Source organism: Streptomyces sp. NPDC002144 (assembly GCF_053593695.1).
The window spans coordinates 1-53,296 of the sequence record NZ_JBSFDB010000052.1; the positions used below are offsets into that span (position 1 = coordinate 1).

Sequence of the window (53,296 nt, forward strand, 5' to 3'; positions counted from 1 at the left end):
GCCGACATCTTCATCACCACCACCGGCAACAAGGACATCATCATGGCCGGTGACATGGCCAGGATGAAGCACCAGGCCATCGTGGGGAACATCGGCCACTTCGACAACGAGATCGACATGGCCGGCCTGGCGAAGGTGCCCGGCATCGTCAAGGACGAGGTCAAGCCGCAGGTGCACACCTGGACCTTCCCCGACGGCAAGGTCATCATCGTGCTGTCCGAGGGCCGTCTGCTGAACCTGGGCAACGCCACCGGCCATCCCTCGTTCGTGATGTCCAACTCCTTCGCGGACCAGACCCTGGCCCAGATCGAGCTGTTCACCAAGCCGGACGAGTACCCGACCGGCGTGTACACGCTGCCCAAGCACCTCGACGAGAAGGTGGCCCGCCTCCACCTTGACGCCCTCGGCGTCAAGCTCACCACGCTGCGCCCCGAGCAGGCCGCCTACATCGGCGTCGACGTCGAAGGCCCCTACAAGCCCGACCACTACCGCTACTGACCGGCCCGTACCGGGTCCAGCCTTCCTCCATCGTGCCCCGACCCGGGGCGCCCACCCTGAGCCGCAGGTCCGTTCGGAGGAGGAAGCACGTGTCCGACAAGCAGCAGCACGTTCCGGTGCTGGTGGCTGGCGCGGGACTGGCCGGCCTGTGCACCGCCCTGTTCCTGTCCTGGCACCAGGTGCCCTGTCTGGTGGTGGAGCGTCACCGGGGCATCTCGCCGCACCCGCGTGCGCGGGGCATCAACCCGCGCGCGATGGAGCTGATGCGCTCGGTCGGGCTGGAGGAGGAGGTGCGGGCCACCGAGTCGGCCCGTGCCCTCGCCCGCAACACCGGGGTGCTGGCGGCCCAGTCGCTGGCCGGGCACCAGCTGGGTGCCCTGCACGAGCAGTACTTCATGGACGTACGCACCGATCTGAGCGCCCTGTCGCCGAGCGGCTGGTGCCTGTGCCACCAGGACGAGTTCGAACCGGTGGTCCGGCGGCGCGCGGAGGAACTCGGCGCCCGGTTCTCGTACTTCACCGAGCTGGAGTCCTTCGAGCAGGGCGCGGACGGTGTCACGGCCCGGCTGCGGGACCGGGAGAGCGGTGAGGTGCGCACGGTGACCGCCGACTATCTGGTCGGCGCGGACGGGCCGGCGAGTCCGGTGCGGGAGGCGCTCGGCATCGGGGTGGAGGGGCCGGGCACCACCGGGCACTTCCTCAACATCCACTTCGAGGCGGACCTCGCCGAGGAGCTGGGCGAGCGCCGGTTCATCATGTGCTACACGTTCAACGACGTGGTGCGCGGTGCGCTGATGCCGCTGGACAACGCGCGGCGCTGGCTGCTGCACGCGGTGTTCGACCCGGCCACGGAGGACGTCGCCTCCTTCACGGACGAGCGGTGCCGGGAGCTGGTGCGGGCCGCGGCCGGGGTGCCGGAGCTGGAGGTGAAGGTCCTCGGCGCGATCCCCTGGGAGGCCGCCGGGCGGACCGCGACCTCCTTCGGCGCGGGCCGGGTGTTCCTGGTGGGTGACGCCGCCCATGTGATGCCGCCCAGCGGGGCGTTCGGCTCCAACACCGGGGTGCAGGACGCGCACAACCTGGCGTGGAAGCTGGCGGCGGTGCTGCGCGGCGAGGCCGGCGCCGGGTTGCTGGACAGCTATGACGCCGAGCGGCGGCCGGTGTGCGCGGCCACCGTCGAGCAGGCGGTGCTGCGGTCCCAGGACCGTCCGCGGCTCGCGGCGAAGGAGCCCGCGCCCGCGAACCCTGCGATCCACGCCGACACCGAGATCTGGTTCGGCTGGCAGTACCGCTCCGGCGCGGTCCTGCCGACGCCCGGCGACCGCGCCCCGGACGGTGTGTGGAACGGCGACCCGCGCGGGCTGCCCGGCACCCGTGCCCCGCACCTCGTGCTGCTCCGGGACGGTCAAGAGGTCTCCGCACTGGACCTGTTCGGCCGGGCGCCAGTGCTGCTAACCGGGCCGGAGGCCGGGTCCTGGGCGGACGCCGCCCGGACCGCGGCGGACCGTGCGGGCGTCACGCTCGACGTCCTGCGGATCGGTGACGAACTGCGCGACCCGTCGGGCGGCTGGGCCGAGGCGTACGGCGTGGGCGCGGACGGCGCGGTGCTGGTGCGCCCCGACGGGGTGGTGGCCTGGCGCTCCCCCGCCGCGCGGGACGAGCCCGGGGCCGTACTCGACGACGTACTCAAGGCGCTGCTGGCGCGGTGACCGGCCCCGCCGCACTCCGCGACACGACGAGGGAGAGAGCATGTCTGGAATCACCGGCTGGGTGGACTGGTCCCGGGATCTGACCCGGGAACGCGGCACCGTCCTGGCCATGGCGGCGACGATGGCCCTGCGCGGCCCCGACGGCGAAGGCGTGTGGACCAGTCCGCACGCCGCCCTGGGCCACCGGCATCTCGCGGTGTTCGACCTGGCGGGCGGCGGGCGGCAGCCCGTCGCCCTGGAGCACGACGGACGGGTCGTGGCGGTGGCCGCGCACAGCGGCTCGATCCTCAACCACGAGGAACTGCGCGGCACATTGTCGCGGCGCGGCCACCGCTTCCGGTACGGCGGCGACACCGAGACGCTGCTGCACGCCTATCTGGAGTGGGGGGCCGGGGCCGCGCAGCGGCTGGAGGGCACCTTCGCCGGTGTGGTGTGGGACGCGCGCCGCGAGGAGCTGTTCCTGGTGCGCGACCGGCTCGGTGTGGAGCCGCTGCTGTACTACCCGACCGCGACCGGGCTGGTGTTCGGCTCGGAGGCGAAGGCGATCCTGGCGCATCCGCAGGTGCAGCCGGAGGTGGACGCGGAGGGGCTGCAGGAGATCTTCACCTACTCCGGTACGCCGCACGTGGCGCCGTTCCGCGGGATGCACCGGCTGCGCGCCGGGCACCACCTGGTGGTGAGCGCGGGCGGCACTCGGCGCACGCGGTACTGGGGGGTGGACGCGGCCGAGCACACCGACGACCTCGACACCACCGTCGACACCATTCGCGGGCTGCTGGAGGAGAGCATCGAGCGCAATCTGCGCACCGAGGCGCCGGTGGGTTCGCTGCTGTCGGGCGGTCTGGACTCCAGCGGCGTGGTGGGGCTCGCCGGCCAGGAGCTGGCGCGGACCGGGCGGCGGATCCGTACGTTCACCGTGGACTTCGCCCGGCACTCGGAGAACTTCCAGGCCACCGACACCCGGCAGTCCCCGGACGCCCCGTACGCGGCCGACGTGGTGCGGCACCTGGACACCGACCACACCGGGGTGGTCCTGGACCCGGCGGAGCTCAGCGACGAGGTGGCGCGCTGGCAGGTGCTGCGCGCCAAGGACTACCCGACGCCGCTGGGAGACATGAACACCTCGCTGTATCTGCTGGCCCGCGCGGTGGGCGAGCACGACACGAAGGTGGTGCTCACCGGTGAGGCCGCCGACTCGCTGTTCCACGGGGTGGCCTGGAACCGGGACCCGGTCGAGTCGCGGATGGACACCTTCCCGTGGGTGGCGCGCGGGGTGGTGCGCGACGACGCCAAGGGCCTGGGCTGCGGTCTGTTCGACGAGTCGCTGCTGAAGGACCTGGCCCCGCTGGACTACGCGGCCCAGCGCTACCGCGAGTCGGTCGCCGAGGCCCCGCATCTGCCGGGCATGTCGGAGCAGGAGCGGCACATGCGGGAGCTGTGCTGGGTGCATCTGACCAACTTCATGGAGAACCAGAACGGGCACACCGAGCGGCTGTTCAAGGCGGTGGGCCTGGAGGTGCGGATGCCGTACTGCGACCACCGGCTGGTGCAGTACGCCTACAACCTGCCCTGGGAGCTGCAGAACTTCGACGGCCGGGAGAAGAGCCTGCTGCGCGCGGCCGTACGGCATGTGCTGCCGCAGAGTGTGATCGAGCGGCGCAAGACGCCGTACCCCGTCACCCTCGATCCGGGCTACGAGCAGGCGCTGCGCGCGGAGATGCAGGCGCTGCTGGACGATCCGCAGGCTCCGGTGCTGCCGTTGCTGGACGTGGCCGCGGTGCGGGCGACGCTGAAGGACCCGGAGGGGCTCAACCGCTGGGCCCGGCGGGCCAATGTGGAGCTGCCGCTGCAGCTGAACACGTGGCTGCGCCGGTACGGGATCCGGCTGGTGCTGTGAGCGGCGGGTGACGGACGAGGGCTCCGGGACGGTGTCGTCCCGGAGCCCTCGTCCTTTCCCGCACCCCGCTCCCTCCGGGTCCCTCAACCCGACGGGGCTCAGCGGTGGTCAGTGGTGGTGCGTGGCGTCCCCGTTCCCCCCGGCCCCGCCCCCGTTGCCGTACAGGGTGCGCGGCGCGCTCGCCTCGGTGCCGGGCCGTACGACGGTGAACTGGCCCATCATTCCCTGGTCCTCGTGGCGCAGGACGTGGCAGTGGTACATGTACGGCGTCATCGGGTCGGTGAGGGTGTCGAACCGCACGGCGAGCCGGTGGGTGCCGAACTCGTGCAGGTAGACGGTGTCCTTGGGGCCGCGGGTGTAGGCCGGCGGCTGTTTGCCGTTGATGTCGAGGAGGTGGAAGACGGCGCCGTGGACGTGGAAGACGTGCACCCACTCGTCGCCGCGTTCGATCTCCCAGATCTCGGTGGCGCCGGCGGGCACGACCTCGTCGACGCGGGTCATCTCCATCGTCTGGTGGTTGATCTGCAGGCCGGTGAACTCGAAGTGCCTGCGCCGGGCACCGGCCGGTGCCTCGATCGGAGCTGCGGCGCCGTCGAGGCGGGTGGGCAGCGGGGGTGAGGGGCGCAGTCGGCGGGCGGCGCGCAGGGCGATGATGTCGAAGGTGTCGTCGCCGCCCATGAAGCGTTCGGTGGGGAAGCCGAGGTCGAGCGCGGGCTCGAAGCTGCGCAGCACGGTCTCCTCGCCGGGCTCGAACTCCACGACGATCTCGGCGCGTTCGCCGGGTGCGAGCAGCAGCCGGTCCAGGGCGCGGGGCCGGGTGAGGAGTCCGGCGTCGGTGGCGACCTGGTGGAAGGTGCGACCGTCGGTGAGGCCGAGCCAGTACACGCGGGCGTTGGAGCCGTTGAGCAGCCGCAGCCGCACTCGCCGGGTGGTGACGGTGAAGTACGGGTCGTAGGTGCCGTTGACGAGGATGGTGTCGCCGAGGACGCCCAGGTTGTCGACGCCGGCGACGGACTCGGCGAGTTTGGTCTCGGTGAAGTCGAGGGTGCCGTCGCCGTGGAAGTTCTTGTCCTGGATGACCAGGGGGACGTCGTCCACGCCGTACTCGGCGGGCAGTTCGGCGCGCCGGGAGTGCTCGTCGTCGAGGATGATCATTCCGGCGACGCCGCGGTAGACGTGGGTGCCGGTCGAGCCGTGCGGGTGCGGGTGGTACCAGAGGGTGGCGGCGGGCTGGTGGACCGTCCAGGCGGGGTGCCAGTCGGCGCCGGGGTCGATCATCTGGTGCGGGCCGCCGTCCATCGCGGCGGGCAGCAGCATGCCGTGCCAGTGCAGGGTGGTGGCCTCGGGGAGGCGGTTGCGCACGGTGACGGCGACGCGGTCGCCGCGCCGGGCCCGCAGCGTGGGCGCGAGGTAGGGGCCGTTGGCGCCCCAGGTGGGGGTGCGCTTCCCGGGCAGGAGGTGGCTGGTGCCGGCGGCGAGGGTGAGGGTGTAGTGCCGGCTGCCGTCGGCGGAGGGCCTCGGGTCGAGGAGGCCGGGGACGCGGAGGCGGTTGCGGAAGGACAGCTGTCCCACGTTGCTGCGTTTGCGGCTCTGGTACGCGGTCAGGAACGTGGCGCCCCAGCCTGCGCCCGCGGCCACGGCGACGCCTCCCGCGCCGAGGACGAACCGTCGGCGCGGGAGGCGGAGTGCTGGCGTCATGGAGAGGTCCTCGGGTCGGGTCTCGGTGACCCCACCCTCGGTCAGGCCGGCTGAGCGCTGCTCGACGCCGGCTCGAGCCGGTGCACGACCTCGGTGACGGCCATGTCGCCGCTACGCCGGTAGGGCTTGAGCCGCTGCCGGTGCAGGGTGTGGCGGTGGCTGACCTCGAAGGCGCGGAAGGCGGGCTCGTCGGCCCAGTCGGTGATGACGTAGTACACCGCCTCCTCCTCGGTGGACCTGACGAGGGTCTGGCCGCGGTTGGCGGGTTCCTGGGCGATGCTGCGCCCGATGGACAGCCAGGTCCGTTCGAAGTCGGCGGTCATCTCGGGGTGGACCTCCATGCGGAGGATCACCCGCAGCGGCTCGGGGGTGTCGGTCACCGGGTCTCCTTCTCGGCGGGCGGCCCGTCCAACCGGAGCAGCCGCTTGGTCATGGCGCGCAGCACGGTGCGGGTGAAGATCGGCGCCTCGGTGCAGCGCCAGGCGACCACCCCGTCGGGCCGGACCAGGACGGCGCCCTGCGCGGTGACGCCGTACAGCTCGGGCCAGCGGTCGTCGAGGTCCTCCAGGTCGGTGCCGACGCCGTAGACCTGGACGGGGGTGCCCAGTTCGGCGGAGACCGAGCGGGCGGCCTCCTTCCAGGGGCGGTTGTCGGGGCCGGTGAGCAGCACCATGGAGCGGCCGAACAGGTCGTGCACGGAGATCTCGGACCCGCCGTGGCGCAGCCGCAGATGCGGGGCGCGGCTGCCGGGCCGGCCGTCGTTCTCGGCGGCCCAGGGCCCGTAGCCGGGCAGGATGCCCTCGTCCCAGGGCATCACCGCCATCGATCGGTAGCGGGCGGCGAGCCACACCAGCGGGTCCTGGACCAGCTCGGGGTCGGCGGGGTCGGGGTAGGCGGCCAGCAGCCGGGCGCGGTCCTTGGCCCGCAGCACCGCCTGTTCGACGGTGGCCGCGCACACCGGGCGCCGCTCCTCGTCGTAGGAGTCGAGGAGGTCGGGATGGGCCCAGCCGTCCAGCACGGCGACGAGCTTCCAGGCGAGGTTGTGGGCGTCGATGATGCCGGTGCCGGCGTCGAAGCCGCCGCTGGGCGGCATCACATGGGCCGCGTCCCCGACGAGGAACACCTGGCCCTCCCGGAACCGGTCGGCGACCCTCGCCTCCCCGCTCCAGGTGCTGACGCTCTCGATGCGCGGTTCGAGGTCCGCGAGGCCGGTGGCCGCCCGTACCAGATCGGCGCAGCGCTCCTCGGTGAACCGGGCGGCGGGTTCCTGCTCCGGGTCGTGGCGCAGATGCAGCAGCCAGTCGGCGCGGTTGTCCAGCGGCATCAACGAGCCGCGTACGTCGGGGTTGTCGACGTGGGCCATGATGAAGCGGCGGCCCCGCAGCTGGCCGGTGAGGTCGGCGGTGAAGCGGACGGTGACGAAGTGGCCGAGGGTGCGGCCGTCGAAGCCGATGTCCAGCTGCTCGCGCACGGTGCCGCCGGTGCCGCCCGCGTCGACCAGACAGCAGGCCCGGATCCGGTGTTCGTCGCCGGTGTCCCGGTCGCGGACCACCGCCGAGATCCCGTCGTCGCCCCAGCCGTCCCGTTCGAAGGAGACCAGTTCGGCGTCGGGCCGCATCCGTACGCCCAGCCGTTCGGCCCGCTCCCGCAGGGCCTGTTCCAGCTCGCCCTCCTCGCACAGGCACCAGCTGGTGGGCGACAGGCTGCTCAGGTCGGTGTCGACGTCGACGACGTACTTGGCGTCCAGGACGCCCAGTTCGTGTCCGGCCAGCGACTCCACGGCGATGATGCCGGAGTTGTCCTTCAGGGCCCGCGCCGACGGCAGGTCCCGTACCTCCCGCTCCACCCCGAGGGAGCGCAGCAGTTCCATGGCCCGGGGGTGGACGCCGAGGATGCGCGGCGGCCGGAGCCGCTCCCGCCGGCCGCCCAGCAGGTAGCAGTCCACTCCTTGTCGGGCGAGGAACAGAGCCGTCGCCAGCCCGGCCGGCCCCGAGCCGGTCACCAGGACATCCGTGTTCCGGAGCGCGCTCCGGCCTGTACCGCTCACTGCGTCACATCCCTTCGACTGCTGCTACGGCTGCTGCTGCGGCCTGTGCTCCACGAGCACGGAGGCGTCCTTGTCGCCGTCGCCCGCCGCCACCACCGCGGCGAACCGCTCGCGCACCTCGGCCAGCACCGGCATCGCGGTGCCGTGCTGGGTGGCGGCCTCCAGGGCGAGCCGGATGTCCTTCTCCATCAACTGCGAGCGGAAGAAGGCGGGTTCGTAGGCCTGCTTGAGCATCAGGTCAGCGCGAAACCGCATCACCATCGAGCTGAACCCGCTCGCCGAGACCACGCTGATCAGCTGTTCGCGGTCCAGGCCGGCGGCGGTGCCGTAGGCCACGGCCTCGGAGAGGGAGGCGACCTGTGCGCCGAGCAGCAGGTTGAGGATGAGCTTCAGGCTGGCGGCGGTGCCGGGCGCGCCGACGTGCGTGACCTCGCTGCCGATCGCCTCCAGCACGGGCCGGGCCTGGTACAGGTCGGCCGGGTCCCCGGCGACGTACACGCGCAGTTCGCCCTTGCGGGCCTGCAGCGGATTGCCGACGACGCAGGCCTCCACGCGGCGCACACCGGCCGCGGCCAGCCGGTCGGCGGCCTGCCGGGCGTAGCCGGGCGAGACGGTGGAGGTGTCGACGACGACGGCGCCGGGCCTGAGGACCGGCACGACCCGGCCGAACAGCACCTCCTCGACGGCCTTCTCGTCGCTGAGGCTGAGCAGGACCACGTCGTGTCCGGCCGCCGCGCGCTCGGGGGCGTCGGCGAGCCGGGCGCCGGCCTCGACGAGCGGGGCGGCCTTGCTCGCGGTCCGGTTGTAGACGGTGAGCGCGTGCCCGGTGTCCAGCAGCCGCCGGGCCATGCCCCCGCCCATGTTGCCCAGGCCGATGAAGGCCAGCTGGGGTTTGGTGGTCATGGTTGGGTTCTCTTCTCTTCTCGGTGTGGTGCGCGGTGCGGTGCGCGCCGCTGTGCCGTGCGCGGGCGGGCGCTCAGTAGGCGGCGTCGACCTCGTAGACGGCGAACGGGGCGGCGGTGCGGGTGTCGCGGTAGGGCCGCAGCGGTGCGGTGTCCTCGCGGTGCTCGGCGCCCGCCTCCCAGGCGCGGAAGGCGTCCAGCGACTCCCAGCGGCTCATCACGGCCAGCGCGGTGGGGTCCAGCGGGCTGCGCAGCAGTTCGTTGCCGAGCATCCCGGGCACCTTCGCGAGCCGCCTGCTCACCTGGTGGTAGGCAATACGGACCGCGTCCAGCTGGTCGGCGTCGACGGCCGCCTGGTACACCAGCACCCGCACCTCACCGGGCATCGGCGGCCGCCCTGCCCCGGACGGCGTGCTGGACCTCCATGACGTGGAACGAGCCGCCCTTGCGGAACGGGTGCAGGGTGGCGCGGTGTTCGAGGTGGCCGGGGCTGTCCTCGAACTCGCGGAAGCGCGGCTCGTCGACCCAGTCGCTGATGATGACGTACGTGCCGTCCGGCTCGCGGGCCAGCGACTGGCCGAGGTTGGCGGGGTGGCCGGTGACCGCGTCGGTGCCGGCCAGCCACGCCTGCTCGAACTCCGCGTCCTTGCCCGGCTCGATCTCCAGGCGCAGCATCACTCGGAAGGCCATCAGGAGATCCCCCCGTCGACGCCGATGGTGTTGCCGGTGACGTACCGGGACAGGTCGCTGGCCAGCCACAGGACGGCGCCCGCGACCTCGTCGGGCTTGCCGAGCCGGCCGAGGGCGGTCTTGGCGCCGTAGCGCTCGGTCATCAGGTTCTTCTGGTCCTGGGGCATGGCGTGGAAGTTCTCGGTCTCGATGACGCCGAGGGCGACGACGTTGAAGCGGATGCCCTTGCCGCCGAACTCCTTGGCCAGCGAGCGGTTCAGGCCGACGAGGGCGGCCTTGGTCGCGGTGTAGTGCGAGCGCAGCGGTATGCCGGCGTCGACGGCCCGGGAGCCGATGGAGATCACCGAGGAGCCCTCGCCGAGCAGCGGCAGCGCGTACTGGATGACCAGGTGGGCGCCGGTGAGGTTGGTGGCGATGATCCGCTGCCACTCCTCCAGGGACAGGTCGGCGTACGGGATGTGGCTGATCGCGCCCGCGTTGTTGACGAGCAGGTCGAGGCGGTCGCCGTGCAGTTCGCGGACCCGGGTGAGCAGGCCGGCGATCTCCTCGGGCCGCGAGAGGTCGGCGCGCAGCACATGGTGGTTGCCGCCGGTCTCCTTCAGCTCCTCCTCCAGGCTGCTGACGAACTCGCTGGGGTGCTGGTAGCAGGTGATGACGTCGACGCCGGCCCGGGCGAGGGCCAGCACGACGCCCCGGCCGACACCGCGGGTGCCGCCGGTGACCAGGGCCTTCTTGCCTCGCAGTTCGAGGTCCATGGGGTGTTCCCTTTCGGAGCAGAGGTCAGAGCGCGGGTGGTTAGGTTCAGAGCAGGAAGCCGAGCGCCGTGCAGTTGACGGCGAGGGCGGCGATGGTGATCCAGCTGCGCCGGCTGTTCCAGGCGCCCCACTCGGGGCGCGGGTCCCGGAAGTCGGCGGGCAGGTTGTCCGGGTCGAGCGTGCGCATCCAGCGGTTGACCGGCGCGTTCTTGACGATCGCGATGACCGGGGTGGTCGCCGTGAGCAGGGCGGCCACGGCGAACAGCGCCTGCGCGGCCGGGTGGGGCGCACCCGCGGCGAGGACCACGTCGAGGACGACCGTGCCGAGCAGGCAGACGGGCATGGTGGGGTCGTAGCGCTGTCCGAGGAAGGCGTGGGCGTACACGTAGCGGTCGACCGGCAGCGAGGCCATGTAGGGGAAGCCGCCGAGCTGGGTGCCGAGCATCACTCCGGCCGCGAGGCCGTTGAGCAGCAGGAGCAGCGGGGCGAGGACGGTGAGCACGAGAGGCCGCTCCCTCACCGGGCCACGGCGGGCGCCGCGGCTTCGACCTTCTGCTTGATGAGGTCCATCTGAACCTTGGTGTTGCGGTTGAGATGGGCGGTCATCTGCTCGTCGTCCACCGGCGCGGCGGGCTTCATGTGGAAGTCCTGCACCCAGCGCATCCGCACCCCGCCGCCGGGCTCCTCGGTGTACTCCCAAAAGATGGTCATGAACTCGAACGGCCCGGTCTCCACGCGCTCGGCGCGCACGGTGCGGGTCTCGCGGAAGCTGGTGCGCTTCGACACCCAGCTCCAGACCTGGCCGTCCTCGTCGGGGTGCATGGTGAGGCGGAAGACGACCGTGTCGCCGTCGCGCTCCAGGATCTCGGCGGAGGCGTACTCGCTGAACAGATCCGGCCAGTTGGGCACGTCGTTGGTCATCTCCCACACCAGTTCCAGCGGTGCGTCGATGACGATGTGGTTGTCGGTGTGTCCGGCCATGATGCGTACGTTCCTTCCGTGTCGGGCGGCCCAGGACGAGGGCCGGTGTCGGCGGCTCTGGACGAGGGCCGGGGTCAGCGGCCCAGGACGAGGGCCGAGGTGAAGCCGCCGTGGCCGCGGGCCAGCACCAGCGCGTGACGCAGCGGGAGTTCCCGGGGCCGGTCGGTGACCAGGTCGATCTCCAGGCCGGGGGCCGGTTCGCGGACGCCGGCGGTGTGCGGGACGACGCCGTGGCGCAGGCTCAGCAGCGCGGTGGCCACGTCCAGCGGGGCGCCGCCGCCGTAGAGCCGTCCGGTCAGCGTCTTGGGCGCGGTGACCGGGACGGCACGCGGGCCGAAGACGCCGGTGATGGCCTCGGCCTCGTCGCGGTCGTCGGCGGCGAGTCCGGCGGCGTCGGCGAAGACCACGTCGATGTCCGCGGGGGCGAGGCCCGCGTCGCGCAGGGCGGCCTCGGCGGTACGGCGCAGCACGCGCGGCCGTCCCGACTCGGGCGCCGGGTCGAAGCCGGCCGCGTAGCCGAGGATCCGGCCGTAGCCGGTGCCGCGCTCGGCGGCGGCCTCGGCACTCTCCAGGACGAGGATCGCCCCGCCCTCTCCCGGCAGATACCCGGACGCCTCGGCGTCGAAGGGCAGATAGGCGCGCTCCGGGTCGGGGACCCGGGAGAGCTTGCCGGTGGTCAGCTGGGCACTGAGCCCGTAGGGGCACAGTGAGGCGTCGGTGCCGCCGGTGACGACGAACCGGGCGCCCTTGCGGGTGAGCCGGCGCGCCTGTCCGAGGGCGTCCAGGCCGCCGGCCTGCTCGCAGGCGAGCACCCCGCACGGGCCGCGCATCTTGTGCCGGATGGAGAGCTGACCGGTGGTGGCCGCGTAGAACCAGGCGATCGACTGGTAGGCGCCGACCCAGGTGGGGTCGTGCTGGTAGAGCGCGGTCATCTCCTTCTGTCCGAACTCCGTGCCGCCGGAGGACGAGGAGGTGACCACCGCCTTCTCGTACTCGGGGATCGCCTCGATGTCGGCGCCCGAGTCCGCGAGCGCCGCCTCACCGGCGGCGAAGGCGAGGTGGGTCCAGTGGTCGGTCTGGGAGATCAGCCGGCTGGGCACGCCGGCCTCGGTATCGAAACCGGGGACCTGACCGGCGTACCGCACCGGGTAGTTCGTCGGGTCGAAGCGTTCGATGCGGCCGATGCCCGACTTGCCGGCCAGCACCGAGGCCCAGTGCGCCTCGACGCCGATGCCGGTCGGCGCGACGATGCCGAGGCCGGTGATCACCGGGGCCGCGGTGGAGGTGGACGCGGTGGAGGTGGACGCGGTGGAGGTGGACGCGGTCATCGCTCAGTCACTCCTTCCGGCCGCGGCCGCCGCGGTGCCCGGACGGGCCAGCAGCATCGCGGTCTGGAAGCCGCCGAATCCGCTGCCGACGCTGAGCACGACGTCCATGGCGTGCTCGCGGGCGGTGACCGGGACGTAGTCCAGGTCACACAGCGGGTCCTTGGTCTTGAGGTTGGCGGTCGGCGGCACCACCTGGCGGTCCAGGGCGAGCGCGCAGGCGGCGACCTCGATGGAGCCGATGGCGCCCAGCGAGTGGCCGACCATGGACTTGATGGAGCTGACCGGGATGTCGTAGGCGTGGTCGCCGAGCGACCGCTTGAACGCGGCGGTCTCGTGCCGGTCGTTCTGCTTGGTGCCCGAGCCGTGCGCGTTGACGTAGTCGACGGCGGTCGGGTCGAGCCTGGCCTGGTCGAGGGCGACGGTGATCGCCTCGGCCATCTCCCGGCCGTCCGGCTTGAGCCCGGTCATGTGGTACGCGTTGCTGCGCCCGGCGAAGCCGACGATCTCGGCGTAGATCCGGGCGCCCCGGGCGAGGGCGGCCTCGCGCTCCTCGATGACCAGCACCGCGGAGCCCTCGGCGAGCACGAAGCCGTCCCGGTCGCCGTCGAAGGGGCGTGAGGCGTGCTCCGGATCGTCGTTGTTGGGCGTCGTCGCCTTGATGGCGTCGAAGCAGGCGGACGTGATGGGTGAGATGGGGGCGTCGGTGGCACCGGCCACGGCGATGTCGGCGGAGCCCTCCTCGATCAGCTGCACGGCGTGGCCGATGGAGTCCAGGCCCGAGGTGCAGCCGGTGGAGACCAGCGCGACCGGGCCCTCGGCGCCCACCTCCCAGGCGACCTCGGCCGCCAGGGTAGAGGGGATCATGTAGCCGTACAGGTGCGGTACGCCGTACTCGTGGTCGACGAGCCACTTGCGGCCGCTGTCGGAGAGGGTGACGTACTCCTCCTCCAGGCCCATGGTGCAGCCGACGGCGCTGCCGATGGAGACGGCGACGCGTTCGGGGGCCAGGGCGGCGAGTTCGATGCCGCTGTCGGCGACCGCCTCGCGGGCGCTGACCACGGCGAACTGCGCGGCGCGGTCCATCCGGCGGATCTGCCGGGGGGTCAGGCCGGCGGCGGCCGGGTCGAAGTCCACCTCGGCGGCGACCCGCGAACGGAAGGCACCCGCGTCGAAGAGCGAGATCAGCCGGGTGGCGGTACGGCCCTCGGACAGCGTGCGCCAGAACGCCTCCCGGCCCACGCCGCCCGGGGCGACCGCGCCGACCCCGGTGATGACGGCCCGTCGGGTCACGGCGTCCCACCCACGTCCGGGTTGGACTGCTCCGGGCGCTGCGCCTGCTCGGTGTCGACGTGGCCGAGCTCGGGGCGCGGCGCGAGGGGCGACAGGTGGAAGGAGCAACGGGCCGTGATGTCACCGGTGTTGACGAGACGGTGACGGACGCCGATCGGCACGAGCAGCGAGTCGCCGGCGGTGAGGCTCACCTGCTGCCCGTCCAGGCGCATCTCCAGGGTGCCGTCGATGACGTGCAGGAACTCCTCGGAGTACGGGTGGTAGTGCTCGGTGACCCAGTCACCGGGCTCGAGCGTCATGACGCCGCCGAAACCGGAGGTGCAGCCCACGGTCTTGGGGCTGAGGGTGACGCGGAGGTCGCCCCCACGCTTGGTGTTGGCCTCGACCTCGTGCGACGACACCTTCACGGTGCGGCTGATGGCGGTGGTCACTGGATCCGTCCTCCGTCCTTGGTCCAGACGTAGAAGGGCTCGGCCATGGCGTCCTTGGGCTCCTTCCAGTCCGGGTCGTAGGGCTCCACGCACTGCGCGAGCCGGGTGTTGATGTCGTCGTAGAGCGGGTGGCTGCGGGCGCGGTAGAGGTTCGCGCTGATGTCCTCGTCGGCCTCGACCAGGTGGAAGTAGAGACCGTGGAACTTGAACAGGGTGCGGCGGCTGACACCGATCATGTGCGGCAGCTCGGTGCCGTCCGACTCGTCGAAGATCTTCGCGATGTCGTCCGTCTTGTCCGGACGGAGCTTGGCGACGATCAGGGTGCGGTGCACGGAGTACCTCCTGGTCCGGTTGCCCGACCCCCGAGGGGCGGTCGACGGGGAAGGTCCCACCGCGGACTACAGACCCACTCGAATCACCCTGCAGCGCCGGGCTGTTGGGACCCGGCCCCCGTGATCCGGCGGACGGACACAGGACGGGGAACGCGAACGGTCCCACCTGGCCGGCCACCGCAGCGCCCGCGCGGCCACGGCGTCCGTCACACCGCGAGACAGAACGCGCGGTACGGGGGGCGAGGCGCTGGAACGCGCGGTACGGGGGCCGAGGCGCTGGAGCGCGGACGACCACGCGGGGCGGGGGCGCGGCGCGGGGATGCGGACGACCACGCGGGGCGGGGCCGCGGGCAGCCCAAGACGAGGCGGGGACTACGAACGGCCCACGCGACGCAGCACCTTCGCGGCAGGGGTCCCGCCCCCGCCGTGCGACCCGAGGCAGCACGGACCGCCGCACGGTGCGGGCGGCGCTGGAGCGCGGACGACCGCGCGGTGCAGGCGCGCGGCGCGGGAGCACGGGACGACCACGCCGGGCGGGGGCCCGGGCAACGTGGCATGGGCCGCGCGGACAGCCGTACGCGGCGGCGGGCGGCGCGCGTGGTCGCCGCGACCACAGGACACCAGCGCCCTGACCCCGACTTGGCCCGCACACTGTGCGGTGCAGGCGCGCGGCCCGGGAGCACGGACCACTTCGCGGGGCGGGGCCCGGGCAGCCCAAGACGAAGCGGGGACGGACGGCCCACGCAGCGCACGCCTCCGTGGCAGGGCACTCCCGTCCCGCTGTGCGACACGCGAGGTGGGCGAGGCGCGGGAGCGCGGACCGCCGCGCGGTGCAGGGGTCCGGGCAGCGTGCCTTGGGCAGCGCGGACAGCCGTACGGACGGCGGACGGCGCGGGGGGTCGCCGCGCCCGCAGGACACCAGCGCCCCGACCCCGACTCGGTCCCGGACACCGTGCGGTGCAGGCGCGCGGCCCGGGAGCAGGGACCACCCCGCGGTGCAGGCACGCGAGGCAGCACGGACCACCGCGGGGGTGCGGGGGGCCCGGGCGGCGTGGCATGGGCCGCGCGGACAGCCGTACGCGGCGGCGGGCGGCGCGGGTGGTTGCCGCGCCCGCAGATCACCAGCACCCCGCCCCCGACTCTCTGCCGCTCCCCGCGCGGGGCGGGACCGGACGTCCGGTGATCGCCGGCGGGACCGTCGCACCCCGCTCGGTTCGAGTCGTTCTCGTGTGGGGTGGGGTGTCGTGGCGGGGACAACCCCGATCTAGTGAGGGACTGGTATGCCGTTCGCAGCCATCACGTATGACATCAAGCCCGGGTACGAGGCCGAACTCGCCGCGATATTCGGGGACTTCAAGCGGGTGCGGAGCAGTCGGGTAGAGGACGGGCGGGGGGAGGCGGCCGGCACGATCCTGGCCACCGCCGTCTTCCTGCGCGACGACACACTGGTACGGGTCATCGAGTACACCGGCGACCTGGAGGCCGTGGCCCGGCACATGGCGTCACAGCCCGGGGTGCGCGAGGTCGAGGCCAAGTTGAAGCCGTACCTGAGCAAGCCCCGGGACACCGACACGGTGGAGGGCTTCGTCGCCACCTTCAAGCGCAGCCTGCTGAACACGGTCGCGCAGATCTCGGTGCGGGACATACCCAGCGCGGCATGACACGGACATGGTGCGGCGGCCGTACGGGCACACGTACGGCCGCCGCACCATGGGGCGCTGTCAGAGCGCCGTGACCCCCGCCGCCGTGACGGCGAGCGCCACCACCGCCAGGGTCGTCCGCAGCAGGTGCCAGCGGCGCCACAGCGGCCGCGGGTCCTCCCAGTCGGCGGGGATGACGGACGGGTCGTCGATCGCCTTGACCCGCCGGTTGATGGGCACGTTGCACAGGTGCGAGACACCCGAGACGCCCAGCAGCAGCACCGCCGCGACCACGAACAGCGGCCGCGCCGCCCCGCCGGCGACCACCGCCAGCACCGCGTTGACGACGGTGCTGCTCAGCACGATCACCGGCATCGTGGGGTCCCAGTTCCGCCCGAGCAGCTTGTGCGCGTACACATAGGTGCCGGTCTCCATCGCGAACAGCGCCGGCAGCACGCTCAGCGCGACGGCGAACAGCACGCCCGCGGTGACGCCGCCGCCGAGCAGCGCGGCGACCCCGAGAACGCCTTCGAGCCCGGTCATGACGTGCCGGCCCCCGCGGGGTGGCTCTCCACGGTCAGCTGCGCGATGGGCCGCATGGTGGCCTCACGGAAGTGCGCCGCGAACCCCTCGGGCGTCGTGGTGTCCGTCTCGCGCTGAACCGACAGGTACGGCGCGAGCTTGGTCTCCAGGATGTGCACACCCTTCTGCGCGGCCATGTGCCGGCCGATCGCCGCGAAGTCGCCCTCGTAGTGGATGACCCGGACGAGGACGTCGTCCTTGATGAACACGCCGGTGCCGAGCAGCCGTCCGGCGGCGTCGCCGTGGTCGCCGGCGAAGTCGGGGGTGTCCACCCGCTGGAAACCGGCGAAGATCTCGGCGATCTCCTCCTCGTGACCGGGCTTGACCCGGTAGGTGATGGCGGCGTAGGGCATCAGATTCCTCCGTCTACTTCGATGGTGGTGCCGGTGACGTACGCGGCCGAGTCGCCGGCCAGGTAGAGCACCGCCCCGGCGACGTCCTCGGGCCGGCCGAGCCTGCCGAGTGCCGTCAACGCGGTGAGGCGGGCGACGAGCTGGGGCGGCAGTCCGCCGCCGGGCTCGGTCTCGGTGACGCCGGGGGCGACCAGGTTGACCCGGACGCCCCGGCCGCCGAGTTCCTTGGCGAGGGCGCGGGTGAAGCCGACCAGGGCCGCCTTGGACGCGCTGTAGTGCACGCCGAGGGGCCGGCCGCGCAGGGCGACGGACGCGCCGATGGTGACGACGGACGCGCCGTCGCCGAGCAGGTCGAGCACGGACTGGGTGACCAGGTACGCCGAGGTGGTGTTGTGGTCGAGCACCCGGTGCCACTCGTCCTCGGTGAGCTTCTCGAACGGGACGTGCCCGTCGACGCCCAGGTTGTTGACCAGGACGTCCAGGCCACCCAGCCGCTCCCGCACCGCGTCGGCCAGCCGCGCGGCCCCCGCCGCGCCGGTCAGATCGGCCGCGACGAGGGTGAACTCGGCGCCGAGCGCGGTGAGTTCACCGCGCAGCCGGTCGCCCGCCTCGCCGTCCCCGCGGTGGGCGACGACGAGCCGTGCACCGGCCCGGGCGAAGGCGAGCACGGTCGCCCGCCCGATCCCCCGGGTGCCCCCGGTGACCAGCACCCGCCGACCGGGCGGGAGGTGGGGGTGGGCCTCGGTTCCGGTGGTCACCGGATCGCCCCGGCGCGCGGCGCGGCCGCGATCAGCTGGAGCAGCAGGCGCGGGGTCTCGGCCTCGCCGACGGCGTCGTCGTCGAGCACGATGCCGTACTTGCGGTTGATCACGCTGGTGACCTGCAGCAGGGCGAGGGAGTCGTAGCCGAACTCCAGGAAGGGGGTGTCCAGGGCGTCCTCGCCCTCGAACGCCATGCCCTCCTCCGGGGCGCCGACGCATTCGAGCAGCAGCTCGCCGAGTTCGGCCAGGGTGATGTCGCTCACGATGGTTCCTTTCGGTCCTTCGGTCGGGGTGTGCGGACTCGGGATGTGCGGACTCGGGGTTTGCGGACTCGGGGTGTTGGGACGTGGGGTGTTGGGACGTGGGACAGGCAGGCCGGTCATGGACTCGCCAGCAGCGGGACGCCGTTGGCGGACGCGCCCACCGGGTCCAGGTGCGGGGAGGAGTCGAGCACCGCGCGGTGCAGATGCTCGATGCCGGGCGAGGGGTCCAGGCCGAGGCTCTGGTTGAGCGCGGTCCGCAGGTGCCGGTACACCTCCAGCGCGTCACTGCGCCGGCCCGCGCGGTACAGCGCGAGCATCAGCTGCTCGTGCAGACCCTCGTGCAGGGGATGCCGGGCGGCGAGCCCGGACAGCTCGCCGACGAGCTCATGGTGGCGGCCCAGCCTCAGGTCCGCCTCGATTCGGCCGTGAAGAACGCTCATCCGCGACTCGTCGAGCCGGGTGGCCTCCACCTCCAGCAGCGGCCCGCAGTGCACGTCGGCCAGCGCCCGGCCGTGCCACAGGGCCAGTGCCCGGCCGAAGTACGAGGAGGCCTCGGCCCAGTCGCCGCGCTGCAGGGCCCGGTGGCCGACGGAGGACAGGGCGTCGTACTCGCAGGCGTCGATGAGTCCGCCCTGGGTGTCCAGCCGGTATCCGCCGGGTTCGGTGACCAGCACGCTCTTGGCCCCGTGCGGGAGCTCGGCCTCCTCCTCGCCGAGAGCCGCGCCGATGACGTGGCGGATCTGGAGTATGTAGGTCTGCAGGGTGGTCTGCACGCTGCGGGGCGGGCTCTCCCCCCAGACCTCCTCCACCAGGGAGGCGACCGAGACGACCTCGTCCGCCTGGAGGGCGAGCAGCGCGAAGACCTTGCGTGGCTTGACGGCCGTGAGGTGCACCGGCACCCCGGCGAGTGTGGCCCGGAACGGGCCGAGGACGCTGATGTCCATCCGCGAAACTCCTTCGGGAACGATGTGGGTCAGCCGGTCGTCACGGGCGCCGCGGAGTCCAGCGCCTGCCCGACGGCTCGCGGCACCTCGCGTCCGCGGACGAAGAAGTGCGCTCCGGGGACCGTCCGCAGCCGGAAGCCCGCGCTCGTGCAGTGCTCCCAGGCCCGGACCTGAGGGATCGTCACCATGCGGTCGTCCGCGCCGGCGAACGCCTCGACAGGGCACGGCAGTCGGACGATCGGCGCCTCCCGCAGCCCCTGGGCCAGCCGCAGGTCGGCCCGGAGGGTGTCGAGGGTGGTGCGCAGCCGGTCGGGCCGCCGCAGCAGCGCCTCGGGCATGCTCTCCTCGTCCGTCATCGCCGCCATCAGCCGCTCGTCGTCCAGCCCGTCCAGGTCGGCCCGGTCGAGCAGGGCCGACGGCAGCTGGGGGGCGCTGCACGCGCCGACCAGCAGCAGCCGCGGCGGCCGCAGTCCCGCAGCGAGACGGGCCTGGGCGAACCGGTAGGCGACGAGCGCGCCCATGCTGTGCCCATAGAAGGCGTACGGCTCCTCCAGCAGCGGCCCGAGGTCGTGTTGCAGCTCCTCGACCAGTTGCCCGGGGTCGGTGATCCGCGGCTCGCGCACCCGCGTCTCCCGCCCCGGCAGCCGCACCGGAAGCACCGACACCCCGGCGCCGACCCGATTGAGCCAGCCGGCGAAGGACAGGGCGCCCGCGCCGGCGTGATGGAAGCACAGCAGCCGCGTGCCGGTGGCGCCGGCCTTCGGCCGCACCGCGAGATATCGATGCACCAAGACCCCCCTTCGGTCCCGCACCGCTCGGCGGGTGCGGGCTCCGAGGGTCACCGCACCACCTGGAAGGCGGCTCAACGCTCGCTCAACCGGAACGACGGGGATCGGCCAACGCGGGCAGCAGCGGCCGGCCCGGGGCGGCCTCCCGGCGGCCGGAGAACCCGGGGTCGTACACGGCCGCGCTGAGGGTGTAGGTGTCCTCGGCGAGCCAGCTGTGGAAGCTCCACTCCCAGCCGGCGCCGGGGGTGCCGTCGGGGCGCAGCATCTGTACCTGCTGGTCCTCGGGTGTGAATCCGAACTCGGTGAAGCGGAACCTGAGGCCCTGTCCGATGGCCTTGCTGTAGGCCTCCTTGAGCGTCCACAGCCGTACCAGCTCCCGGTTGCGCCGGTCCTCGGGGACGCTCTCCAGGGCTTCGAGTTCGTACGGGGTGCACACCTGCCGTTCGGTGCCCAGGCCCAGCATGCGGCGGTCGGCGTTCTCCATGTCGACGCCGATGCGGCCGTTGCGGGTGAGTCCGACGACGAGGAGTTCCTCGGTGTGGCTGAGGCTGACGTCGAGCTGGTCGACCCCGCGCAGATGGGGCCGTCCGCCGGGCTTGTAGGCCAGCTCCAGTTCGTCGGGCGAGGTGCCGAGCACGGCCGCGGCGGCGGACTTCAGCAGCAGCCGGGAGGTGACGAAGCGGGACCGGTTGGGCACGTGGGTCATCTCCGCGAGCCGCCGGTGGTCGCGGCCGAGGGCGGCGACCAGGTCGGGCCGCGCGAGGTCGTCGGGCAGCCAGTCGGCGACCTTCGCGTACACCACCGCCGTACCGGAGGAGTCGAGTTCGCGGCGGACGGGCAGCCAGGAGTCCGCGGGGCCGCGGTTGCACAGCGGCCGCATCACGCCACCGGCAGTCCGGTCAGGCGCTCCAGCCGGCCGGCCAGGGCGGCGAGGGTCTGCACGCCGAGCAGCATGTCGGGCAGGGCGGCCTCGCGCAGCGGCTCGAAACGCGTCTCGAGGCGGCCCTTGAGCTGCAGCAGCATCACCGAGTCGAAGCCCAGGTCGTGCTGGAGGTGCAGGTCGGGGCCGAGCCGGGCGGGCGGCCGGTCGAGTATCCGGGCCACCTCCTCGACCAGCACGGCCAGTGCCGTACCACCGGCGTCGCCGTCATGACCGACCGGGTTCTCTTGGGTGCCGGCTGTGTGGTTCATGGGGATTCCTCCGTGGATACCCCCGCCTTCAGGCGGGGGAGGAAACGGACTCCTGCGGAGCAGGGCAGGGAAAGCCGATGCGCCGCCAGAGCTGATCGGGTTCACCGCCAACCGCCCTCAGGTCAGTGGTAGTTCGTATGGCGTCCGGTCGGCGATGACCAAGCCGGCCGGGTCTACCGCCGGGCAGCTTCAGCTGGGGAGAAGTCAAGGGATGCCTCTCCTCATCGGCCTATGGGGGTCGCGTACAGGTCGTAGCTGCGGGCGTCGTCGAAGCGGTCGAGGACTTCGGTCAGCAGGTGTTCGGTTCCGGACTCGGGGGTGTGTACGGCGGTGCGGTCCAGCCGGCCGACGATGCGGGCCAGCGCCATGGCGGCCCAGGCCGGTTCGGCGAGCAGTCCGCTGCCGTGCCGCCACACGCCGAGGCAGGCGGCGCCGGCGGCGATCAGGGCGTAGCGGTCGGCGAGCGCGTAGGCGCGGGGGCTGAGTGCGCGGCCGGCCGGGCGGGCGGCGAGGCGGGCGCAGTCCTCGCGCAGCAGCCGCAGTTCGGTGGCGAGGGCGTCGGCGGCCGTGCCCAGCGCCCCGGCGAACTCGCCGCTCGCGGCGCGTGCCAGCCGTACCGTCTCCGGCAGCGAGCCGAGCAGGGGGTCCCCGTCGGCGGCCAGGGTCAGCTGCTCGGGCCGCACGGGCGGCAGGTCGGGATCGTGCGGGTCGAACAGCCGGGCGCCGGGCCTCGCGTCGAGTGATTGCGCGGACTCCCCCAACTCGGGTACACGCAGCAGGTGTTCGACGATGGCCGACCGGCTGGCGGCGGTTCCGGCGCTGCCCAGCCCGATCATCGGCAGGTCCCGGGCGGCCTTCTGGAACAGTCCGTAGCTGCCGGTGGTGGCGTACGCCTCGGAGCCCAGGACGATGGACAGGTCGTAGACCATCTCGGTGAGGATGGTGGGCAGCAGGTACTTCACGACGGCGCTCAGGGTGCGGCTCTCGCGGGGCAGCAGATGCACGGCCCGGGTGGCGACGAGCGCCAGGCAGTCGCACACCAGCAGGTCGGTGAAGGCGTCCACGAGCGCGGAGCGGGTGCGGGCGCTGCTGAGGGAGGCGCGGCTGCGGGAGCGGTGTGCGCGGGCGAAGGCGACGGTGGTGCGCAGCGCGGTGTCGGCGCAGCCCAGCGCCATGGAGGTGCCGGTGGCGCGGGTGATGGGGAAGGCGCGTTCGGCGATGGGGCCGCCGCCGCCCTCGGGGCCGAGCAGCCGGTCCGCGTCCAGGCGGTGCCCGGTGAACTCCAGGCCCTGGACGACACAGCCGCGGATGCCGCTGGTACGGCGGCGGGGCAGCAGCGTGACACCGGGTCCGGCGGCTGCCGGGCCCGGGAGCAGGAACGCCGTCTGGGCGTCCTCGCCGGCCTCGGGTGTGTGTGCGAACACGACGAGGGAGTCGACGCGGACCGCGTTGTTGAGGGCCTCCTTGCGGCCGTCGAGCAGATAGCCGCCGCCGTCGCGGCGCGCGGTGAGCCGGTTGTGCAGGAAGTCGTTGCCGGGAACGGGTTCCGGGTAGGCGCAGGCCATCCGGCCGCCGGACAGCAGCAGTTCGGCGGTCTGCCGCCGCTGCTGTCCGGTGCCGTCCGCCCACACGGTGACCGCCGCCAGGTACGAGGTCATCCCGTAGCCGAGGCCGAGTGCCGCGTCCCGGCGGAAGACCGCCCGCAGCACCCGGGCGAGCACGTCCAGCCGGTCCAGCCGGCCGCCCAGCTCGCCCGGTACGAACTCGGCGTTGAGACCGAACTCGTCGAGGAGCCGCTCGGCGGCCGGCAGCAGCCGCTGCCGGCCGTCGGCGGCGAGGAAGTGGTCCGCGCCCAGCGGGTTGCCAGGGTCGTCGAGATCGCCGAGCTGGTGCTCGAGCCGCGCTATACGTTCCTGCACGGCCCGCTCGGCGGCTTCCGCCCTGTTCACCACCGTGGTCATGGCTGTCTCCGTCCTCGATCGGTTGCCGCTCGGCCCCATCCCTAACCGGCGTGACTCAAGAGGCCCTCAAGTCCTCCCGGGCAGGCTCCGGAGCGTCGTGGACGAGGGCCAGGCGGGGCACGGGTGTGCCGTCCTGGTCGAAGTCCACGCCGCCCAGCCACATGCCGCCGTAGGCGACCAGCGCGTACCAGACCGGTCGGAGCATGCGGTCGACCGCGGTGCGGGCGAGCGCGCGTCCGATGTCGCCGGGGATCCGGTCGACGTCGTCGGTGATGGTCATGGACGTCCTTCCTTCGGTTCGGTTGTCCGGGCTCAGCGATCCGAGCTCGGTTGTCCGGACGAGGACGGTCCCCGCGCGCGCTCGTCGGGTCCTCGAGGAACCCTCGTGCCGGCGGTGCCTGTTCGGCTTTCAAAGGTTGCTTGTTCGCCGTTCAAGGGAAATTCGAGCGATCCGTGGTCGACTGGTGGCGCGTGCCCGCGCGACGCGTGGGCGGACGCGGATGCGGGGAGAGAGGTGGGTCGGGCCGATGCCCCAGGGTCTGGTGAGCCGCCGGGTGAGCGCGGTACAGCGGTTCACCGCGGTCGACCGAGCCGAGGTGGTGGAGGCCGGTCTGCGTGCCCACGCCCGGCACCGCGAGGGGCTGAAGGGCTTCGACACGGGTCTCACGCTGCGGCTGCTGGACCGAGACGGTGACTATGCCCGTCTGGAACGGTGGCAGGACATGGACGCGCTGCTGCGCGCCACCCACGACGAGAGCTACCTGCCGCACCTCGCCTCCTTGACCGCGCTGGCCGACGTCCGGCACGAACTGGCGGTCAGCGTGGGCCAGATGCCCGCCGCGGTGCCGATCGCCGAGGCGGGGCGGCTGGTGCTGGTGGAGGCCGTGGTGGAGAGCGAACCGGCCCGTTTCGAAATGGACTTCGGAGCGCTGGTGGGCTCCTGCGTGACCGCCGAGGGCTACGGCGGCAGCGACCTCCTCCGCTCAGTGGTCGACCCACGCGTCTACACCGGGGTCCTGTGGTGGCGAGACCCGGAGTCCTGCGACCGCGTCCTGACCACACCCGCCTACCTGGACCGCCGCGCGAAATTGACGGTCACGGCCCGAATCACGGAACTGCACGCCGGGCCCCTGTCCGCGGGCTGACGCCGGACATCACCCCGCGCCGGTCTCCCGCCCACTGGACCTACTCGACCACGGCGCGGCTGGCAGCTGCGGGCGCGGCCACGTCGGCTGGTCGGCGGGCTCAGGTGGTGCGGCCGAGTGGGCTGGTTCCGCCACGTCGGCTGGCGCGGCCGACTGGGCTGGCTCACCCTGGTCACCTCGCCCGGCCGGCCCGGCCGGCCCGGCCGGATCGCCAGGCTCGGCCTGGCTCGGGCCTGGCTCGACCTGTTCGGCTGGATGGGCTGGCTCGGCCGACTTGGCTGGCGGCGGCGCCCCGACCGCTCCGCCATCCCCGCCGATCCCGGCGCCCCGCCCCATCAGACCGCCTCATCCGACTCGGCCGACATGCCACCCTCGCCGTCTCAACCGACTCGGCCCACCCCGCCGTCTCAACCAACTCCGCCCTACCCCGCCGCCTCAACCGACTCACCACTTGACCACCCCCGCCACCTCAACCGCCCTCGCCGGCGCACCTGACTCCGCCGCAGCCGCCGACAACAGGCGGGCTTCCCCCGACCCCCTCCTCGCCCGTCCCCCTCCCCACCCGTCGCCAACCCCTCCCCGCCGTTTCCCGAGCAGGTCTCGAGGGCCCGGCGACAAGCTCCGGAGCATGGAAGCTCCCTTCTCTCTCGTCGTCGTGCGTGGACGCCCCACCGCCGAGGAGCTCGCCGCGGTGACTGCCGTGCTGCTTGCCAGACTTCGCGCGGCCGCAGGTCAGGAGGGCGAACCGGACGGCGCGGACGGGGTGTTCGACGAGCCCGCGCGCAAGGCCGGCTGGGGCGGCGGGCGTCCGCGCCGCCGTCCGCCGGTCGGCTGGTCGCGCAGCTGAGCGTGCCCCGCGGACCAGTCCGGGTCGAGCGTCCCTCTATGAGCCGCACATTACGTTCGATTTCAGGATGGGTCCGGGTACCCGAATGACGGGTCGGGTGCCCGGACGGAAGATCTGCCAGGGGGACCCCTATGACCCACCACCGCACCTTCACGGACCTGATACTCGACAGAGCGGCATCGACGCCCGAGCGCGAGGCGCTGCTCCTGCTGCCCGAGAGCGAGGAGCGCGGCCGTCCGGCCCGGGTCTCCTACGGCACCCTGGACGCGGCCGCGCGGGAACTGGCGGGCTGGCTGCAGGCGCGGGGCGCGGCCGGCGAGCGGGTGCTGCTGATGCACACCTCGCGCCGCCAGTTCACCGTGTCGTTCCTGGCCTGTCTGTACGCCGGCGCGATCGCGGTCCCGGCCCCGCCGACCGGCGGCGGCCGCCACCACGCGGACCGGGTGGCGGGCATCGTCAAGGCCGTCGCACCCTGCGCGACCTTCACGGACGCGGCGCTGGCCCCCGACGTCTCCCGGCTGCTGGCCGCCTGCGGATACGGCTCGGTGCCGTGCCTGGCCGCCGACGCGGTACCTGTGCGCGCCTCCTGGCGGATGCCGGAGCTGTCCCCGGACACGGTCGCCTATCTGCAGTTCACCTCCGGCTCCACGGGCGCCCCGCGCGGCGTGGTGGTCACCCACGGCAACCTGCTGGCGAACCTCGAGGCGATCGAGGGGGCCGTGGGCGGCGAGCCCGGCGAGCGGGTCGGGGGCTGGCTGCCGTTCCATCACGACATGGGCCTGGTCGGCCAGTTGCTGTTCCCGCTGTCGCTGGGCGGCACCTCGGTCCTGCTGTCGCCGGCGGCGTTCCTCAAGCGCCCGGCGCGCTGGCTGGAGGCGATCGGCCGATACGGCGTCGCGGTCAGCGGCGCCCCGGACTTCGCCTACGAGCTGTGCACGCGCCGGGTGACCGACGAGCAGCTCGCCGGGCTGGACCTCGCCGGGTGGCGGGCCGCGGTCACGGGCGGAGAGCCGATCTCCGCCGCGACCGGCCGCGCCTTCACCGAGCGCTTCGCCCCGGCCGGGTTCCGTGCCGACGCGCTGCTGCCCTGCTACGGGCTGGCCGAGGCGACCCTGCTGGTCTCCGGCGGGCGCACCGGTGCGGGCCCGGTGACGCGGGCCGTGGACGGCGAGGCGCTGGAGCGGCATGCGCTGCGCGAGCCGCGCGAGGACCGGCCGACGCGGACGCTGGTGGCCTGCGGTCGCCCGCGCGGCGGCGAGGTGCGCATCGTCGACCCGGAGTCGCTGCGGGTGCTGGGGGACGGCGAGATCGGCGAGATCTGGGTCCGGGGCGGCGGGGTGGCGGGGGGCTACTGGCGCGACCGGACCGCGACCGCGGCGGTGTTCGAGGCGGTCACCGCGGACGGTGAGGGCGGCCATCTGCGCACCGGTGACCTGGGCGCGCTCTGCGACGGCCTGCTCCATGTGACGGGCCGGCTCAAGGACATGATCGTGGTGGCCGGCCGCAATCTGTACCCGCAGGACCTGGAGCACGCCGTGCAGCGGATCAGCGCCCTGTTCGGCACCGGCACCGCCTTCTCGGTGCCCGGCGAGCGCGAACGGGTGGTGATGGTGCAGGAGTTGCGCACCCAGCAGCGCTACGACCTCGATCTGGACGGTCTCGTCGGCGACGTGGAGCGGTGCCTGGCCGAGGAGTTCGAGGTCAGCGTGGACGGCGTGCTGCTGGTGCGGCCGGGCACGATCCGCCGTACGACCAGCGGGAAGGTGGAGCGGGCGGCCACCCGGCGGCTGTTCCTCAACGGCGGCATCAAGCCCCTGCATCAGCGGCTGGACGGGGAGTTGCTGCCGGTGGCCCGGCGGCCGCGCGCGGCACGCACGGCACGCAGTCGGTGAACGCATCCGAGAGGAGCAGAAGGTGAGTGGACCGGGGCGGGATCGGCCGGACGAGCAGGGCTATGTCGAGTGGCTCACGGAGCGGATCGGTGAGCGCGTCCGCCGGGAAGTGCGCGAGGACATGCCGCTGATCGAGTGCGGTCTGGACTCCGTGGCGCTGCTGGGCCTGTACGGCGACGCGGAGGACGCGTTCGGGCCGCTGCCGGACCACCCCGTGGAGGTGTGGCCGTACACCACGATCCGCAATCTCGCCCGGCGGCTGGCCGGACGGGACCGCGCGGCCCGTTCCGGGGGCCGCATCCGCACCGCGTTCGTGTTCACCGGGCAGGGCTGCCAGCATCCGGGGATGGCGGCGGGGCTGTACGCGCACTGCACGGCCTACCGCCACCACCTCACCGAGGCCGACGAGGCACTGGAGCCCCATCTCGGGCGCTCGATGGTGGAGTTGGTGCTCGGGCGGGACCCTTTGATCGACCAGACCGCGCTCGCCCAGCCCGCCCTGTTCGCCGTCGGGTACGCGCTGGCGGCGACCCTGCTGGAGGAGGGCGTGCGGCCGGTGGCCGTACTGGGGCACGGGGTCGGGGAGTTCGCGGCGGCCACGGTCAGCGGTGCGCTGCCGCTGGCGACGGCGGCCGAACTGGTCGCCTCCCGGGGCTCGTTCATGCAGCACCTGCCGGCCGGCGGCGGCATGATGGCGACCTGCGCCGACCCGTTCGAGGCGGCGGAGGCGGCCACGCAGGAACCCGGGGTGTCCATCGGCGCCATCAACGCGGCGCGCGCCACGGTGCTTTCGGGCGACATCGCGGGCCTGGAGCGGGCCCGCCGACGCCTCGCGGACATCGGCATCGCCAGCACCTTCCTGAAGGTGACCCACGCCTTCCACTCACCGCTGATGGCCCCGGTGACCCCCCGCCTGGAGGCCCTGGCCCGCCGCATGCCGACGTCGGCGCCCGCGCTGCCGTACTACTCCACGGTCTACGGCCGTGACTACGACGGCCCTCTGGACGCCCCGTACTGGGGCACCCAGATCACCGCCCCGGTCCGCTTCGCCGACGCGGCCCGCGCCCTGCTGACCGAACAACGCCCCACCCACGTGGTGGAGATCGGCCCCAAACCGATCCTCACCCCGTTCCTGCGCCGCATGGGCGGCCCGAACGGCCCCCGCTGTCTGCCCGCGTGCCGGGGGCCGCAGAGCAACGCGGTCGATTTGGCAGGAATCCTGTCGGCGCTGAATGCGGGCCCTTTGGCGGACGACGTAGAAGAAGGTTTCTGATTCAACCGAATTCTACGGACCCCGGCACTCCAGAGAACCCAGCCCTCTACGGAACCCAGCCGGCTTCCTCGGCAATGCGAATCGCGTCCACCCGATTCCGCGCGTGCAATTTGTCCACGATCGCCGTCAGGTAATTCCGCACGGTCCCCGGGGTCAAATACAGCTCCACCGCGATCTCGGCCGCGTCCGCTCCCCGCGCGGCCAGGCGCAGCACCTGCGTCTCCCGGGGCGACAACGGGTTCTCCGGCGCCTCCCACGCACTGAGCGCCAGTTCGGGATCGACGACCCGCCCGCCCTGCGCGACGGTCCGCACCGCCTGCGCCAGACGGTCCGGCGGCGAGTCCTTCAGCAGGAAGCCCGAGACCTGCGCGGCCATCGCCCGCCGCAGGGTCCCCGGCCGCCCCAGGCTCGTGAGGATCAGACTGCGACACTCCGGCAGCTTCGCCCGCAGCTCGGCCGCCGCGGTGAGCCCGTCCGTGCCGGGGAGGTCGATGTCGATGACGGCCACGTCGGGCCGCACCTCCAGCGCCGTCTTGACGATGAGATCGCCCCGGTCGATGGAGGCGACCACCTCCAGGTCCCGCTCCAGTTCCAGCAGCGCCACCAGCGCGCCGCGGATCATATGGACGTCCTCGGCCAGCAGGATTCTCACCGACAGCATTCGTTCTTCCCCCTGTTCCCCCGTGAGCGTGCCCGTGCCGTGCCTGGCCCGCGCCGTGCCCGTGCTCGTACCGCTCGCCGTGCCCTTCTCCCGCGTGTCACGCGACGGACGCGCTCGGCTTCCCGCCGCTGTCGGGGGCGTCGACGGTGACCGGCCGGACGGGCGCCTCGGCGACGAGCCGGAACCGCCCGTCCCGCGTGGTCTCCGCCGTCAGCGTGCCGCCGATCTGGGTGAGCCTGGTGCACAGGTTGCCCAGACCGCTGCCGCTTCCGCCACCCCCGTCCCGGGGCGTCTCCTGCGGCACCACACCGTCGTTGACCAGCGTCAGCCGTACCGTCTCCCCCTCCACGGCAGCCGTGATGGCACATGACTGGACCTTGCTGTGCCTGAGGATATTCGTGACACCCTCCCGAAGGGCAGTGGCCAGCACGGTGTCCACGAGCGGGTGCAGCCGGCCGCAGTCGACGTCGGCCTCGACCCGGACGTCGGCCGCGGCCATCACCTCGGCCACCGAGGCCGCCTCGGCCTCCAGCGACATGTCCCGGTAACCGCTGGCCACCAGCCGTACGTCGGCGAGCGCCTGGCGGGAGACGCCGAGGACGGAGGCCACCTCCTCGCGCGCCCGCTCGGGGTTGACGGGGACGAGGCGGTGGATCAGCTCGCTCTTCAGCGTGATCGTGGAGAGGCTGTAGCCCAGCAGGTCGTGCAGGTCGCGGGCGAACCGCAGCCGCTCCTGCGTCACCGCCATGCGGGCCATCTCCGCGCGGGTGTCGTGGACTTCGCGGACCAGGTCGGTCAGCCGGGTGAGTCCGTAGATGACGAGGCCGGTCAGCGCGGTGGAGATGGCGAAGTAGCCGACTTCCAGGGCGGGGACGTGCGCGGAGAGGGACCAGCCGAGGATGGTGAGGGTGACCGTGCCGTAGAGCGGCCAGGCGAACCGTGCGGGAAGCAGCAGCAGAATCGATCCGCCGAGTGGTCCGGCCATGCTGCCCCAGGCGACCCCGATCCACACCATGGGGACGAAGGTCAGCAGTGCCTGGACGACGAGCGCGGTCCCGCGGCGGCGGGCCGACCACTGGCGGGCGCCGGCCGAGGTCACCATGAACTGCAGGGCGTAGAGGCTCAGTACCAGGCCCAGACAGATGGCCAGCCCCACGTAGTTGGAGACCGCGTCCAGGACGTTCAGCATGGTGATGACGCCGAAGCCCGAGATGACCGTGATGCTGATCCCCTGTGCCAGTCGCGGCGCCGGGACCTCGAACCGGCCCGACTGCCGTCTCGCCCCTGAGACAGGGCTCCGCATCACAAACTCCCCCTATCCGGATCCTCACCGAACGGCATACGGAGGGAAAGCATCCGGTTGCCCGAAAGGGATCCCGGATGCTGCCCGTCCGCACCGAATCCGCGTGTGGGATTCGGGAAGATCTGTGACTGAACTATAGGCCGTAACGGCACGGCAAGAGGGATATGTGATACGTGCAGCTAGTCATACGGGGAGTGGGACGGGGTTCAGTTCCTCGAACAAGACGGGATGTGCCCGGTGGCCGAGACGCACCGGCACTTCATAGAGGCGGCCGGGCCCGAATCTGGCGTAGAACGGGCGTAGTCCGGGCACCACAACCTTCACGACCGGAATCCCCACGTCCGGCCGTGTCTGGTCGAGCACCATCAGATCCAGACCGTGCCGGGAGGCCAGCGCGCAGATCTCCCCCACGTCGTCGAGCAGATCCCCGTGCCGGGGGAAACCCGCCCAGTCACCGGGCCGCCTGCCCGACTGGCCCGGATCCGGATCGAGTTGCGGCTGGGCGAGCAGCGTCCCCCCGGGCATCGGCTGTGGCCACGGCAGGAGTTGGGCCGCCTCGGTCAGGGCCCGGCGCAGCGCGAGCCGTGGATCGAGGTGCGCGCCGAAGCCGCAGACGAAATCGGGGTCCTTGTCAGGCGCGGGTCTGGACACGACGGCCACGACCGGTACGCCGAGGTCGGTGGTGAGGTCGAGTGCCGCCACCGTACGGCCCGCCCGGCCGAAGGCGTGCCGCAGTCCGGCCAGCCACGGCTCGTCGAAGGCGTCCAGGTCGAGGGCCGGCACCCGCAGCCGGTTGTACCACCACACGGCCACCGCGTCCCGCTCCACCAGCTCCAGGAACCCCTGCAGCACGGCGTCCTCCAGGCTGCAACCGGCCGCGTTGCCGTTGGAGTCGGCCCACAGCCCGTCGGCGGCGCCGCACGGCGAGGCGTCGAAGTACAGCGTGGAGGTGGGCAGCAGCCGATGCGTCCGCCCGGTGAGCGACCACACGGGCGTCCACTCGGTGGCCTCTCCGGTGTCGAAGGGCCGGCCCACCCGGTGGAAGGGCCCGTGCGTGGCGTTCCAGCGCTCCCGGTCGCCGTACTGCCGCTCGTGGAAGAGCCGGTAGGTGTCCGGATGGACGGCCCGCTCCCCCAGCCCGGCGAACGTGTCACGGACCGTCAGTTCATCACCCTGCCGGGAGGCGCTGAAGCGCTCCACCGCCTCGCACAGCGCACTGGCCCGCGCCTCGGCCGCGGTCACGCCCTTGCCCCCGCTACGGGCTCGCAGCACCCTGAGCAGTTCGGCGGCCGAGTGACCGCCCAGGGCGAGGTTGTGCCCGGAGTCGTAGGCGTGCAGCCCCTCGGGGAGTCCGGGCAGCGGACGGATGTCGGTCACCACGCCGGTGAGCTGGCCGACGAGGTGACGGTGCCGCTCCAGCATCTGCTCGGCGGACAGGGCACGGTCGTTGCTGCCGCTCCCTGCCGCCTTGGGTCTGGAGACCAGGACCACCGGCCGCCGCGTCCGCTCGGCCACCAGCCCCGGGTCACCGCAGTCCGGGCACTGCGGACGCCGGGTCACCGGATGGTGGGTGCTGCGCAGGGTGAGGCTGTCCAGAGTGCACACCGCCCGCTGCTCCGGACACCGCACTCCCGCAAGCCACTTGGACGCCTCCAGGGCGGCACTGTGCAGTCCCAGGGCGCGTACGGCGGCCAGCGACGGCGCGGGCCGGGCCACGGCGGCGTTGGCCCCGAGGACCCGGCGCACCTCCCACTCGGCCCGCCGGTGGGCGCGCAGCCGGTGTGCCAGACAGCCCCAGCACGGAGCGTCCTCGGCGGGCGCGAACACCGGCCCCGTCCAGGGCTCGGCCCCGAACGGCTTGGCCAGCAGCCAGGGCCGCCCCCGGCCGCGCAGACGCGCGGCCAGGGGACGGAGGCTGGGGTGCAGGTAGTCGTCGCAGAGGACGAGTGTGAGGGGGGCGTCTGTGTAGGCGTCGGAGTTTGAGTCGGAATTGAAGTTGGCGTTGGGGTTGAAGTCGGAGTTGGCATGGGCGTGGATGTCGGCCGGGACCGTGCTGATCCCGGCCGCCCGAAAGGCGGCGTGCGCCTCCGCCCCGTCCACGTCACCGACGGTGACGAGCGCCACCGGTGTGCCCCTGACCCGCTCTTGGGCCGCGGCGCCCTCGAGACCGGCACGGTCCCAGTAGGCCTCCGCGGACCGACCCTCGGCGCCGGCCTCCTCCGCGCGCCGGCCGTCGGGCCGGTATCCGATCAGGTTGGCCTCGGCAAGGCGCCGTACCAGCCGCCCGGCCTCGTCCACGGGCATCGCCGCCGCGGCCTCCCGCAGCAGCTGGGGCAGGGTGCGACTGCCGTCCAGCAGGGCGGCCAGGGTCTCGACTCCCGCTCCCCGCACCGCCGTCACGTCCTTGTCGGACCACAGGAAAACGGCCTCCCCCGGTACCGTCTCGGCCCGCACATGGCGCTTGAACGCCACGAAGGGCTCCGGAGCGGGGGTGTCGCTCCCGCTCACTCAGCCTCGCCGACGGCGAGCGGGGACGGTCCGGTGGGAGACCAGCAGACGCACCAGCTCGCCGAGGAGACGGTCACCCCGGCCCCGCTGAGGCTCTCGACGGAACGGCTCCCGCCGGTCACGTACCGCGCCTCCCCCTCCGACAGACCGAACTCACGCAGAACGGCGGCCGGATCGGCCTCGAAGCGGCCGGCGAGCTGGGGTTCGAGACCGGTACGGGCGGCGAGCTCGGCGAACCGGAGGACTTCTTCGTTCGAAAGCTCTTCACGAGCTGCTACGACGTTCATGTGTTACCCCCTGTGATGAACGAGCGATTGAGTGGAACGAGTGCTGCAGGGACGCGAGTTGGGATCGAACGTTTTGAACCGGTGCGAACATTTTGAGCCGGTTCGAACGTCCGTCGGCGTCTGCTTCGAGAGTCTGGGGTGGGGCGGCCCCCGGCGGGCAGTGCCACGTTCACAGGGCACCCATGACATTTTCATGATTGAGCGCATGCGTGACTCACTGGGGCGCGCGAGGGTGCGGATGCCAGTCTCGTGACCTGACTCCGTAAGGGTCGCCACGGGGATCGCCAGGCGGCCGCACCCAAGGGGGAGAGACACACATGGAGATCAAGGTCCTGGGGTCGCTCGCCGCGCACGAGCGCGGGATCCCGGTGGTGCCCACCGCCGCGAAGCCCCGTCAACTGCTGGCGCTGCTCGCCCTGCACGCCGACCGCGTGGTGGGCGTCCCGACGCTGATGGAGGAGATCTGGGGCGAGAACGTCCCCCGGAGCGCCTCCACCACTCTGCAGACGTACATCCTGCAACTGCGGCGCAAGATCGCCGCCGCGCTCGCCGACGACCCGCTGCTCGACGCCAAGGACGTCCTGGTCACCCGGCTCGGCGGCTACCTCCTGCGGGTGCAGCCCGGCCAGGTGGACGCCCACGAGTTCGAGCGCTGCTCGGAGGACGGCCGTACGGCCTTCGAACTCGGCGACTACCGCACGGCCTCCGACCTGCTGCGCCGCGCGCTCGCCCTGTGGCAGGGCCCGGCCCTGGTCGACGTACCGGCCGGCTCGGTCCTGGAGCTGGAGGTCCTGCGCCTCAACGAGGAGCACACGACCGCCCTGGAACGCCGCATCGAGGCGGACCTCAGGCTCGGCCGGCACGCCGAGGTGGTCCCCGAACTGCGCGTCCTGGCCGCCCGCCACCCCCTCCACGAGGGCTTCTGCGCCCAGCTGATGCGCGCCCTGCACCGCGCGGGCGGCAGCTGGCGAGCCCTGGAGGCCTACCAGCGCCTGCGCGGCTCCCTGGTCCACGAGTTGGGCCTGGAACCGTCAGCAGCCCTCCAGGACCTCCACCAGGCAGTCCTCTCCGGCGACCCGGACCACGCCCTGCATCCGGCGACGGCGGACTGAGGGCAGGTGCCACTACCCCGGGGGACTTGGGACTGGCCTGGGCGCGGGCGTGCCGACGACCCGAACTCGGTGGTGGGTGTCGGCACGTTCTGCTTTCTGAGCATCGGCAAACCGACTCAGAGGTGGCCCACCCTATCCGAGAGATCTGCGGAGAGCCCGCCGCCCGGACGCCGACGAAGGCCGGCCGATCGGCCTCGTGCGGGATCGGCGGGTCGCAGGCGGGCGAGCAGCGACCACGCACAGGACAGACCGCGGACGGAATGCGGACGGAATGCGCCGACAGCCGACGGGTCACCACCAGCGACCGGCCGCCCGACCACATGAGGGCCACCACGGACTCGGGGCCACCGGGGGCCTCCCATCGGGCCCGGGTCTCTCAAGCGGCGCTCCAGGGGACGTACCGTACCCTTCAAGGCCGCCGCCCTACGTTGCGGCAATGACGACCTTCGACGAACTGCTCACCCTCGCCCCGGCCCCCGATCTACGGCGCTCCACCGACGAGTTGAAACGGCTGAAGGAGGAGCTGAGCCGCGGCCCCGACCCCGAGGCCACCCGGCGTCAGCACGGCAAGGGCAAGCTCACCGCGCCCGAGCGGCTCCAACTCCTCTTCGACGAGGGCACGTTCACCGAGATCGAGCCCCTGCGCCGGCACCGTGCCACCGGCTTCGGCCTGGAGGAACGCAAACCGCACGGCGACGGCGTGGTGATCGGCTGGGGCCTGGTCCACGGCCGCACGGTCTTCGCGTACGCCCACGACTTCCGCGTCTTCGGCGGCGCCCTGGGCGAGGCGCACGCCCAGAAGATCCACAAGGTGATGGATCTGGCGGAGGCGGCGGGCGCCCCGGTCGTAGGCCTCAGCGACGGCGCCGGCGCCCGCATCCAGGAGGGCGTCACGGCACTCGCCGGTTACGGCGGCATCTTCCGCCGCAACACACGCGCCTCGGGCGTCATCCCGCAGATCAGCGTCATCCTGGGCCCCTGCGCGGGCGGCGCGGCCTACTCCCCCGCCCTCACCGACTTCGTCTTCATGGTGCGCGGCACGTCCCAGATGTTCATCACCGGTCCCGACGTGGTCCAGGCAGTGACCGGCGAGAAGATCACGCACGACGGCCTGGGCGGCGCGGACGTCCACTCCTCCCTCTCCGGCGTCTCTGGCTTCGCCTACGACGACGAGGCCGAATGCCTGGCGGACGTACGCCACTTGCTCAGCTTCCTCCCCCAGAACAACCGTGAACTCCCCCCGGTCTCCCGCACGGGCGACCCCGCGGACCGCCGCACGGAAGCCCTGACGTCCCTGGTACCGGCGGACCCCCAACGGGCGTACGACATGCGGACGGTGATCGAGGAGATCGTCGACGACGGCGACTACTTCGAGGTACACGAGGGCTGGGCCCAGAATGTGGTCTGCGCCCTGGCCCGCCTGGACGGCCACGTCGTAGGCCTGGTAGCCAACCAGCCCACCGCCCTCGCCGGCGTCCTGGACATCAACAGCTCCGAAAAGGCGGCCCGCTTCGTCCAGTTCTGCGACGCCTTCAACATCCCGCTGGTCACCCTGGTCGACGTCCCGGGCTTCCTCCCCGGCGTGGACCAAGAACACAACGGCATCATCCGCCACGGCGCGAAACTCCTCTACGCCTACTGCAACGCCACGGTCCCCCGCATCTCCCTGGTGGTCCGTAAGGCGTACGGCGGCGCCTACATCGTCATGGACTCCCGCTCCATCGGCGCCGACCTCTCCTACGCCTGGCCGACGAACGAGATCGCGGTGATGGGAGCGGAGGGCGCGGCGAACGTCGTCTTCCGCCGCGAGATCGCCGCCTCGGACGACCCGGACGCCACCCGCTCCCGCCTCATCAAGGAGTACAAGTCCGAGCTGATGCACCCCTATTACGCCGCGGAACGGGGCCTGGTGGACGACGTGATAGACCCGGGCGAAACGCGAACGGTCCTGATCCGCTCACTGGAGATGCTGCGCGCGAAGCACGTGAGCCTGCCGGAACGAAAGCACGGCAATCCGCCAATGTGAGGGGCCGGTTGCCGGTCGGGGGCCACAACCCTGCGTCGGGCCGCCAGTTCGGTCGCGGCCCCCGCCGGCGCTCCAGACAGCCTGCCGTTCGGGCTTCCGCGATGGCTCATCTCTTTCCCTCGCGATTCAAACCGTGATTTTGACCATGGTTCTCGCTCCGGTGACCTGGTGGGGTCATATCGCACTGTTGTTCCCATAGAGAGGTCACAGGTTGATACCCCCCACCACCAGGAGACGTCGCTTAGCCCTCGGCGCGATCCTCGCGATCGTCATCGGCTCGGGCGTCACCGGCACCAGCTACGCGGCGGATCCCGACAGTCCACCTCACGTACACAGTCCAGGCGCGCGGGCAGTCGCGGCGGCCGAGCCGGACACGCCCAACGGCCCCGAGGTCGGCCCGCCGTTCACGAAGACGAACAACGTCTGGCAGACGGACACCACCACGCCGACGTTGCGCAACACGGTCACCGCCCCCAGCGGACACAAGACCACCGCGACCTTCGAGGTCCACACCACTGATTCCAGCGGCAAGCCCACCGCCACCGTCGTCAAACTGACCGACGACAACCAGTGGGGCGTTCTGGTCTCCGGCGAAGTGACCGCCGGCAAACCGGCCTCTGTGACGGTTCCGGCGGGGAAACTCAAGGACGGCGTCACCTACGCGGTCCGCTCCTCCGGCTACGACGCCACCAGCAAGGTGTACGAGAGCGACTGGTCCCCGTACTCCACCTTCAAGATCAGCGTTCCTCCGGCCGAGAAGCCGTACGTCACCTTCCCGGCACCGCAGACCACCTCCGCCATCGACTCGCTCGCGCAGACGCCGATCGAGTTCACTCGCACCGATCCCGGTCCGGTCACGGGGCTGCGCGGCAAGGACTCGGGCCGTAAGTGCTCTGCTCCAGACGTCCAGGGACGCAAGGTCTGTATCGAGATCAGCCGTGAGGCACCGACTCCCCAGGACGCCGCGGTCGCCAAGAGGGCGACCAGGCAGGCTCTCCGGGGCGCGGATCTCGTCACGTGGTGCGCCGCTAAAGCGGACGGCAAGGACTACATGAACCGGACCGAGGCGTGCCTGAAGAACGTCGGCTATGCGACTCTGATCTTCGTCGACGCCGATGACCTGCCGAGGTTCGGCACGGCCACGTTCGCGCTGTCCCAACAGATCAAGCTGTACAACAAGAAGTCGGACACCGGCACGGACCGGGCGGAGTTCGACCAACAGCTCACCGTGGTCCCGACCCAGATCGACGCCGCCACCGAGGGCGTTCACCTCACCTGGCAGCCGGGCGACAACTGCACGGACTGCACCGGCTCCCAGGTCAAGTGGGCGAGCAGCGACGGCCTCAACACCACGCCGCACTGGACAGTCGGCCAGGTCGGGGCCCAGTACGCCATGACCGCGAAAACGCAGACGATCTGGAACGGCACCGGCAAGGAGCAGTTCGACCTCGGCTGGAGCCTGCTCGGGTCCGTCGACGCCGGGGACGCCCACGCCCAGACCAGCCTCGGCACGAGCGGCGACGTACGGATCCGGGAACTGGCGCCGCGCTGCGACGACATCGCCGGAGGCAACATCAAGACCGGTTGCGTCTTCCCGTACTTCAAGCCCACCTGGACGGTCGACACCAACCTGTACCCGGCGGCCGGCGCCTACTACTGGCTGATCCAGGAGAAGCTCCCCTCCCACCCCGGCAGCCGGAAGTGGGACTCCCTCGTCACCTACCTCGGCCCCGGCAACAACGCCGACCCGAACGGAGGCGACTGGACCAACACCAAGAGCCGCGGCAAGGTCTGCCCAAGCAGCTGGACCCCGAACCCGGCCACCCCCAGCGGGTCGTGCGACGAATACGCGCCCGCCAGTACCCGCGAGAGCGGCGGCATGCCGGGCGGCCTGAACCAGGTCAACTCGGGGAACGACTGCGCCCAGCTCTACACGAAGCCCATGACCGGCGGAACATGGGGGCTGCTCGCCGAGAACCGCAACGGTTACACCGGACCGAAGTGGAACGAGAAGTGCGGCCGCGCCTCCGTCCCGCAGGACCAGAACGAGGGCGCGTTCCGCGACCTCGGCATCCAGTTCGTCCCGCAGATGCGGTTGCTCGACAAGGACGGGTTCTTCATCAGCGATCCGGGATTCGAGCACTGCAAGAACGCCGACACGGTGTGCGCGTGGAAGAAGATCGGCTGAACTGACGGCTGACTGATCGATCCTGTGGCCGGAGCACCGTGCGATGTTCCGGCCACCGCGCTACCCGAAGCGCGTCCAGTCAGGGTCCAGCGGATACACGGGGCCGTCCCACACCAGGGCCTGATCGACAAGACCGGGCACGGTGGTGTCCTGGCGGCCGTCCGCGTACTCCACGCCCCGGTTCTCGTACAGTGCGTCGGCGACTTCGATGAGGTAGTCGGCGAACGACGGCCAAACGCCCAGTTCGGGAATGCCGGCCTCCTCAAAGGTTCCGATCCGTCCGTAGCCCGGCCCTGGCGTGCAGTCGGCGAACAGCCCATACAGGCCGCTGCGGTCGGTCGCGGCGAAGGCGAGGTATCGCATCGCTGGGTCGGCGGGCCGGCCGATGGTGTGGGGGCCTTCGTCCCAGGTGGGCAGATGCTGCACTGGCGGGAGCGCGTGCTTCATCGGCAACAGCCAGGCAGTTCCCTGCCCTTGCGGGGCAAGCCCGGTCTCGGGTTCGGCTGTCCAGCCGAAGTCCCCGGGGTGACCGGTGCCGTTGTGAAGACGGTAGAAGGCCTTGAGGCCCGACGGGATGGTGAGGTCGAGTTCCTGCTCGACCTCTTGGACATCGGCCTCCGGAGCGGGCGGAGGTAGCATACGGTAGGAGCGCGGAGCATGCTGCTCCAGCCACGCCTCGATCCTCGCCCAGGCGCCCACCACTGCTCGCTCGTGCTGCTGGTCGTCGGTCATGCACACGACCCTACGACTGTCCGGGACATGGACAGTTCGGGGCGACCTCCGAAGTCACCTCTGCGCGCTGCTGTACCGCCTCGGATGTACGGCGCCCTCCTTGTCCGACAGTGTCTTCGACGAGCCGGGAAGCACCAGAAGTGCGGGAATGGACCTGACCCTTCCCGGCCGCCGCGGTGGTGCGGTCAGCCTCACCCTCGGTTCCCTCCTCTACCCCGCCATGCTCGGAGTCCAGAAGGTCAGCAGCGCACCCTCGCGGGTCGTCGCCCACCCGGCGACCGGCCCCCTGACAGCAGCGGACCGGGACTTCGTGGTCAAGGTGCGCGCGGCCGACCTGTGGGAGTACCCCGTCGGCGAGAAAGCGCTGAAGAAGGGGACCACGAAGGCAGTCAGAAGCGCCGACACCCCACCGGCCCCACCGCTGACGTCAGCCGCGACTGTCACGAACGTTTCCGGTTGCCCGGGTGGTTCGACAAAAGATCATCAGAAGCAGCAGAGGCCGGCCCCGGAACCACACCCTCTCCTACGTTCGCACCAGGGTCGCCACGGCGCGGGAGGGCCGCTGGACGGCGACCGTGCACGGCGGATCGATCGTCGTCCCACAGCCCTTCTACGACGCGGCCGACTCCATGCGGCGGCCCGGGGCGTGGGCTCGGCCGTGCTCGGCTGAAGGGATGATCTGCGCCCGACATGCCGTCATCGGGGAGTGGACCCGGAAGGTGAGTGAGCCCTGGCTCGTACGATTCTGCCGAATTGCCGTATACCTCATGTCTTTTTCGGTTTGTACTGCTTCTCGAATCGGCGGTGTGCATGAAATCGATGTTCCGTAGCCGGCTGCGCCCCTGGGCCGCAGCCTGCGCGACGCTCGTGACCCTGGCGGGCGTGGCCGTCACCGCTCCCGCGGCGCTGGCGGCCGCGCCGGCACGCGCACCCAAAACGGGGCACGTCAGCGACCTCCCGCCCGCCGTCAAGGCGATCATGCACAAGCCCGGCTACGAGAGTGCGCAATGGGGCGTCTACGAGGTCGACCCCTCGAACGGGCAGGTGATCCACTCCCAGTTCGCGCGACAGTCCTTCGTCCCCGGCTCGGACACCAAACTCGTCACCCTCTCGGCCGCCTGGCACAGCCTGGGCCCCGACCACCGATTCACCACACCCGTGTACGCGGCGGGCACGCGCCACGGCTCGACACTGAAGGGGAACCTGGCACTGGTCGCCCAGGGCGACCTGACGATGGGCGGGCGGACCAAGCCCGACGGTTCGGTGGACTACACCAACGTCGACCACACGTCCGCCAACGACCTACCCGGCGCCACGCTCACCCCGGAGAACCCGCTCGCCGGTGTGGACCAGATCGCCCGGCAGGTGCGCCATGCGGGCATCACCCGCGTTCAGGGCGACGTCGTCGTCGATCCCAGGATCTTCACGCCCCCGGAGCTGGACCCGCAGCCCACCCCTCTGATCATCAACGACAACCTCATCGACCTGCTGACCACCCCCACCACCGCCGGGCACCCGGCCAAGCTGTTCTGGCGCCCGCAGGTCAAGCCGTACAGCGTCGACTTCAAGGTGAAGACGGTGGCCGCCGGCGCCACGACGAACATCACGGTCAAGGCCTCCCCGGACGGCACCAAGATCACCGTGTCGGGTCAGATCGCGGCCGGGACGAAGCCCGTCCTGAGGACCTCACCCGTCCAGGATCCCAACGCCTTCGGCCGCACCGCGCTGATCGAGGCGCTCGGCCGGGCAGGCGTCACCGTCAGCGCCCGGCAGACCGGCCCGAACCCGGAGCGCAAACTGCCCGCCTCCTACGACCACAATGCGCGGGTGGCCGCCTATGTCTCCCCGCCCTACCGGCAGTACGCCAAGCTGATCCTGAAGGTCAGTCACAACCTCGGCGCCAACCTGGCCTTGTGCAACATGGCCGGGCTGCGCGGCAGCAAGGACTGCTTCGCCGGCGGATTCGGGGTCGAGCACGACTTCCTGACCAAGGTCGCGCACATCGACCCGAGGCAGTTCCAACTCGATGACGGGCGCGGCGGCGACGCGACAGAGAAGGCCACCCCGGTCGGCCTCGCCCAGATTCTCGCCTATTGGCTGCACACCCCGGATGCGACCGCCTTCCGGCTGTCGCTGCCCATCCTGGGGGTCGACGGCTCGAACGCGATCTCCTGCACCCACTGCCCGGCCAGAGGCAAGGTCTTCGCCAAACCGGGAACCGTCATCGGCCTGGACCGGCTCAACGGCCAGCTCGACGTGGCGGACCAGAGCCAGGCCGGCTACCTGCTGACCGACGACGGTCATCTGGTCATCTTCGTTGTACTCGTCAACTCCGCCACCGCCCCTGACATCCAGGGCATCCTGCGCATCTTCGACGACACCAACCAGATCTCCGCGCTGTTGCAGGAGGAGGCCTCGGCACACCTGTGACGGCGCGTGGCAACCGGTATCTGCGCCGACGGTACGCGAAACGCCCGGGATCGCCGTCTCTTCACCGGCCCGGGCGTGCGATCACGCCTAGCGACAGTCCGCCACCGATAACTATGCGTGACACCCAGGCCACGGTTCCCCCGCGAGCGGGCCCGTCAGGGACAATGCCGAACGATGACCTCGACGCCTTCCGGATCGGCACGGGACGGGTACGCGCCGTTCGCTCACCTCACCGTGCCCAACGCCGCCCTCTACCGCCGGGTGATGGGCGCGTTCCTGTCCGCCAAGGAGCGCTTCGCGGTGCACTTGCGGCCCGAGGACGTGCACGCAGCGCTGGCGCCTGAGCACCGGCCCGCCGAGCTGGACACGGTGGTCAAGGCGCTGGACAGCCTCGTGGAGTGGGGCAATCTGCGGGCGGATCCGGACACCTCCCGGGTCACCGCGGTGGAGGACTTCTACCGCAAACGCTTCATCTATCAGCTCACCCAGGCCGGCGAGGCCGCCGAACTCGCGCTGTCCGCCTACGACGAGGCGCTGGGGCGGCGCGGCGCCCTGCAGGCGGTGGCCCTTCAGGACATCGTCACCCAGTTGCGGGCGCTGCTGGTGATAGCCGCCGAGCAGGAGGACGGTGAGCCGGACGCGGCCAAGGCTCATCTGGCGCTGTCCGCCCTGACCGGCCGCTTCGAGGCGCTCGCGGAGAACGCACGGGCGTTCATGGGCTCCCTGCAGCGCACCATCGATCTGCACGATGTCGAGGTCGAGGTGTTCCTCGCCTACAAGGACAGGCTGATCCAGTACCTGGAGCGGTTCATCCAGGATCTGATCACCCTGGGCGGGCGGATCGCCCTGATCATCGGTGAGCTGGAGGACCAGGACCAGGTCGGGGCGCTGTTGCGACTGGCCGCGGCACGAGAGGCCGCCGATGCCGCCCCGGACGAGGCCGAGAGCGCCGAGGCGCAGGCGTACGCGCGGTGGGTGGCGAAGTGGTCGGGGCTCGCGGCCTGGTTCGTGTCGGCGGACGGGCGCGAGTCGCAGGCCCGTTTGCTGCGGGGGCGTGCTCTCGGCGCGATTCCACAGCTCCTGGCGGTCGTACGGCAGTTGAACGAGCGGCGGGCGGGGCGCTCGGACCGTTCGGCGGACTTTCGCACGCTGGCCCGCTGGTTCGCCGAGGCTCCTGACGACGCGGCGCGCCACCGGCTGTGGCGGGCGGCGTTCGGGCTGTATCCCGCGCGTCACCTCACCGTCGACGCGGACACCCTGGAGGGGCGGGCCGCCCGCCCGGTGCCCGCCTCCATGCCCTGGGCCGAGGCCGAACCCCTGCGCATCAGCCCGCAGTTGCGCCGCACCGGCAGCTACGAGCGGCGTGGCAGGACCCGCCGGGTGCAGGACCGGTCGCAGGATCGGCGGCGTCTGGCGGAGATCGCCGCCCGGCAGGCGCAGGAGATCACGGCCGCCCGCGCCCGCCTCGCCACGGGCGGCACGACGCGGCTGTCCGCGCTCGGCGAGCTCGACCCGCTCGCCTTCGGCCTGTTCCTGCAGTTGCTGGGTGACGCCTTGGCCACCTGGCGGCCCGGCATGACGGCCACCGTGGCGACCAGCAACGACGGCACGATGGAGATCCGGCTCTCCGCCCTGGCGGACGGAACGACGGCCGAGATCCACACCCCCGGCGGCACCTTCCGCGGCCCCGACCACCTGGTCGAGATCACCGATCTCACCCGAAGCGGTCAGGTGCGCGCCGACGACATGTACACGGGAGGGGAGCGATGACCACGCCCCTGGGCGAGGTGCTGGACGGCCGGCGCACCGCCGAGTTCCACAAGGCCGCCCGCGCCCTGCTCAAGGAGCCGTTGCTGCTCGCGCACGGCCCGTACGCGGATGAGTTCCGGCTGGTGCGCCGGCATGCCGGCGACCTGCGCGACTGGTTCGACCGCAACACCGGCTGGCCGCTGAGGGTGGATGCGGAGGCGGCGCGCCTGGGCCGCACCCCCGGCACTCTGGCCGACCCGACGCATCCGGCGCGCGAGGCCACCCGCACCCGCGCCCCCTTCACCCGCCGCCGGTATGTACTGCTGTGCCTGGCGCTGGCCGCACTGGAGCGGGGCGAGGCGCAGATCGCACTCGGCCGCCTTGCCGAGCAGGTGGTGCTCGATGCCGCCGATCCCCATCTGGTCGCCGCCGGCATCGAGTTCACTTTGGAGCGGCGTGACGAGCGGCTGGATCTGGCGGCGGTGGTACGGCTGCTCATCCGTTACGGCGTGCTGCGGCGGGTGGCCGGGGACGAGGACGCGTATGTCAGCGGGGCGGGCGATGTGCTCTACGACGTCCAGCGCCGCGTTCTGGCCGGGTTGCTCGCCGCTCGCCGCGGCCCGTCGATGATCGCTGCCGGGGATTTCGAGGAACGGCTGACCGAGCTGACCGCCGAGAGCGCCCTGGACAGCGACGAACTGCGCTTCCGCGCCATCCGTCAGCGGCTGACCCGGCGCCTGCTGGACGATCCGGTGCTGTACTACGCCGAGTTGAGCGACGAGGAGCTCGTCTACCTCACCCGGCAGCGCGCCTTCATCACCGCCCGCATCACCGAACTGACCGGCCTGGTGGCGGAGGTGCGGGCCGAGGGCATCGCCATGGTCGACCCGCTGGATGACCTGACCGACGTACGGATGCCCGAGCAGGGCACCCACGGACACGTCACCCTGCTGATCGCCGAGCACCTGGCAGCCGCGACCGGCGCGGTCGGCCACGGTGAGCTGGAACGCCGGGTGCGGGAACTGGCGCAGGAACACGGTGGGTTCTGGTCCAAGAACGCCCGGCAGCCCGGTGCCGAAGGGGAGCTGGTCGACCTGGCACTGGCCAAGCTGACGGCACTGGGCCTGGTCACCACCGCACCCGGTGGCGTCCTGCCGCTGCCGGCGCTGGCCCGCTACGCGGTCGGCGACACCGTCGTACGAGAGCCGGGGATTCCCGGTGCCCGCACCGCGCAGCGAAAGGCGTGAGAGACGTGACCGCCCTGCCCACTCCCCCGCCCGGCCGGTGGCGGCCGCTGCGCATCGGCCTGGTCGACCTGTTCTACTACGACACCGAGGAGTTCTGGTTCCGCGACGGGCGGCTGTTGCTGCGCGGCAACAACGGCACCGGCAAGTCCAAGGTCCTCGCCCTGACCCTGCCCTTCCTCCTCGACGGCGACCTGTCCGCGCGCCGGGTCGAGCCGGACGCCGACCCGGGCAAGCGCATGGAGTGGAACCTGCTGCTGGGCGGGCAGCACCCGCACCCCGAGCGGCTGGGCTACACCTGGATCGAGTTCGGCCGCCATGACGAGGCCACAGGACAGGACCGCTTCCTCACCCTGGCCTGCGGACTGAAGGCGGTGGCGGGGCGGGGCATCGCCCGGCACTGGTACGCCGTCACCGACCAGCGCGTCGGAGCGGAACTGAACCTGCTGGACGCCACCGGCACCGCACTGTCACGCGACCGGCTCGCGGACGCGGTCATCGGGCGGGGCATGGTCTACGACACGGCCACCGCCTACCGCAGGGCGGTCGACGAGGCACTGTTCGGGCTCGGCGAGCAGCGCTACGCCGCCCTGGTGGACCTGCTCATCCAGCTGCGCCAGCCGCAGCTGTCGAAGCGGCCCAACGAGGCGGCCCTGTCGCGTGCGCTGACCGAGGCGCTGCCGCCCATGGACCAGGCGGTGATCGCCGACGTGGCCGAGGCGTTCCGGTCCCTTGACGAGGAGAAGGAGGAGCTGCGGGCGGCCACCGAGGCCGAGCGGGCCGCCTCCGCGTTCCTGGACCACTACCGTCGCTACGCCCGCGTCGCCACCCGCCGCCGCGCCCGGCTGCCCCGGCACGAACACGCCCGTTACGAACAGCTGGGCCGCGACCTCGCGCAGGCCCAGAGCGAGCGGTCGCAGGCCGAGGAGGACCGCGAGCACATCACGAAGCGCATCGGGGAGTTGGAGGAGTCCGCCGCGCGGCTGAAGGCGCAGGAGGCCGCGCTGCGCGAGGGCCCGGAGATGCGCAGTGCCCGGGAGCTGGAGCAGGCGGCGGCCGACGCCCGTCGCACCGCTTCGGAGGTGGCCCGCGCCGAGGCGGACCGGGGCCAGGCCGCTCAGGCCCACACTCGTGCCCTGGGCCGTCTTAAGAGCGCCGGCCGGCGGCTTGCGGCGGCCGAGCAGCAGGTCGCCGACACCCTCGCCCGCGAGCGGGAGGCGGCCTCGGCCGCCCGCCTCGACGGGCAGCTGCGCAGCGAGGGCGCACCGGAGCCCGAACTGCGCCGCGCGGCCGAGGAGTCGGTGGCGCGCAGGCGGCGCACCCTCGACCACGTCGAGGAGCTGGTCTCACGCGCCGAGCAGGCCGCCGGCGAGCGGCGGGCCGCCGCACGCCGCCTGGACGAGGCGCAGACCGAGGCAGGACACACCGCCGAACGACAGGCGCGGGCGGAGGCGACGGCGGAGGGGGCGGGCCGGACCCTGGTCGCCTCCGTACGCGAACACCTGGCAGCCTGCGAGGAGTTGACGCCGCAGGATCCGGTGGGCCTCCTGGACGGCCTGCAGGACTGGGTCACGCACCTGCGGGGTCCTTCGCCCGCGCGCGTGCACACGGGCGACGCCCATCGCGCCCGGGCCGCGGACCTGGCCGACCGGGCGGCCGCCCTCGGGCAGAGGCTGACCGAACTTATGGCGCGGCGCACCGAGACCGAACGGGAGCTGGCCGACCTGGAAGCCGGCGGTCAGCGCGGCCCCACGCCACCCCACACCCGTACCCCCGGCCTGCGCGAGCAGACACCCGGGGCGCCGCTGTGGCGTCTGGTCGACTTCCACGACCACGTCACCGCCGGCGAACGGGCGGGCCTGGAGGCGGCGTTGGAGGTCTCCGGCCTGCTGGACGCCTGGGTGTGCCCGGACGGCACGGTGCTGCAGGCCGGCGGCCACGACGTCCTGCTGTCGCCGGGTGCCCCGCTGACCGGGAGCACGCTTCAGGCGGTGCTGCGACCGGCCGTGGACCACGGGGACGCCCGCGCCATGGCAGTGGGTGAGCAGACGGTGGCCCGCCTCCTGGCCGCCGTGGGCCTGGGCTTCGGCGGTCCCGCAGACACCTGGGTCTCGGTGGACGGCCGCTTCCGCGTAGGAGCCCTGACCGGCAGTTGGTCGAAGCAGGCCGCCGTGTACGTGGGTGAAGGCGCCCGCGAGGAGGCGCGCCGGGCCCGGATCGCCGCCCTGCGCGGCGAACTCGGCGCTCTGGCAGGGCAGGTGGAGCGACTGGAGGCCGAACGGACCGAGGTCGCCCGGCGCCGCCGTACCCTGGACGCCGAACTGGCCGCCGTCCCCGACGACGCCGATCTGCGCCACGCGCACGCGCTGGCCGCGGCCGCCGCGGACGCCGCCCAGCGGGCCCGCGCCCGCCAGGAGGAACGCTCCGCGGACCTGGCCGCGGCAGCCGCGCAGGAAGCCGAGGCGGCCACCGAACTCACCGACGCCGCGGCCGCCGTGGACCTGCCAGCCGACCGGCCCGCGCTGGCCGCCGTCCGCCAGGCGCTGGCGGACTACACCGCCGTTCTGGCCGCCCTGTGGCCGGCGCTGCGCGAGCACGCCGATGCCGGGCGTGCGGTGGCCGACGAACGCGCGGACGTGGAGCAGGCCGGCGCCCGGGTCGCCGAACTGGCCCTGCGCGCGGAGGAGTCGGTGCGCCTGGCGGCCGCCGCCGACGAACGTCACACCACCTTGCGCTCCACCGTCGGCGCCGCCGTCGCGGAACTGGAGCAGCGCCTGGCCGCCACAGCCACGGCGCTGGCCGCCTGTGAGCGCGATCAGCGCCACTGCCGTGAGGAGCACGCCGATGCCGGCCGGCGCGTCGGCCGTGCGGAGGGCCGTATCGAGCAGTTGGAGAAGGACGTGACCGAGGCCGCCGCCTCCCGCGGCGAGGCGATCGCCGCCCTGCAGCGGTTCGCGTCCACCGGCCTGCTCACGGTCGCCCTGCCCGAGGTGGCCGTACCCCCGCTGGACGACGGACCGTGGGCGGCCACCCCCGCCGTCGCGCTCGCCCGTGCCATCGAGGCACAGCTGTCGGGCCCGTCCGGCACCGACGACTCCGACGGCGCGTGGGAACGGGTCCAGAAACGGCTCAGCGAGGAGTACAAGAAACTCCAGGACGCCCTCTCCCGCGGCGGCCACAGCGCCACCGCCCGCATGGTCGAGGACGGCATGGTCGTCGACATCGTCTACCAGGGCCACCGACGGACCGTGCCCGAACTGACCGCGGCCCTCACCACCGAGGTGAGCGAACTCGCGCGCATCCTGTCCGCACACGAACGCGAGATCCTCGAAACCCACCTGCTCACCGAGGTCGCCGGCACCCTGCAGGAACTGATCGCGGCCGCCGAACGCCAGGTACGGGCGATGAACGCCGAACTGCAGGAGCGGCCCACCTCCACCGGCATGCGACTGCGCCTGGTGTGGCGGCCCTCCCGCAAGGCGCCCACGGGCCTGGCCCAGGCGCGCGAACGCCTGCGCCAGTCCACGGACGCCTGGGCTTCCGAGGACCGGGCGGCGGTCGGCGAGTTCCTGCAGACGGAGATCGCCCGCCGGCAGTCCGACGACACGGCGGGCAGCTGGCTGGAGGTCCTCACCGCGGCCCTGGACTACCGGGCCTGGCACGAGTTCGGCATCGAACGCCACCAGCACGGCGCCTGGGTGCCGGCCACCGGCCCCGCCTCCGGTGGCGAACGCGTCCTGGCCGTGTCCGTACCCCTGTTCGCCGCAGCCTCCTCCCACTACGCCACGGCCGCCCCGGACGCCCCGCGTCTGGTCACCCTCGACGAGGCCTTCGCGGGCGTGGACGACGACTCGCGCGCCAAGTGCCTGGGCCTGCTGCACGCCTTCGACCTGGACGTGGTGATGACCAGCGAACGCGAATGGGCCTGCTATCCGCAGGTCCCCGGCATCGCCATCGCCCAGCTCTCCCGCGTCGACGAGATCGCCGCGGTCCTGGTGACGCGGTGGGAGTGGGACGGGGGTGAGCGCGTACGCGGCACCGAACCCGACCACCACCTGGCCACCGTCCCCGTCCAGACGCCGCCGCCCCTCGGCACGACACCGGCCGCGCCCTCCGGGGACACGGAGTCCGGCCAGGCACCGACTCCCCTCGGCTCGACGCCCGCCGCACCCACCGAAGACACGGACTCCGCCCAGGCACCAACTCCCCTCGGCGCGACACCCGCCACGCCCGCCGAGGACCAGGTCTCCGGCCACGACGCGCTGTGGCCGTGAACGATCCCGAAGAGCCCGGCGACGTCGACGGCGGCCTCATCCGCCGCTCGCCCGGCGATCCCGGACCGCTCAGCCGCGCCGGTGGCGATGGCGATCAGCCCCGCCAGGTCGAAGGCGATCCCGAACAGCCCAGCCACGTCGACGGCGACCGCCTCGCCCGCCTGCTCGGCGACCCCGGCTTGACGTGGCTGGTCGAGCGCGTACGCCGCCGCATGGAGCGCGACGAACCGCTCACGGGCCCGGTCACGCTGACCACTCCCACCGCCGCCGAACGCGCAGCCGCCGAACGCCTGCTGGGCCGCGGCCCGGGTGCCGGACGCTCGCTGACAGTGCGCCTGGAGGCGGTGGACGCCGTACTGCGCCGCTCCGCCATCAGCCCCGGGGGCCTCGCCCCGGCGATCACTGCGCTCACCGGCCCGGTCACTTCAATCGGCGACGTACGCCAGCGAGAAGCGCAAGCCTGGCAGGACGCCTACACCCCACTCGCCGACGTGAGGCCCGAACTGACCGCCTGGGCAGACCGGTTGCGCCAGGACGGCCTCGTACGCCGTCTCGCCCGCACCCCACAGGCAGCGAAAACGTTGCTCACCAACACCACCACGGTCCTGCAGGAGCTACCCGCCAACCCGGCCGTCTCCTTGCCCGCCTTCGCGGCCAGGGTGCTCGGCGACGCCCACGCCCTCGACGAGGGAACCCCGCTGGCCACCGTTGTCCTGTCCGCGGTGCGGGCGTTGACCGACTTCCCGGACGGCAGCGGAGCCGAGTGGCGCCGCGAAGCCTGGGCCTCGGCCGGCCTCCTCAAAGACGCCCTCTCCTCCACGGTCCTCACCCTGGGCCTGCACGGCACCCCGGCACTGGACTGGATGACCGACGCCGGAGAGCCGGCCGTCCTGACCCTGCGCCAGCTCACGCACATCCCACCGCGGACAGCACCTGCGGTCGTGTACGTGTGCGAGAACCCGACCGTCCTGGCCACCGCGGCCGACACCCACGGCCCGGTCTGCCCGCCGCTGGTCTGCCTTCAGGGCCAGCCCTCGGCCGCCGCCCTCACCCTGCTCCGCCACCTCCACACCCACGGCTCCACACTCCGCTACCACGGCGACTTCGACTGGGGCGGCGTGCGCATCGCCGAGGCCTTGCTGCGGCGGGTGCCCTGGCAGCCCTGGCGCTACAGGGCGGCCGACTACCGCACGGCGGTCACCGCCACGCCGCTCGCACCGCCACTGAGCGGCACACCGGCCGAGGCCACGTGGGATCCCGGGCTGTCCCTGGCCCTGGCCGAACTCGGGGTGCGGATCGAGGAGGAGGCCGTCCTGGACATCCTCCTGGCCGACTTGATGCGCTGAGCCGGGAGTGGCCCACAACTGAGGTGAACGAATTCGCCGCGAGTCCCGACCGTCGGGCACGCACCGCCCACGATTTGGGGCGCGCCCGTGCGATCGCCGACTGCTGTATCTCGTCGGTCGAACGGCGGCCTCCTCATCAGTTGGTGTCGTCGACGAGCCGGGAAGAACCAGAAGGTGCGGGAATGGACCTGACCCTTCCCGGCCGCCGCTACATGGTCGACGGTGAGGCAACCGGCCCCTAGGGCCTAACGGCCCTTTCTCTAGCCGCAGTTAGGGTCGAGCGGCCCTACAGCCGCCGGCCCGTCACCGACCACCCGATCTCTTTGCCAACCCATGACGAGCCCAAGAGGTTCTTCGGACCCCCACATCCGTAAGTCCGGTGTGTGCGGGATCCGATGAACCGGATCAGGAGACACGGTGCTCGTTTCACGGAAGGCGGCGGGAACTCTTTTCATAGGTGGTGCGGTCAGCCTCACCCTCGGTTCCCTCCTCTACCCCGCCATGCTCGGAGTCCAGAAGGTCAGCAGCGCACCCTCGCGGGTCGTCGCCCACCCGGCGACCGGGCCGCTGACAGCAGCGGACCGGGACTTCGTGGTCAAGGTGCGCGCGGCAGGCCTGTGGGAGTACCCCGTCGGCGAGAAGGCGCTGAAGAAGGGGACCACGAAGGCGGTCAGGAGCGCCGGGCAGCAGCTGGTCGCCGGGGACGCCGCGTTGGACGCGGCCTGTCGCAACGCTGCCGGCCAGTTGGGCATCACGCTGCCCAACCAGCCATCACCCCAACAGCAGGGCTTCGCGTCACGCCTGAGCGCCGAGAGCGGCAAGCAGTTCGACACGGACATGGCCACCACCGTCCGCACGACGAACGGCCAGTTCCTCACCACGATCGCAGCCGTCCGCACCACCACGAGGAACACCCTGATCCGCGCCCTGGCCAACCAGGTCAACAACACCGTCCTGAACCACATCTCCGCCGTGGAGAAAACCGACCTGGTCGACTTCACCCAGGTCCTCGCCCAGGAAACCACCACCCCCAACCTCCCGGCTCAGGAACTGACCCCACCACCCCCGGCCGCAGGCCAGCCGCAGGCCGTCCTCACTCCGCCAGCGAACAGCACGGTGTCCCCGAACCCGACGGTGGGATGAGGTGAGGCCCGGGGGCTGAGCCCCCTCCGCCGACCTGGCGGCCGTTGGGTTCGGCCCCGGCCTCCCCCCATCCCGAAAGGCGCTACGCCAGGAGGCCGCGCTGCGCGAGGGCCCGGAGACGCGCAGCGCCCGGTCGTCCCTCCCCCCGCACCCGGGATCCGAGAAGTACTCCTGGCCTGCGCCGTAATCGCGCCATCCGAGAAGTCAGTGATCCCTTCCGGCGTTCGGGCTCGGCAGGAGCGTCCGGCGTGCCCAAAGGCCCAGCAGTACCGTCCCGCCGACCAGAAGCGGTACCGGGTCGGCAAGGGGGTCCAACACGAATCCGAGCACCGTGACGGTACAGACGGTGAGGACAATGAATGCGGCGGCGCCCTCCACGCCCAACCGCAGCGTTGGCCGGCCGGCACCCAGAATGGTCGCACCGCCGGGCACCCAGGGGCCGAACGCGACCACTAGCAGCCCTGCGGTGACGCAGGCGTCGGCCAGTCGCGAAGACATCACCTCGGGGACATGCTGGCCGACCCCCCACAGCCGCAGGGTGTCGCCGATCAACGTGAGGGACAGCCCGACGACCGCCACCCACACCGTGGCCTGCAGATCGCTCCGGACGAGACGGCGCAGAGCGACCAAGAACCCCAGGAAGGCGACTTCCGCCGCCCAGAGGACGCCGACCACTCCCGTCTCCAGATGCCAGCCTTCGCCGGCTCCCCGCAGCAGCAGCCATCCCGTCATGAACACGCATCCGGCTGCGACGATCCCGTCCAGCACGCGCAGCAGCCACATCTGCCGCCCCGTGCCGGCGTCGGCCGCGACCACCAGTCCGGCCATCCCCAGGCCGACCGCCATGGTCACTCCGGTGACCACCAGCCAACCGCGCAACGTTCGCACGTCCAGCCCCCACGCCAGAGGGTGGGTCGACAGCACGTTGACGGCGATCCGGTACACGCACCCTGTCCCAGAAGAGGCTGCCAACAGCAGCAGACGCGTCCGTACCCGGCCGCTCACCCCGCACGCACGGAGCACCAAGGAGGCCGTCAACACCCCGCAGCCGACGGACGGACCGAAGCCCGCCATCCACGCGGACATACTTCCAACAGCCCACCACCCGGCGGCAGTCAGCGCCGTTCCCGCCAGGCATGCCACACCGACCGCGACCCACACCCCCGCCCTGGTCCGACGACAGCGGCCCGGCCGGGACCCGGGCAGGTCCGGCGAGTTCCCCAAGCCCAACATCAGGTGCGCCTTTCAACCGTCACCCGCCCGCAGGACCTCCCCTGCAGCCGCCGGATCCCCTCGAAGACCGTAAAGGGCTCACCACCAGCACCGACAGGGAAAGAACGGCTAATTCACTCGTACTGTGTACAGGGGGAAAAACCCTGTGCCGCTCTGTCGCGCCCGGGACCAGGTCGCGCTCACCGTTCAGGCCCGCCGGCCGGCTGAGTCGCCCCGGAACCCGATCGATGCCCCGGGCCGCCTGGCGGCCCTCCCGGGACTCGGTGTCAGCGGTCACCGAACTCACCGCCCGGCGCCTCGCTCCCGGCACCACGCGTGCACCCTTCGACGGGACTCCCATAGAAACGCGGCGTCGACACCACTCAGCGATGTTTCGCCCGTTTCCTGACCCGGTCGATCAACTTGGCGTCGAAGCACTCGAACCGTTCGCGGTCGGTGTCCACTGCGTCGAGGATCATCCGGGCCATCGACGCGCGGCCGGTCGCGTACTCCTGATAGAGCGTCCAGATACCTTCGCGAGCTGCAATCTGACAGTCGATCTCAAGTTCGGACGCACCCGCCTCGCCCTCGGTCCCATGGGACTCACCACTGACACAAGAGATAAGTTCATCGAGAAGACGGGCGTGCACCGTCTCCGACGTCTCCTCACTCAGAGCCGCCACGATCACGGACGTCACCGGCAGCGCCACTTCAAAGAGAAGAGACTGAACGTAGACGTGTCCCTCCAGGGATGCGTCTGCCAACTCCTGAGACATTTGGGCAGTCAGTGAGCTTTTTCAGCGTGGCCACCGATCGGGTGAAGGCGTCGGGGTTCGCAACGCACGAGGCTCCCGTGCCGTTGAGGGAGGTGTTCGACGTCTCA

General features: G+C 72.0%; 48 protein-coding genes and 1 pseudogene. 19 read left to right on the forward strand and 30 right to left on the reverse strand.

Annotated features, from left to right (window positions below):
* The 3 genes from ACWCQ1_RS43025 to asnB form a co-directional block, all read left to right on the forward strand.
* A partial coding sequence (locus ACWCQ1_RS43025) for an adenosylhomocysteinase (RefSeq protein WP_451028992.1) occupies positions 1 to 498 on the forward strand: 498 nt, incomplete at its 5' end.
* A gap of 89 nt (positions 499 to 587) precedes the next feature.
* A complete protein-coding gene (locus ACWCQ1_RS43030; RefSeq protein ID WP_451028993.1) occupies positions 588 to 2,207 on the forward strand; it encodes an FAD-dependent monooxygenase in 1,620 nt (539 codons plus the stop codon).
* A 40-nt stretch (positions 2,208 to 2,247) separates the two neighbouring features.
* On the forward strand, positions 2,248 to 4,104 hold the full coding sequence (asnB, locus tag ACWCQ1_RS43035; protein ID WP_358606636.1) for an asparagine synthase (glutamine-hydrolyzing): 1,857 nt from the start codon (positions 2,248 to 2,250) through the stop codon (positions 4,102 to 4,104).
* A gap of 108 nt (positions 4,105 to 4,212) precedes the next feature.
* On the opposite strand, the gene ACWCQ1_RS43040 is transcribed toward asnB, so the two are convergent.
* The 13 genes from ACWCQ1_RS43040 to ACWCQ1_RS43100 form a co-directional block, all read right to left on the reverse strand.
* Positions 4,213 to 5,802: a multicopper oxidase family protein gene (locus tag ACWCQ1_RS43040; protein WP_451028994.1), complete on the reverse strand. Its 1,590-nt coding sequence runs from the start codon at positions 5,800 to 5,802 to the stop codon at positions 4,213 to 4,215.
* Positions 5,803 to 5,843: 41 nt separating this feature from the next.
* On the reverse strand, positions 5,844 to 6,182 hold the full coding sequence (locus ACWCQ1_RS43045) for an antibiotic biosynthesis monooxygenase family protein (protein WP_358606630.1): 339 nt from the start codon (positions 6,180 to 6,182) through the stop codon (positions 5,844 to 5,846).
* Positions 6,179 to 7,804 carry an FAD-dependent monooxygenase gene (locus tag ACWCQ1_RS43050; RefSeq protein WP_451028995.1) on the reverse strand — a complete coding sequence of 542 codons (1,626 nt, stop codon included), beginning with the start codon at positions 7,802 to 7,804 and terminating at the stop codon, positions 6,179 to 6,181. The genes ACWCQ1_RS43045 and ACWCQ1_RS43050 overlap by 4 nt, the downstream gene beginning before the upstream one ends.
* A gap of 69 nt (positions 7,805 to 7,873) precedes the next feature.
* Positions 7,874 to 8,752, reverse strand: a complete 879-nt coding sequence (locus tag ACWCQ1_RS43055; RefSeq protein ID WP_451028996.1) for an NAD(P)-dependent oxidoreductase — start codon at positions 8,750 to 8,752, stop codon at positions 7,874 to 7,876.
* Positions 8,753 to 8,825: 73 nt separating this feature from the next.
* Entirely contained in the window at positions 8,826 to 9,137 is a 312-nt protein-coding gene (locus ACWCQ1_RS43060) for an antibiotic biosynthesis monooxygenase family protein (RefSeq protein WP_133048845.1), read from the reverse strand.
* Entirely contained in the window at positions 9,127 to 9,441 is a 315-nt protein-coding gene (locus ACWCQ1_RS43065) for an antibiotic biosynthesis monooxygenase family protein (protein WP_451028997.1), read from the reverse strand. Before ACWCQ1_RS43065 ends, ACWCQ1_RS43060 begins: the two co-directional genes overlap by 11 nt.
* Positions 9,441 to 10,196: an SDR family NAD(P)-dependent oxidoreductase gene (locus tag ACWCQ1_RS43070; RefSeq protein ID WP_133048847.1), complete on the reverse strand. Its 756-nt coding sequence runs from the start codon at positions 10,194 to 10,196 to the stop codon at positions 9,441 to 9,443. The genes ACWCQ1_RS43065 and ACWCQ1_RS43070 overlap by 1 nt, the downstream gene beginning before the upstream one ends.
* Positions 10,197 to 10,242: 46 nt before the next feature.
* A complete protein-coding gene (locus ACWCQ1_RS43075; RefSeq protein WP_451028998.1) occupies positions 10,243 to 10,698 on the reverse strand; it encodes an anthrone oxygenase family protein in 456 nt (151 codons plus the stop codon).
* A 14-nt stretch (positions 10,699 to 10,712) separates the two neighbouring features.
* Positions 10,713 to 11,177, reverse strand: coding sequence for an SRPBCC family protein (locus tag ACWCQ1_RS43080; protein WP_358606619.1), 465 nt, complete (start codon positions 11,175 to 11,177; stop codon positions 10,713 to 10,715).
* A gap of 74 nt (positions 11,178 to 11,251) precedes the next feature.
* Positions 11,252 to 12,505: a ketosynthase chain-length factor gene (locus ACWCQ1_RS43085; protein WP_451028999.1), complete on the reverse strand. Its 1,254-nt coding sequence runs from the start codon at positions 12,503 to 12,505 to the stop codon at positions 11,252 to 11,254.
* Between the two features lie 3 nt (positions 12,506 to 12,508).
* Positions 12,509 to 13,795, reverse strand: a complete 1,287-nt coding sequence (locus ACWCQ1_RS43090; protein ID WP_133048850.1) for a beta-ketoacyl-[acyl-carrier-protein] synthase family protein — start codon at positions 13,793 to 13,795, stop codon at positions 12,509 to 12,511.
* Positions 13,792 to 14,226, reverse strand: coding sequence for a cupin domain-containing protein (locus tag ACWCQ1_RS43095; protein ID WP_133048851.1), 435 nt, complete (start codon positions 14,224 to 14,226; stop codon positions 13,792 to 13,794). Before ACWCQ1_RS43095 ends, ACWCQ1_RS43090 begins: the two co-directional genes overlap by 4 nt.
* Positions 14,223 to 14,558, reverse strand: a complete 336-nt coding sequence (locus ACWCQ1_RS43100; RefSeq protein WP_133048852.1) for a TcmI family type II polyketide cyclase — start codon at positions 14,556 to 14,558, stop codon at positions 14,223 to 14,225. The genes ACWCQ1_RS43095 and ACWCQ1_RS43100 overlap by 4 nt, the downstream gene beginning before the upstream one ends.
* 1,280 nt (positions 14,559 to 15,838) lie before the next feature.
* On the opposite strand from ACWCQ1_RS43100, the gene ACWCQ1_RS43105 reads away from it, so the two are divergent.
* Positions 15,839 to 16,219 carry a SchA/CurD-like domain-containing protein gene (locus tag ACWCQ1_RS43105; RefSeq protein WP_133048853.1) on the forward strand — a complete coding sequence of 127 codons (381 nt, stop codon included), beginning with the start codon at positions 15,839 to 15,841 and terminating at the stop codon, positions 16,217 to 16,219.
* Between the two features lie 60 nt (positions 16,220 to 16,279).
* Here ACWCQ1_RS43105 and ACWCQ1_RS43110 read toward each other — a convergent pair whose 3' ends face one another.
* From ACWCQ1_RS43110 to ACWCQ1_RS43155, 10 genes are all read right to left on the reverse strand, one after another.
* Positions 16,280 to 16,741, reverse strand: coding sequence for a DUF1772 domain-containing protein (locus tag ACWCQ1_RS43110; RefSeq protein WP_358606614.1), 462 nt, complete (start codon positions 16,739 to 16,741; stop codon positions 16,280 to 16,282).
* Positions 16,738 to 17,133, reverse strand: coding sequence for a SchA/CurD-like domain-containing protein (locus tag ACWCQ1_RS43115; protein WP_451029000.1), 396 nt, complete (start codon positions 17,131 to 17,133; stop codon positions 16,738 to 16,740). The genes ACWCQ1_RS43110 and ACWCQ1_RS43115 overlap by 4 nt, the downstream gene beginning before the upstream one ends.
* Positions 17,133 to 17,891, reverse strand: coding sequence for an SDR family NAD(P)-dependent oxidoreductase (locus ACWCQ1_RS43120; RefSeq protein ID WP_207930001.1), 759 nt, complete (start codon positions 17,889 to 17,891; stop codon positions 17,133 to 17,135). Before ACWCQ1_RS43120 ends, ACWCQ1_RS43115 begins: the two co-directional genes overlap by 1 nt.
* Positions 17,888 to 18,157, reverse strand: a complete 270-nt coding sequence (locus tag ACWCQ1_RS43125; RefSeq protein ID WP_133048856.1) for an acyl carrier protein — start codon at positions 18,155 to 18,157, stop codon at positions 17,888 to 17,890. Before ACWCQ1_RS43125 ends, ACWCQ1_RS43120 begins: the two co-directional genes overlap by 4 nt.
* A 116-nt stretch (positions 18,158 to 18,273) precedes the next feature.
* Positions 18,274 to 19,101: an AfsR/SARP family transcriptional regulator gene (locus ACWCQ1_RS43130; RefSeq protein ID WP_133048857.1), complete on the reverse strand. Its 828-nt coding sequence runs from the start codon at positions 19,099 to 19,101 to the stop codon at positions 18,274 to 18,276.
* Between the two features lie 29 nt (positions 19,102 to 19,130).
* A complete protein-coding gene (locus tag ACWCQ1_RS43135; protein WP_451029001.1) occupies positions 19,131 to 19,889 on the reverse strand; it encodes a thioesterase II family protein in 759 nt (252 codons plus the stop codon).
* Between the two features lie 85 nt (positions 19,890 to 19,974).
* Positions 19,975 to 20,769 (reverse strand): 4'-phosphopantetheinyl transferase family protein, encoded by a 795-nt coding sequence (locus tag ACWCQ1_RS43140; RefSeq protein WP_133048909.1) that lies wholly within the window; start codon positions 20,767 to 20,769, stop codon positions 19,975 to 19,977.
* Complete coding sequence (locus ACWCQ1_RS43145) at positions 20,769 to 21,080, reverse strand: acyl carrier protein (RefSeq protein WP_358606603.1); 312 nt, start codon at positions 21,078 to 21,080, stop codon at positions 20,769 to 20,771. Before ACWCQ1_RS43145 ends, ACWCQ1_RS43140 begins: the two co-directional genes overlap by 1 nt.
* A gap of 221 nt (positions 21,081 to 21,301) precedes the next feature.
* The gene (locus ACWCQ1_RS43150; protein WP_451029002.1) at positions 21,302 to 23,041 is read right to left on the reverse strand and encodes an acyl-CoA dehydrogenase; all 1,740 of its coding nucleotides are present in this window, start codon (positions 23,039 to 23,041) and stop codon (positions 21,302 to 21,304) included.
* Between the two features lie 55 nt (positions 23,042 to 23,096).
* The gene (locus ACWCQ1_RS43155) at positions 23,097 to 23,321 is read right to left on the reverse strand and encodes a hypothetical protein (protein ID WP_208781000.1); all 225 of its coding nucleotides are present in this window, start codon (positions 23,319 to 23,321) and stop codon (positions 23,097 to 23,099) included.
* 247 nt (positions 23,322 to 23,568) lie between these two features.
* On the opposite strand from ACWCQ1_RS43155, the gene ACWCQ1_RS43160 reads away from it, so the two are divergent.
* From ACWCQ1_RS43160 to ACWCQ1_RS43180, 5 genes are all read left to right on the forward strand, one after another.
* The gene (locus ACWCQ1_RS43160) at positions 23,569 to 24,186 is read left to right on the forward strand and encodes a hypothetical protein (RefSeq protein WP_451029003.1); all 618 of its coding nucleotides are present in this window, start codon (positions 23,569 to 23,571) and stop codon (positions 24,184 to 24,186) included.
* 117 nt (positions 24,187 to 24,303) lie between these two features.
* Positions 24,304 to 24,681: a hypothetical protein gene (locus ACWCQ1_RS43165; protein ID WP_451029004.1), complete on the forward strand. Its 378-nt coding sequence runs from the start codon at positions 24,304 to 24,306 to the stop codon at positions 24,679 to 24,681.
* Between the two features lie 133 nt (positions 24,682 to 24,814).
* Positions 24,815 to 25,033: an acyl-CoA carboxylase subunit epsilon gene (locus ACWCQ1_RS43170; protein WP_358606594.1), complete on the forward strand. Its 219-nt coding sequence runs from the start codon at positions 24,815 to 24,817 to the stop codon at positions 25,031 to 25,033.
* A gap of 131 nt (positions 25,034 to 25,164) precedes the next feature.
* A complete protein-coding gene (locus ACWCQ1_RS43175; RefSeq protein WP_451029005.1) occupies positions 25,165 to 26,925 on the forward strand; it encodes a fatty acyl-AMP ligase in 1,761 nt (586 codons plus the stop codon).
* Between the two features lie 22 nt (positions 26,926 to 26,947).
* A complete protein-coding gene (locus tag ACWCQ1_RS43180; RefSeq protein WP_451029006.1) occupies positions 26,948 to 28,198 on the forward strand; it encodes an acyltransferase domain-containing protein in 1,251 nt (416 codons plus the stop codon).
* Between the two features lie 46 nt (positions 28,199 to 28,244).
* Here the strand turns inward: ACWCQ1_RS43180 and ACWCQ1_RS43185 are convergent, their stop codons facing one another.
* The 4 genes from ACWCQ1_RS43185 to ACWCQ1_RS43200 form a co-directional block, all read right to left on the reverse strand.
* Positions 28,245 to 28,859 (reverse strand): response regulator transcription factor, encoded by a 615-nt coding sequence (locus ACWCQ1_RS43185; RefSeq protein ID WP_133048866.1) that lies wholly within the window; start codon positions 28,857 to 28,859, stop codon positions 28,245 to 28,247.
* Between the two features lie 97 nt (positions 28,860 to 28,956).
* The gene (locus tag ACWCQ1_RS43190; protein WP_133048867.1) at positions 28,957 to 30,162 is read right to left on the reverse strand and encodes a sensor histidine kinase; all 1,206 of its coding nucleotides are present in this window, start codon (positions 30,160 to 30,162) and stop codon (positions 28,957 to 28,959) included.
* A gap of 183 nt (positions 30,163 to 30,345) precedes the next feature.
* Positions 30,346 to 32,634 carry a TOMM precursor leader peptide-binding protein gene (locus ACWCQ1_RS43195; protein ID WP_451029007.1) on the reverse strand — a complete coding sequence of 763 codons (2,289 nt, stop codon included), beginning with the start codon at positions 32,632 to 32,634 and terminating at the stop codon, positions 30,346 to 30,348.
* Between the two features lie 32 nt (positions 32,635 to 32,666).
* Complete coding sequence (locus tag ACWCQ1_RS43200) at positions 32,667 to 32,957, reverse strand: hypothetical protein (RefSeq protein ID WP_133048869.1); 291 nt, start codon at positions 32,955 to 32,957, stop codon at positions 32,667 to 32,669.
* A gap of 317 nt (positions 32,958 to 33,274) precedes the next feature.
* Between ACWCQ1_RS43200 and ACWCQ1_RS43205 the strand changes: the two genes are divergently transcribed.
* The 3 genes from ACWCQ1_RS43205 (at position 33,275) to ACWCQ1_RS43215 (ending at position 38,283) form a co-directional block, all read left to right on the forward strand.
* Positions 33,275 to 34,069: an AfsR/SARP family transcriptional regulator gene (locus ACWCQ1_RS43205; RefSeq protein ID WP_133048870.1), complete on the forward strand. Its 795-nt coding sequence runs from the start codon at positions 33,275 to 33,277 to the stop codon at positions 34,067 to 34,069.
* Positions 34,070 to 34,505: 436 nt separating this feature from the next.
* The gene (locus tag ACWCQ1_RS43210) at positions 34,506 to 36,095 is read left to right on the forward strand and encodes an acyl-CoA carboxylase subunit beta (RefSeq protein WP_358606580.1); all 1,590 of its coding nucleotides are present in this window, start codon (positions 34,506 to 34,508) and stop codon (positions 36,093 to 36,095) included.
* A gap of 211 nt (positions 36,096 to 36,306) precedes the next feature.
* Complete coding sequence (locus ACWCQ1_RS43215) at positions 36,307 to 38,283, forward strand: hypothetical protein (protein WP_451029008.1); 1,977 nt, start codon at positions 36,307 to 36,309, stop codon at positions 38,281 to 38,283.
* Between the two features lie 60 nt (positions 38,284 to 38,343).
* Here ACWCQ1_RS43215 and ACWCQ1_RS43220 read toward each other — a convergent pair whose 3' ends face one another.
* The gene (locus ACWCQ1_RS43220; protein ID WP_451029009.1) at positions 38,344 to 39,015 is read right to left on the reverse strand and encodes an SMI1/KNR4 family protein; all 672 of its coding nucleotides are present in this window, start codon (positions 39,013 to 39,015) and stop codon (positions 38,344 to 38,346) included.
* A 148-nt stretch (positions 39,016 to 39,163) separates the two neighbouring features.
* On the opposite strand from ACWCQ1_RS43220, the pseudogene ACWCQ1_RS43225 reads away from it, so the two are divergent.
* From ACWCQ1_RS43225 to ACWCQ1_RS43255, 7 genes and pseudogenes are all read left to right on the forward strand, one after another.
* Positions 39,164 to 39,415: pseudogene (locus ACWCQ1_RS43225) on the forward strand (hypothetical protein); the annotation flags it as partial.
* A 419-nt stretch (positions 39,416 to 39,834) separates the two neighbouring features.
* Positions 39,835 to 41,445 carry a D-alanyl-D-alanine carboxypeptidase/D-alanyl-D-alanine endopeptidase gene (gene dacB / locus ACWCQ1_RS43230; protein WP_451029010.1) on the forward strand — a complete coding sequence of 537 codons (1,611 nt, stop codon included), beginning with the start codon at positions 39,835 to 39,837 and terminating at the stop codon, positions 41,443 to 41,445.
* A 174-nt stretch (positions 41,446 to 41,619) separates the two neighbouring features.
* The gene (locus ACWCQ1_RS43235; RefSeq protein ID WP_451029011.1) at positions 41,620 to 43,215 is read left to right on the forward strand and encodes a TIGR02677 family protein; all 1,596 of its coding nucleotides are present in this window, start codon (positions 41,620 to 41,622) and stop codon (positions 43,213 to 43,215) included.
* Positions 43,212 to 44,441: a TIGR02678 family protein gene (locus ACWCQ1_RS43240; protein ID WP_451029012.1), complete on the forward strand. Its 1,230-nt coding sequence runs from the start codon at positions 43,212 to 43,214 to the stop codon at positions 44,439 to 44,441. The genes ACWCQ1_RS43235 and ACWCQ1_RS43240 overlap by 4 nt, the downstream gene beginning before the upstream one ends.
* A gap of 5 nt (positions 44,442 to 44,446) precedes the next feature.
* Positions 44,447 to 48,712 (forward strand): TIGR02680 family protein, encoded by a 4,266-nt coding sequence (locus ACWCQ1_RS43245; RefSeq protein WP_451029013.1) that lies wholly within the window; start codon positions 44,447 to 44,449, stop codon positions 48,710 to 48,712.
* Positions 48,709 to 50,058 carry a TIGR02679 family protein gene (locus ACWCQ1_RS43250; RefSeq protein WP_451029014.1) on the forward strand — a complete coding sequence of 450 codons (1,350 nt, stop codon included), beginning with the start codon at positions 48,709 to 48,711 and terminating at the stop codon, positions 50,056 to 50,058. The genes ACWCQ1_RS43245 and ACWCQ1_RS43250 overlap by 4 nt, the downstream gene beginning before the upstream one ends.
* Before the next feature lie 453 nt (positions 50,059 to 50,511).
* Entirely contained in the window at positions 50,512 to 51,201 is a 690-nt protein-coding gene (locus tag ACWCQ1_RS43255; protein ID WP_451029017.1) for a DUF4142 domain-containing protein, read from the forward strand.
* A 204-nt stretch (positions 51,202 to 51,405) separates the two neighbouring features.
* Here the strand turns inward: ACWCQ1_RS43255 and ACWCQ1_RS43260 are convergent, their stop codons facing one another.
* Positions 51,406 to 52,146 (reverse strand): hypothetical protein, encoded by a 741-nt coding sequence (locus ACWCQ1_RS43260; protein ID WP_451029015.1) that lies wholly within the window; start codon positions 52,144 to 52,146, stop codon positions 51,406 to 51,408.
* 650 nt (positions 52,147 to 52,796) lie between these two features.
* Positions 52,797 to 53,189, reverse strand: a complete 393-nt coding sequence (locus ACWCQ1_RS43265; protein ID WP_451029016.1) for a hypothetical protein — start codon at positions 53,187 to 53,189, stop codon at positions 52,797 to 52,799.
* Positions 53,190 to 53,296: the final 107 nt, after the last annotated feature.

Coding starts and splice junctions, on each gene's coding strand:
- ACWCQ1_RS43175 (WP_451029005.1), top strand. CDS start 25,165: ATGACCCACCACCGCACCTTCACGGACCTGATACTCGACAGAGCGGCA.
- ACWCQ1_RS43065 (WP_451028997.1), bottom strand. CDS start 9,441: ATGGCCTTCCGAGTGATGCTGCGCCTGGAGATCGAGCCGGGCAAGGAC.
- ACWCQ1_RS43070 (WP_133048847.1), bottom strand. CDS start 10,196: ATGGACCTCGAACTGCGAGGCAAGAAGGCCCTGGTCACCGGCGGCACC.
- ACWCQ1_RS43040 (WP_451028994.1), bottom strand. CDS start 5,802: ATGACGCCAGCACTCCGCCTCCCGCGCCGACGGTTCGTCCTCGGCGCG.
- ACWCQ1_RS43235 (WP_451029011.1), top strand. CDS start 41,620: ATGACCTCGACGCCTTCCGGATCGGCACGGGACGGGTACGCGCCGTTC.
- ACWCQ1_RS43130 (WP_133048857.1), bottom strand. CDS start 19,101: ATGGACATCAGCGTCCTCGGCCCGTTCCGGGCCACACTCGCCGGGGTG.
- ACWCQ1_RS43060 (WP_133048845.1), bottom strand. CDS start 9,137: ATGCCCGGTGAGGTGCGGGTGCTGGTGTACCAGGCGGCCGTCGACGCC.
- ACWCQ1_RS43205 (WP_133048870.1), top strand. CDS start 33,275: ATGGAGATCAAGGTCCTGGGGTCGCTCGCCGCGCACGAGCGCGGGATC.
- ACWCQ1_RS43200 (WP_133048869.1), bottom strand. CDS start 32,957: ATGAACGTCGTAGCAGCTCGTGAAGAGCTTTCGAACGAAGAAGTCCTC.
- ACWCQ1_RS43145 (WP_358606603.1), bottom strand. CDS start 21,080: ATGAACCACACAGCCGGCACCCAAGAGAACCCGGTCGGTCATGACGGC.
- ACWCQ1_RS43085 (WP_451028999.1), bottom strand. CDS start 12,505: ATGACCGCGTCCACCTCCACCGCGTCCACCTCCACCGCGTCCACCTCC.
- ACWCQ1_RS43150 (WP_451029002.1), bottom strand. CDS start 23,041: ATGACCACGGTGGTGAACAGGGCGGAAGCCGCCGAGCGGGCCGTGCAG.
- ACWCQ1_RS43160 (WP_451029003.1), top strand. CDS start 23,569: ATGCCCCAGGGTCTGGTGAGCCGCCGGGTGAGCGCGGTACAGCGGTTC.
- asnB (WP_358606636.1), top strand. CDS start 2,248: ATGTCTGGAATCACCGGCTGGGTGGACTGGTCCCGGGATCTGACCCGG.
- ACWCQ1_RS43185 (WP_133048866.1), bottom strand. CDS start 28,859: ATGCTGTCGGTGAGAATCCTGCTGGCCGAGGACGTCCATATGATCCGC.
- ACWCQ1_RS43110 (WP_358606614.1), bottom strand. CDS start 16,741: ATGACCGGGCTCGAAGGCGTTCTCGGGGTCGCCGCGCTGCTCGGCGGC.
- ACWCQ1_RS43210 (WP_358606580.1), top strand. CDS start 34,506: ATGACGACCTTCGACGAACTGCTCACCCTCGCCCCGGCCCCCGATCTA.
- ACWCQ1_RS43105 (WP_133048853.1), top strand. CDS start 15,839: ATGCCGTTCGCAGCCATCACGTATGACATCAAGCCCGGGTACGAGGCC.
- ACWCQ1_RS43055 (WP_451028996.1), bottom strand. CDS start 8,752: ATGACCACCAAACCCCAGCTGGCCTTCATCGGCCTGGGCAACATGGGC.
- ACWCQ1_RS43140 (WP_133048909.1), bottom strand. CDS start 20,769: ATGCGGCCGCTGTGCAACCGCGGCCCCGCGGACTCCTGGCTGCCCGTC.
- ACWCQ1_RS43115 (WP_451029000.1), bottom strand. CDS start 17,133: ATGCCCTACGCCGCCATCACCTACCGGGTCAAGCCCGGTCACGAGGAG.
- dacB (WP_451029010.1), top strand. CDS start 39,835: ATGTTCCGTAGCCGGCTGCGCCCCTGGGCCGCAGCCTGCGCGACGCTC.
- ACWCQ1_RS43080 (WP_358606619.1), bottom strand. CDS start 11,177: ATGGCCGGACACACCGACAACCACATCGTCATCGACGCACCGCTGGAA.
- ACWCQ1_RS43240 (WP_451029012.1), top strand. CDS start 43,212: ATGACCACGCCCCTGGGCGAGGTGCTGGACGGCCGGCGCACCGCCGAG.
- ACWCQ1_RS43170 (WP_358606594.1), top strand. CDS start 24,815: ATGGAAGCTCCCTTCTCTCTCGTCGTCGTGCGTGGACGCCCCACCGCC.
- ACWCQ1_RS43265 (WP_451029016.1), bottom strand. CDS start 53,189: ATGTCTCAGGAGTTGGCAGACGCATCCCTGGAGGGACACGTCTACGTT.
- ACWCQ1_RS43190 (WP_133048867.1), bottom strand. CDS start 30,162: ATGCGGAGCCCTGTCTCAGGGGCGAGACGGCAGTCGGGCCGGTTCGAG.
- ACWCQ1_RS43155 (WP_208781000.1), bottom strand. CDS start 23,321: ATGACCATCACCGACGACGTCGACCGGATCCCCGGCGACATCGGACGC.
- ACWCQ1_RS43220 (WP_451029009.1), bottom strand. CDS start 39,015: ATGACCGACGACCAGCAGCACGAGCGAGCAGTGGTGGGCGCCTGGGCG.